General features: G+C 42.9%; 53 protein-coding genes, 1 tRNA gene and 1 riboswitch (1 of these 55 only partly in view). Of the genes, 40 read left to right on the top strand and 14 right to left on the bottom strand.

Annotated elements, in window-relative coordinates; translation table 11 throughout:
* Positions 1-96: 96 nt before the first annotated feature.
* Positions 97-366, bottom strand: coding sequence for a hypothetical protein (locus tag ABDD94_RS01750; protein ID WP_345949533.1), 270 nt, complete (start codon positions 364-366; stop codon positions 97-99).
* Between the two features lie 166 nt (positions 367-532).
* Between ABDD94_RS01750 and ABDD94_RS01745 the strand changes: the two genes are divergently transcribed.
* Positions 533-607, top strand: a tRNA-Val gene (locus ABDD94_RS01745).
* Positions 608-916: 309 nt separating this feature from the next.
* Here ABDD94_RS01745 and ABDD94_RS01740 read toward each other — a convergent pair.
* Positions 917-1,663, bottom strand: a complete 747-nt coding sequence (locus ABDD94_RS01740; protein WP_345954440.1) for an SDR family NAD(P)-dependent oxidoreductase — start codon at positions 1,661-1,663, stop codon at positions 917-919.
* Between the two features lie 116 nt (positions 1,664-1,779).
* On the opposite strand from ABDD94_RS01740, the gene ABDD94_RS01735 reads away from it, so the two are divergent.
* Entirely contained in the window at positions 1,780-2,211 is a 432-nt protein-coding gene (locus tag ABDD94_RS01735; RefSeq protein ID WP_345954439.1) for a helix-turn-helix domain-containing protein, read from the top strand.
* Between the two features lie 65 nt (positions 2,212-2,276).
* On the opposite strand, the gene ABDD94_RS01730 is transcribed toward ABDD94_RS01735, so the two are convergent.
* Complete coding sequence (locus tag ABDD94_RS01730; RefSeq protein ID WP_345954438.1) at positions 2,277-2,708, bottom strand: helix-turn-helix domain-containing protein; 432 nt, start codon at positions 2,706-2,708, stop codon at positions 2,277-2,279.
* A 130-nt stretch (positions 2,709-2,838) separates the two neighbouring features.
* On the opposite strand from ABDD94_RS01730, the gene ABDD94_RS01725 reads away from it, so the two are divergent.
* From ABDD94_RS01725 to ABDD94_RS01700, 6 genes are all read left to right on the top strand, one after another.
* Complete coding sequence (locus ABDD94_RS01725; protein WP_345954437.1) at positions 2,839-3,984, top strand: alkene reductase; 1,146 nt, start codon at positions 2,839-2,841, stop codon at positions 3,982-3,984.
* Positions 3,985-4,361: 377 nt separating this feature from the next.
* Positions 4,362-5,504 carry an SH3 domain-containing protein gene (locus ABDD94_RS01720; protein WP_345954436.1) on the top strand — a complete coding sequence of 381 codons (1,143 nt, stop codon included), beginning with the start codon at positions 4,362-4,364 and terminating at the stop codon, positions 5,502-5,504.
* A gap of 8 nt (positions 5,505-5,512) precedes the next feature.
* Positions 5,513-6,034 (top strand): hypothetical protein, encoded by a 522-nt coding sequence (locus ABDD94_RS01715; protein ID WP_345954435.1) that lies wholly within the window; start codon positions 5,513-5,515, stop codon positions 6,032-6,034.
* A 330-nt stretch (positions 6,035-6,364) separates the two neighbouring features.
* Positions 6,365-6,790 carry a DUF3592 domain-containing protein gene (locus tag ABDD94_RS01710; protein WP_345954434.1) on the top strand — a complete coding sequence of 142 codons (426 nt, stop codon included), beginning with the start codon at positions 6,365-6,367 and terminating at the stop codon, positions 6,788-6,790.
* A gap of 274 nt (positions 6,791-7,064) precedes the next feature.
* On the top strand, positions 7,065-7,928 hold the full coding sequence (locus ABDD94_RS01705; RefSeq protein WP_352432884.1) for a CsgG/HfaB family protein: 864 nt from the start codon (positions 7,065-7,067) through the stop codon (positions 7,926-7,928).
* A 156-nt stretch (positions 7,929-8,084) separates the two neighbouring features.
* Positions 8,085-8,906: an alpha/beta hydrolase gene (locus ABDD94_RS01700; RefSeq protein WP_345954432.1), complete on the top strand. Its 822-nt coding sequence runs from the start codon at positions 8,085-8,087 to the stop codon at positions 8,904-8,906.
* Here ABDD94_RS01700 and ABDD94_RS01695 read toward each other — a convergent pair.
* Entirely contained in the window at positions 8,903-9,700 is a 798-nt protein-coding gene (locus tag ABDD94_RS01695) for a helix-turn-helix transcriptional regulator (protein WP_345949543.1), read from the bottom strand. The genes ABDD94_RS01700 and ABDD94_RS01695 overlap by 4 nt on opposite strands.
* 471 nt (positions 9,701-10,171) lie before the next feature.
* Here ABDD94_RS01695 and ABDD94_RS01690 point away from each other — a divergent pair, with 471 nt between their 5' ends.
* The 5 genes from ABDD94_RS01690 to hemN all read left to right on the top strand — a co-directional run bounded on the left by ABDD94_RS01690 (position 10,172) and on the right by hemN (position 16,500).
* Positions 10,172-11,554, top strand: coding sequence for a kelch repeat-containing protein (locus ABDD94_RS01690; protein ID WP_345954431.1), 1,383 nt, complete (start codon positions 10,172-10,174; stop codon positions 11,552-11,554).
* Between the two features lie 215 nt (positions 11,555-11,769).
* The gene (locus tag ABDD94_RS01685) at positions 11,770-12,954 is read left to right on the top strand and encodes a PAS domain-containing sensor histidine kinase (protein WP_345949545.1); all 1,185 of its coding nucleotides are present in this window, start codon (positions 11,770-11,772) and stop codon (positions 12,952-12,954) included.
* Between the two features lies 1 nt (position 12,955).
* Positions 12,956-14,005 (top strand): response regulator, encoded by a 1,050-nt coding sequence (locus tag ABDD94_RS01680; protein WP_345954430.1) that lies wholly within the window; start codon positions 12,956-12,958, stop codon positions 14,003-14,005.
* 87 nt (positions 14,006-14,092) lie between these two features.
* The gene (locus tag ABDD94_RS01675) at positions 14,093-15,121 is read left to right on the top strand and encodes a 2-hydroxyacid dehydrogenase (RefSeq protein ID WP_345954429.1); all 1,029 of its coding nucleotides are present in this window, start codon (positions 14,093-14,095) and stop codon (positions 15,119-15,121) included.
* Positions 15,122-15,132: 11 nt separating this feature from the next.
* The gene (hemN, locus tag ABDD94_RS01670; protein ID WP_345954428.1) at positions 15,133-16,500 is read left to right on the top strand and encodes an oxygen-independent coproporphyrinogen III oxidase; all 1,368 of its coding nucleotides are present in this window, start codon (positions 15,133-15,135) and stop codon (positions 16,498-16,500) included.
* A gap of 96 nt (positions 16,501-16,596) precedes the next feature.
* On the opposite strand, the gene ABDD94_RS01665 is transcribed toward hemN, so the two are convergent.
* The gene (locus ABDD94_RS01665; protein ID WP_345954427.1) at positions 16,597-18,393 is read right to left on the bottom strand and encodes a hypothetical protein; all 1,797 of its coding nucleotides are present in this window, start codon (positions 18,391-18,393) and stop codon (positions 16,597-16,599) included.
* Positions 18,394-18,469: 76 nt separating this feature from the next.
* Positions 18,470-18,823, bottom strand: a complete 354-nt coding sequence (locus ABDD94_RS01660; RefSeq protein ID WP_345954426.1) for a hypothetical protein — start codon at positions 18,821-18,823, stop codon at positions 18,470-18,472.
* 196 nt (positions 18,824-19,019) lie between these two features.
* On the opposite strand from ABDD94_RS01660, the gene ABDD94_RS01655 reads away from it, so the two are divergent.
* The 9 genes from ABDD94_RS01655 to ABDD94_RS01615 all read left to right on the top strand — a co-directional run bounded on the left by ABDD94_RS01655 (position 19,020) and on the right by ABDD94_RS01615 (position 26,155).
* On the top strand, positions 19,020-19,352 hold the full coding sequence (locus ABDD94_RS01655; protein WP_345954425.1) for a cupin domain-containing protein: 333 nt from the start codon (positions 19,020-19,022) through the stop codon (positions 19,350-19,352).
* A 110-nt stretch (positions 19,353-19,462) separates the two neighbouring features.
* The gene (locus tag ABDD94_RS01650; protein ID WP_345954424.1) at positions 19,463-20,176 is read left to right on the top strand and encodes an HAD-IA family hydrolase; all 714 of its coding nucleotides are present in this window, start codon (positions 19,463-19,465) and stop codon (positions 20,174-20,176) included.
* Positions 20,148-20,996, top strand: a complete 849-nt coding sequence (locus ABDD94_RS01645; protein ID WP_345954423.1) for a phosphoribosyltransferase family protein — start codon at positions 20,148-20,150, stop codon at positions 20,994-20,996. The genes ABDD94_RS01650 and ABDD94_RS01645 overlap by 29 nt, the downstream gene beginning before the upstream one ends.
* Complete coding sequence (locus ABDD94_RS01640; protein WP_345954422.1) at positions 20,986-21,540, top strand: TerD family protein; 555 nt, start codon at positions 20,986-20,988, stop codon at positions 21,538-21,540. Before ABDD94_RS01645 ends, ABDD94_RS01640 begins: the two co-directional genes overlap by 11 nt.
* Before the next feature lie 4 nt (positions 21,541-21,544).
* Positions 21,545-22,159, top strand: coding sequence for a TerD family protein (locus tag ABDD94_RS01635; protein WP_345954421.1), 615 nt, complete (start codon positions 21,545-21,547; stop codon positions 22,157-22,159).
* Between the two features lie 107 nt (positions 22,160-22,266).
* Positions 22,267-23,376 (top strand): toxic anion resistance protein, encoded by a 1,110-nt coding sequence (locus tag ABDD94_RS01630; protein WP_345954420.1) that lies wholly within the window; start codon positions 22,267-22,269, stop codon positions 23,374-23,376.
* Positions 23,377-23,385: 9 nt separating this feature from the next.
* Positions 23,386-24,348: a hypothetical protein gene (locus tag ABDD94_RS01625; protein WP_345954419.1), complete on the top strand. Its 963-nt coding sequence runs from the start codon at positions 23,386-23,388 to the stop codon at positions 24,346-24,348.
* A gap of 86 nt (positions 24,349-24,434) precedes the next feature.
* Positions 24,435-25,247 carry a DUF475 domain-containing protein gene (locus tag ABDD94_RS01620; protein ID WP_345954418.1) on the top strand — a complete coding sequence of 271 codons (813 nt, stop codon included), beginning with the start codon at positions 24,435-24,437 and terminating at the stop codon, positions 25,245-25,247.
* Between the two features lie 443 nt (positions 25,248-25,690).
* Positions 25,691-26,155, top strand: a complete 465-nt coding sequence (locus ABDD94_RS01615; protein WP_345954417.1) for a BLUF domain-containing protein — start codon at positions 25,691-25,693, stop codon at positions 26,153-26,155.
* Between the two features lie 61 nt (positions 26,156-26,216).
* Here the strand turns inward: ABDD94_RS01615 and ABDD94_RS01610 are convergent, their stop codons facing one another.
* On the bottom strand, positions 26,217-27,218 hold the full coding sequence (locus tag ABDD94_RS01610; protein ID WP_345954416.1) for an SDR family oxidoreductase: 1,002 nt from the start codon (positions 27,216-27,218) through the stop codon (positions 26,217-26,219).
* 192 nt (positions 27,219-27,410) lie between these two features.
* On the opposite strand from ABDD94_RS01610, the gene ABDD94_RS01605 reads away from it, so the two are divergent.
* The gene (locus ABDD94_RS01605; protein ID WP_345954415.1) at positions 27,411-27,647 is read left to right on the top strand and encodes a hypothetical protein; all 237 of its coding nucleotides are present in this window, start codon (positions 27,411-27,413) and stop codon (positions 27,645-27,647) included.
* Between the two features lie 107 nt (positions 27,648-27,754).
* Here the strand turns inward: ABDD94_RS01605 and ABDD94_RS01600 are convergent, their stop codons facing one another.
* The 3 genes from ABDD94_RS01600 to ABDD94_RS01590 all read right to left on the bottom strand — a co-directional run bounded on the left by ABDD94_RS01600 (position 27,755) and on the right by ABDD94_RS01590 (position 31,379).
* A complete protein-coding gene (locus ABDD94_RS01600) occupies positions 27,755-29,320 on the bottom strand; it encodes a hybrid sensor histidine kinase/response regulator (RefSeq protein ID WP_345954414.1) in 1,566 nt (521 codons plus the stop codon).
* Between the two features lie 26 nt (positions 29,321-29,346).
* Entirely contained in the window at positions 29,347-30,567 is a 1,221-nt protein-coding gene (locus ABDD94_RS01595) for a HAMP domain-containing sensor histidine kinase (protein ID WP_345954413.1), read from the bottom strand.
* Positions 30,568-30,923: 356 nt separating this feature from the next.
* A complete protein-coding gene (locus ABDD94_RS01590; protein WP_345954412.1) occupies positions 30,924-31,379 on the bottom strand; it encodes a cytochrome c in 456 nt (151 codons plus the stop codon).
* 241 nt (positions 31,380-31,620) lie between these two features.
* Between ABDD94_RS01590 and ABDD94_RS01585 the strand changes: the two genes are divergently transcribed.
* From ABDD94_RS01585 to ABDD94_RS01560, 6 genes are all read left to right on the top strand, one after another.
* The gene (locus ABDD94_RS01585) at positions 31,621-32,253 is read left to right on the top strand and encodes a sigma-70 family RNA polymerase sigma factor (RefSeq protein WP_345949565.1); all 633 of its coding nucleotides are present in this window, start codon (positions 31,621-31,623) and stop codon (positions 32,251-32,253) included.
* The gene (locus ABDD94_RS01580) at positions 32,250-33,533 is read left to right on the top strand and encodes a hypothetical protein (RefSeq protein WP_345954411.1); all 1,284 of its coding nucleotides are present in this window, start codon (positions 32,250-32,252) and stop codon (positions 33,531-33,533) included. Before ABDD94_RS01585 ends, ABDD94_RS01580 begins: the two co-directional genes overlap by 4 nt.
* 3 nt (positions 33,534-33,536) lie before the next feature.
* Entirely contained in the window at positions 33,537-34,079 is a 543-nt protein-coding gene (locus ABDD94_RS01575) for a YceI family protein (protein ID WP_345954410.1), read from the top strand.
* 26 nt (positions 34,080-34,105) lie between these two features.
* Complete coding sequence (locus ABDD94_RS01570) at positions 34,106-35,032, top strand: DUF5777 family beta-barrel protein (protein ID WP_345954409.1); 927 nt, start codon at positions 34,106-34,108, stop codon at positions 35,030-35,032.
* A gap of 24 nt (positions 35,033-35,056) precedes the next feature.
* Positions 35,057-35,512 carry a Rieske 2Fe-2S domain-containing protein gene (locus ABDD94_RS01565; RefSeq protein WP_345949570.1) on the top strand — a complete coding sequence of 152 codons (456 nt, stop codon included), beginning with the start codon at positions 35,057-35,059 and terminating at the stop codon, positions 35,510-35,512.
* A 155-nt stretch (positions 35,513-35,667) separates the two neighbouring features.
* Entirely contained in the window at positions 35,668-36,564 is an 897-nt protein-coding gene (locus ABDD94_RS01560; protein WP_345954408.1) for an MBL fold metallo-hydrolase, read from the top strand.
* Positions 36,565-36,685: 121 nt separating this feature from the next.
* Here ABDD94_RS01560 and ABDD94_RS01555 read toward each other — a convergent pair whose 3' ends face one another.
* The 3 genes from ABDD94_RS01555 to ABDD94_RS01545 all read right to left on the bottom strand — a co-directional run bounded on the left by ABDD94_RS01555 (position 36,686) and on the right by ABDD94_RS01545 (position 39,154).
* Complete coding sequence (locus ABDD94_RS01555) at positions 36,686-37,243, bottom strand: ATP-binding protein (RefSeq protein ID WP_345954407.1); 558 nt, start codon at positions 37,241-37,243, stop codon at positions 36,686-36,688.
* Between the two features lie 103 nt (positions 37,244-37,346).
* The gene (locus ABDD94_RS01550) at positions 37,347-38,111 is read right to left on the bottom strand and encodes a LytTR family DNA-binding domain-containing protein (RefSeq protein WP_345954406.1); all 765 of its coding nucleotides are present in this window, start codon (positions 38,109-38,111) and stop codon (positions 37,347-37,349) included.
* A gap of 14 nt (positions 38,112-38,125) precedes the next feature.
* Positions 38,126-39,154 (bottom strand): histidine kinase, encoded by a 1,029-nt coding sequence (locus tag ABDD94_RS01545; protein WP_345954405.1) that lies wholly within the window; start codon positions 39,152-39,154, stop codon positions 38,126-38,128.
* Between the two features lie 201 nt (positions 39,155-39,355).
* On the opposite strand from ABDD94_RS01545, the gene ABDD94_RS01540 reads away from it, so the two are divergent.
* From ABDD94_RS01540 to ABDD94_RS01520, 5 genes are all read left to right on the top strand, one after another.
* Positions 39,356-41,758, top strand: coding sequence for an outer membrane beta-barrel family protein (locus tag ABDD94_RS01540; protein ID WP_345954404.1), 2,403 nt, complete (start codon positions 39,356-39,358; stop codon positions 41,756-41,758).
* A gap of 363 nt (positions 41,759-42,121) precedes the next feature.
* Positions 42,122-45,514 (top strand): isoleucine--tRNA ligase, encoded by a 3,393-nt coding sequence (ileS, locus tag ABDD94_RS01535; protein ID WP_345954403.1) that lies wholly within the window; start codon positions 42,122-42,124, stop codon positions 45,512-45,514.
* On the top strand, positions 45,514-45,900 hold the full coding sequence (locus ABDD94_RS01530) for a TraR/DksA C4-type zinc finger protein (RefSeq protein ID WP_345949578.1): 387 nt from the start codon (positions 45,514-45,516) through the stop codon (positions 45,898-45,900). The genes ileS and ABDD94_RS01530 overlap by 1 nt, the downstream gene beginning before the upstream one ends.
* A 3-nt stretch (positions 45,901-45,903) precedes the next feature.
* Entirely contained in the window at positions 45,904-46,509 is a 606-nt protein-coding gene (locus tag ABDD94_RS01525; protein WP_345949579.1) for a lipoprotein signal peptidase, read from the top strand.
* A gap of 115 nt (positions 46,510-46,624) precedes the next feature.
* The gene (locus ABDD94_RS01520) at positions 46,625-48,082 is read left to right on the top strand and encodes a hypothetical protein (RefSeq protein WP_345954402.1); all 1,458 of its coding nucleotides are present in this window, start codon (positions 46,625-46,627) and stop codon (positions 48,080-48,082) included.
* Between the two features lie 141 nt (positions 48,083-48,223).
* On the opposite strand, the gene ABDD94_RS01515 is transcribed toward ABDD94_RS01520, so the two are convergent.
* Entirely contained in the window at positions 48,224-49,819 is a 1,596-nt protein-coding gene (locus tag ABDD94_RS01515) for a S41 family peptidase (protein ID WP_345954401.1), read from the bottom strand.
* 96 nt (positions 49,820-49,915) lie between these two features.
* On the opposite strand from ABDD94_RS01515, the gene murQ reads away from it, so the two are divergent.
* The 6 genes from murQ to ABDD94_RS01485 form a co-directional block, all read left to right on the top strand.
* Positions 49,916-50,728 carry an N-acetylmuramic acid 6-phosphate etherase gene (gene murQ, locus ABDD94_RS01510; protein ID WP_345954400.1) on the top strand — a complete coding sequence of 271 codons (813 nt, stop codon included), beginning with the start codon at positions 49,916-49,918 and terminating at the stop codon, positions 50,726-50,728.
* Positions 50,729-50,825: 97 nt separating this feature from the next.
* A complete protein-coding gene (locus tag ABDD94_RS01505) occupies positions 50,826-51,392 on the top strand; it encodes a hypothetical protein (protein WP_345954399.1) in 567 nt (188 codons plus the stop codon).
* Positions 51,393-51,464: 72 nt separating this feature from the next.
* Positions 51,465-52,190, top strand: coding sequence for a Bax inhibitor-1/YccA family protein (locus ABDD94_RS01500; RefSeq protein WP_345954398.1), 726 nt, complete (start codon positions 51,465-51,467; stop codon positions 52,188-52,190).
* Between the two features lie 113 nt (positions 52,191-52,303).
* Positions 52,304-52,418, top strand: a riboswitch (SAM riboswitch).
* 150 nt (positions 52,419-52,568) lie between these two features.
* On the top strand, positions 52,569-56,243 hold the full coding sequence (metH, locus tag ABDD94_RS01495; protein WP_345954397.1) for a methionine synthase: 3,675 nt from the start codon (positions 52,569-52,571) through the stop codon (positions 56,241-56,243).
* Positions 56,244-56,304: 61 nt separating this feature from the next.
* Positions 56,305-57,261, top strand: a complete 957-nt coding sequence (metF, locus tag ABDD94_RS01490; RefSeq protein ID WP_345954396.1) for a methylenetetrahydrofolate reductase [NAD(P)H] — start codon at positions 56,305-56,307, stop codon at positions 57,259-57,261.
* Between the two features lie 58 nt (positions 57,262-57,319).
* Positions 57,320-57,671, top strand: partial view of a hypothetical protein gene (locus ABDD94_RS01485; RefSeq protein WP_345954395.1) — the beginning only. It continues 881 nt past the right edge of the window; the window shows 352 of its 1,233 coding nt (coding positions 1-352); it begins with the start codon at positions 57,320-57,322; the stop codon falls past the right edge of the window.

Genomic DNA, 57,671 nt, shown 5'->3' with positions numbered 1-57,671 from the left:
CCCTGCTTTTGCATGATATGTGAATGTGTTAGATTACGAAATGCCAAACCAGGTTCTATAACCTTGACGAACCGGGTTGCTCTTTCTTAACAAATTTTATATACCCGAGCCTTTACCTGAGTCGATATTACCGTCATCTAACACCATGCGGCGTATATAATCCAGGTTAGATTCAGGAAGCTCAGATCCGGACAATTGCCTTATGGTTCCGTCGGGCAGCAACTCTAGGTCTGCATTGATGTTATTATCAATATGCACGTGCAGGATATCGCCTTCACGTTCTACATGGCAAGTAAGTTCGCGTTCAGAGTAATTGAGCGTAAACTCGTATTTACCGTCGGTGGTATTTTTGAAGCTATCAGTCATAGTAGTGAGTGTTTATTGGTATAACACGCTATATGTGCAGGATGTTTTAAAGCCATGCAGTAAGCCCGTAAAAATTAATTCGCGGATAATCAGGCACTTTTATTTTTTTTGAAAAAATATTTTGAAGAAAAGAAAAAACACTCTATGTTTGCAGTCCCAAAACGATGGGAGCTTAGCTCAGCTGGTTCAGAGCATCTGCCTTACAAGCAGAGGGTCACTGGTTCGAACCCAGTAGCTCCCACTTTAAAAACCCTTCAGATTAACGTCTGAGGGGTTTTTTTTTTGATGTGGGTTTGGAAATCTTGCCAATGGCTCCAATCTGACGTACATTGTTAGCACACTGATAATACACCAGGTGGCCATATCAACAAGATTATGATTTCCTTCAAAGTGCTTCGTAACTACAAGAGAACTAAAGCCTAGAACACTTTTTCGATAGCCGTAAAAGTTCCTTATTACAGAAAAACACAACATTGAGTACAGGATTACGCATAAATAGCACTTATGGGTAGGCGGCAGCTCCTGATTGGTGTTGTGCTTAGTTTTTAATTCAATAAAGTCCCTGATTAAACTTAGCTATAGCTGCTTCAGGGTCGGCAAAGTAGTCGTCACGTTGCTTGCCGGCTTCCCCCACATAAATCTCATAACGGTTCTCTGTAATTCCTTTATAAATATCTTCGGCAACCACTACTGGCGGTAAGCCATGTTGCTCACCACCCATATCCCTGGTGGCATCTGTATTGATAAGCGACGGCATTACCTCAAAGATTTTGATATTGGTATCTGTGGAAAGTGTTAAACGCAAGGCTACAGAATGCGAATGCAAAGCTGTTTTAGCATCGGAGTAGGTAGGTAAAACCACCAGCGGATGGAACGCCACATTAGACGTAATATTTACAATAGCTGCTTCAGGCTGCTTTTTTAGCAGCGGCAGCAAAGCTTCGATCAATCTAACAGGGGCAAAATAGTTAGTCTCAAATTCTTGTCTTGATTTCTCAACCGCGTTTGCACCTTCACCAAGTTTGTAAACGAAGCCTACCCCGGCATTGTTGATTAATACACTAAGATCGCTATAATCAGCTTCCAATTTGGCTACAAGATTCTTAACTGCATCTGCATCGGTCACATCACAGGCTATGTATTTAACGCCTAATTCTTCCGCAGCTTTTTCCAACTTGTCAGCATTGCGTCCGGAGATAATTACCCGGTTGCCTTTTTCACTTAAAAATTTTGCTGTGGCATAGCCAATTCCCGAACCACCACCGGTTACCAGAACTGTTTTGCTTGTAATGTTCATGATGTTTATTGTTTTGATATTGAAATTAAATGTTACTTTTACTTGCATTTTGCAAGCAAAACAAAGATAGATCATTATACTTGCAAATTGCAAGTATAATTTAACATTTAGATGTCATGAAAGAAATTCAGCATCGATCAAACTGCCCGATAGCTTATTCACTAGATTACCTGGGCGATAAATGGGCATTGTTGATCTTAAGAGATTTGATATTTACTAACAAAGCTAGTTATGGTGATTTTCTGGCTTCTGAAGAAAAAATCGCTACCAATATCCTAGCGGATAGGTTAAAGCTGCTGGAGACAACCGGGTTTATAAATTCCACAGTTTCAACTGAAAAGAAGAACAAGTTTGTCTATAGCCTTACAGAAAAAGGCATTGACCTGATTCCTGTTATTGTGGAGTTAATGATTTGGGGTTCGAAATACAATCCTCCTGGTGCCGAGGATGTGATTAAAAAATTAGAAAAGGATAAAGAAGGTACTATACGCCAATACCGGGAGAAATTATTACAGCGTCTGAAAGATAAGGCTGCTATTAATGAATAGTGTATAGAAAGCTTACCATGCACTATTACCTCCGGCAGGCAAGCATTAATTACTGATGGTTGCTGTTAATTTTTCGAGGCACTAGAGGCCGGTGAAGGTTCAACCCGATAAATTTGACACACTGATTTTGACACCTGCGTTATTTTAGGATCTTGGATGATTACAGTTTCTAAAAACTGCCTATTGGCATCTCCCCAGTGGTTCAAGGCATCTATTATAGGCATTAATGACCAGCCAATCTGTGTTAAAGAATACTCCACCTTAGGCGGTAACTGCGGATAGATTTTTTTTTCTACCATGCCATGTTCCTCGAGTTCCTTCAGCTGTACGTTCAGCACCCGTCGGGTGGCACCGGGTAATAGCCGGAGGATTTCACTTGGTCGCTTTATATCCATAGAGATGGCGTTGAGCAGTGCCGGCTTCCATTTGCCGTTCAATACTTCCTTGGTCAGGTGCAGGCCACAATCAATCGTCAGGGGCATCTTTCTTTCGTACATAACTGGTTCTCTTGACTCAAAAGTAGGCATTGTATCTTAATTAGGTACAGGGGATAAATTTATCCCTATGGCATTAGTTTCTCCCATATTGTACCGCAACACGATATGCACGAGGTTTGCCAAAAAAAAGATGAAAAATACAGTGCAACCTCTGTTGGAGGAATACCTCTTAGGAGACCTGAAATTAAAAAACAGGATGGTAATGGCATCTATGACCCGCGGACGGGCTACCAATGCCGGCTTAGTTCCGACACCTTTAATGGCCGAGTATTATGCCCAGCGCGCATCAGCAGGATTAATCTTAAGTGAAGGTACGTGGGTCAGTCCAAAATCTATAGGCTTTATTAACGTACCCGGCATTTATACGCAAGAACAGGTGGAGGGATGGAAACTGGTAACCAAAGCCGTACACGATAAAGGCGGTCTTATCTTCTCCCAGCTTGGCCATATTGGCTCCGCCTCCCATCCCGATCATCTGAACGGCGAACTGCCTGCAGGGCCTTCTGCTATAAATCCTCAAACCAAATCTTTTACCCCAAAAGGCTTCAAAGATACGCTAACCCCACGTGAGCTAACCGTTACAGAAATTAAACAGACCATACAAGATTATAAGCAAGCCGCTAAAAATGCAAGGTCGGCCGGATTTGACGGCGTTGAGGTACATGCGCAATCGGGGATGCTGATCCCACAGTTCCTGAGCCTGGCAACCAATCACAGGACCGACAAATACGGCGGTAGTTTGGAAAACCGTGCACGTATAATATTCGAGATACTGGATGCTATAATAGAAGTTTGGGATAGTAGTCGCGTAGCTATCAAGTTTACACCTGTAGCCATCAGCAACGTAGGTCTTGTTACCCCAGACGAAGAAACCATTCCTCTGTTTCAGTACATTCTTAAAAAACTAAACGACTACAACCTTGCCTACCTGCATATAGCAGGACCGGCGGACGATTTAACCCGAACATCCTTAGAGGTATTATTGGACAATTACTTCAGCCATTTTCGTAGAAATTACAGTGGCCGGCTAATGGCTAATGTTGGCTTTACGCAGGAAACAGGAAACGAAATTTTGAAAGAAGGCAACGCTGACCTTGTATCATTCGGTACGCCATTTATAGCCAATCCGGATCTTTTTGAACGCTTTACATATAACCTCCCCCTGTCTGAAAGTGACCGTGACACTTATTATACCGGAGGCGAAAACGGCTATACGGATTATCCGCGCGCAGTATACGTTAACGCACAATCAGCCGATGTTAGTTCAGAAAAATAACAGGTTTTTTTAATGCTTTTCTGTGCTGATACAGGAAAGCATTTGCTTGTAAAATTGGTACCGGAATAGTCTTTCTGAAGTGTCTGCCAGTTTTTGTCTGCCAAACACCTCAGGCTACTGCATCAAGATGGACATGCTACCTAAAGGAAGTAAGCGCTTGCCTTTGGGACCTTAAACTCAAATAGTTCTTTTCGTATAGTTTGACACAAAGCCATTACTACGTTGCCCCATCCTATAGTTATAGGCTAACTGTAAAGCATGTTACCGCTTCTGAATTTTTGCTGCAGAAGCGGTGATGAACATTTAGCTGAAAATACTGTTCCCATGGGTAAATACGTGAATGCTTCTTCTATGAAGTAATTACCGATCAAGCCGTTATGATTAAAGCCGATATTTATAAACCAACCTTTATGTTGCTAATGGTGATACATTTGGTTTGGCTTACGTCTTGCGGTTCCAATAACCGAAAACAACCTCAGAAAGCAACGGAAGTGGCCGGTTGCGCGCAAAGCCTGCAGGTGTTAATCAAACATTCGGGTTGGAAATCTCCGTTTAAAAGCAATTTTACTGCAGAAATTGAAAGTACGGATGACAAAAAATTGCGGGTTCAGTTATTGAGTCCGCCTAACGGTGGTTCCCGTACAGCGCATACAATAGGCTGGATAGTGATAGACGAGCAAAAGAAGACCTTAAGCGACATTACCAATGATCCGGAGAATCCGGAACCCATCACTTACCAACTTAAAGACTGGAACAGGTTTATAACCTGCTTTCACGAAGATGCAGAAAACCCTTCAACTACCGGACCGGTTTTACAACTAAGCGACCTGTTTACCGAAGGCAGCACAACAGCCTTTTCGCCTAAGGATTTAAACAAAGATGAACCAAACATCAAACAATTCAAGGCTAAGTTAATCCGCTTTGAGCAGCAACATAAAGGCGATCAGTTAAACACAGAAGATGTTTCCATCCTGATTAATCATGAAGTATTTGATAATAGTAACACCTATGTAAACAGTAGTTGGCTGGCTTATTTTCTTAACAAGTACCATATTAGCCCTCTAAAATTAAACGACGCTTTTGAGCAAGCCATTACCCAAGAGGATCTCATTGCTGTTAAGATACTGCTTCAACACGGTTTTATTGTTTCTGACCAGCAGTTGAAGGCAGCCCGGCTAGCTAAAGAAAATTCGGTGCGCCTGACCCACTATAATCTGCAAAACAAAGGGCTCGATGAGTCGGGAGATCCAACATTTTACGATGAAAAAAAATCGAAGATAGACGCTATACAACAATTGATCAACTTACAGTACCAAGCCAACATTATACAGGATAATGATGGCTTTACCAACTTGAGGGAGTATAAAAGTAAAACGTCGAACATTATCAGGCGAATTCAAAACGCCGAACATATTAAGGTGCTTGATAATACTGGAGAATGGTGGCAGGTGGAAACCGTGAGCGGACAGAAAGGTTATGTGTTTTGGACAAGAATTAAATCGGGCAAGGTAACCAGGTAAATATTCAAATGATACTTAAAACTTTTGCGGGAACGATCTTCGCTTTACTTGGTTTTGCTACGCTGAGCTGCAACAGGCATGCAGCCTTAAAAATAGAACCCATAAGCATAGAGTTTAACGAGCGCTTTTTAACAGGCGAAAGGTTAGACACCAACTATTTCAGCACCAGGGATGTGATGCAGTATTACCAGGTTTCTAATTATGGCAACCAATCTTCCAAAAATCTGCTGGCAAAGTTAAGCACGTATACCAGCTCACGCTATCACTTCAAAAACATGGACACGGTGAATAATCTCACCCTCCTATTTTACAAGAAGCGGATGTTTGTAGATTATAGCGATCACCTGTACGAATCGGCCCGGGACAATGACAACCGGACGCTCGAAGGCTATTCAAACGACTTAATAGCCCGGATAACTTATGAGCGGTTAAAGAAAAACCGGCAGAAGATAGTGGTCACTAAATATTTATATCCTATAGATGACAATAAGCCTTTAGGGCAAACAGATACCCTAACCGTCCATAAGTAGCTTAATTAAACACATACGTCTTTCATCAGCAAATAACAGCCTTATCTATGCAATCAACACGAATAAAAATCCTGCTTTCGTTTCTTAGTCTTATCATTTCCTGTAAGCCTAATGGGCAGGCGGGTGACAATAATAAAAACAGCAAAACAGTTTAAAAAAAGATGGAAGATGAATATCAACTTATAGAATGCAACTTCAAAAAAGTTTACTAAGCGTTCAGTAAGTTCTTAGCTGTTACTGTTTGTCAAAACCATTCTGATACTGCACGTAGCGCAGCAACTTAGCTGCGTTATTAACCATCTGACTTAAATTTAAACGATACTTTAAAATATGAATAAGTGGGATAGAATATTTTCTTTACTTGCGTTGGTTGCCGGGTTAGGCATAATTGTACTCATTATTACAGACAACAATAAAAACAATTATCTGAAAAAAACCGGCGCGAAGACAACTGCAACAGTGGTTCGTACTTTGGTAGTCTTTAATAAAACTAAAAGCAGAACGCATGATTCGTTCAAAGACAAAAGTATTTATGGAATCTATCAGTTTAAAGCCACCAACGGACAAACTTACGAGGTACAGGCTACAACGTCAGGTGCACATATTGGGGAAAAGACTATCATTTATTACGATCCGGCAAACCCCCAATTAACTTATTATTTAGACAGTGATGCTTATGGCTTTTTTTTAGGCCTAGGCATTGGTTCGATCATGATCATCCTGGGTGTAGTCTTTTATAAGAAAGCATCAAGATGATTACTTTATAAATCAAGCCGTTATTGTAATAAAATCTATATACCAATATAGTTAGAACTAACTATTGATAAGCGTTTGAGCTGCGGTTATTTTTGATCTTAAATCAACTATCTATCTTTTAACCGCTTGATCTTTAACTTTTATGCTCAAATCTTTACTTTCGATTATAGTACTGTTAACTTCTACTGCTTACTTTTCATTTTCTCAAACCAAGTCAAAAAGAACTGGACCGGCCACAATAAAAACGATGGCAAAACCATCGGTTGCAGCACCAATGGATACCAGAGAAAGCATTCAGCCATTAGCGGGTGATCCATCAAAAGATAATGTAGCCATTTATCCGTTTACGTCTGCTACCGGCTATGACTATGATTATGCTCAAAGCGTAGGAAATGCGGTGGAATCGGGGTTTGTACGATCCACAAGATTTAACGTTGCGGAACGTAACCGGTTTGGAGCTATAAGCGCTGAGGAACGTTTTAAAGAAGTAAATACCGACAATGTGGTAAAAATAGCAGCAAAGCTTGGTGCTAAATATATTATAACCGGTCACATCACAGGAGCATCCTCTAACCCGGTTTACAACTCTTATGATCATAAGCTTCAGAGCTATCAAACTACAATCAGTTTGTCGTTCAAAATCATTGAAGTACAAACGTCCCTGATCAAGGTAGCTGAATCAATCAATATCATAGGTTCAGGAGGAACAACAGCCCTTTCAAAAGGCAACGCGTACGCCAGTATTGATGGGATAACCAGAAGGCTAATTGCAGCTTACTTTCCCCAACGTTTCAAGTTTATGGCAGTAGGTGAAAAAGAAATGAAGAAAAAGCAGGAAGTGCTTAAATCATTTAAAATATGGGGTGGCTCTGACCATGGAATTAAACCAGGTGATGCAGTTGAAATTTACATTCTAAATTATGTACGCAATCCGGCCACAGGCAAACAGGTTGAAGAACGAACCAACCTTGGTATTGCCACAATAACCGCCATTAATAGCGGCACCACAGCGACCTGCGAAGTTTATAGACCAGGAAAATATGGGGCTCAAATGCTTGAAGTTATCAATAAATCACCCGATATGGTTGTTATTGAATACACAGGCGGCGCCAAACCGAAGAGCTTTTGGGATCTGTAACCTAAGTATTCCTTCAATACATATATAAATGTGCGTGTTCTTTCAAGAAATAGCCGTTTCTTGTTTTTACTAAAAATAACAAACGCTATAAATGCAAAACCAATTATTTACAGTGGCCATGCTATAGCAATTAATAAACCGTTGTAAATTAGCTCTATGCAGCTTAATAGCATTATAATCGAAAATTATACAATTACCTACCATGAACGAAATAGCGAAGCGAATGAGACGGTGTTTTTTATACATGGAAACAGTAACTCTTCCCTTCTCTGGGATAAACAGTTAAACGACGAGCAGTTACAGTCCTACCGGCTCATTGCAATAGACCTGCCAGGGCATGGTGAATCTAGCCATGCAGAAAATCCGGTTGAAGATTATACAATCATAAAGCTAGGCGGCTTAATGTACAATACAATTAACCAACTAAGTGATGGCAAACCGTTTATCGTTTGCGGTTTTTCACTCGGAAGTAACGTTGTTGCCGAAATGTTAACTTTTGATTTGCGCCCGGAGGGAATTATATTAGTAAGTCCCTCAATTGTAGGGCAGGCGTTGGCACCGGCAACAATCAAAAACAAAGCAATCATCGGTGAGGTGCTTTTCGGTTCTAACATAACTCAAAAGAAGTTAGATGAATACCTGCAACTCGCAATACCTGATCAATACCACCACGAACGAGGGTTATTACAGAGCGACTATTTAAGGACAGATCATAATGTTCGTGTATTCTTAATGGAAAATGCACTGAAGGGCATTTTTTCGGACGAAGTAGCGCTTGTGAATCTAAGTGAGTTGTCCTGTTTAATGATAATCGGGCTGGACGATGAAATAACTTCGCCAGATAGTTATGATGCTGTCGACTTATTTACAGCCAAAGTAAACTTTATCAAATTAGACAGTACAGGACATTTCATCCCTTTAGAAAGTCCGGAAAGATTATCAAACCTTGTAAAAATGTATGCTGATGAAACCTTTTAAAGGTAACCATTGCTAATTGCATATTTTATGAGGTCAACCAATCCGTTTGAGTTGGTTTTTTCCAAAATGTTTCTGCGATGAATGTTAATTGTGTTAACGCTGATAAACAATCTGTCAGCAATTTGCTTGCTGGTAATTCCTTCACAAATCCATTTCAAAACCTCTATCTCCCTAACCGTTAGCAGGCCATCCTGTTCATAGGGAAAATATACTTTATTCAAAAGTAACTCTCCCCGGTCTCTTCTGTTATAAATAATCGGTTCAATAGTATGCACAACTTTGGTAGAGTTTGTGTAAGCACTTATATCATACAGGAAGCCTATTGTAGCCAAAGGCATCCCGTTTTGCGCCGATTTGATAAAAGTAGACTGCTGCCGGATTTGCTTGTAGTCGCCCTTTCTGTTTCTAATTCGGTAATTAGAAGTAAAAAGAAAATCTGAGTGCTGGCTAATGGGCTTGGTTTTCAAAAAAGCTAAATTTTCGGGCAAAACGCGTTGACTATAAATATTTAAGTCGTCCTTCTGAAAAACGCTCCATGCAAAATCCAATCCCCCATCAAAAAACCTTGACAGCGGATGATCTATAAAAATATTGAGGTTACTACTAGCGTATGTATACTTCTGCTGGGTATAATCTAATATATAGATTGCAGGCATCAATTTAGCGTAGTAGCCTAAATGACCGCTCATTATTGATTTCAAATGTTTACTACCTTCTACCAGTTCACTTAATTCACCAATCTCAAATTGTTGAATGGCTTTAAGGAACGTTGGAAAAGACTGTGGTAAATTCATCTTTTTATCAAATCTATGGCCTTACTAATATAGTTATAACTAACTATTGAACGAATTTTTTCTACGTTTTAAATTTGAAAATGAACGTCTTACCAAAATATTGCCAAACTCAGTCATGCCTCTTTTATCTTTTCAAACAAGTAATAAACCTATCAGGCCCTTCAAGCCCTGTTGATATTTGATTAATTATTCAGATCAATATCTGTTTTTCAGAAATTGAACGCCGCACTTTTAAAGACATCTGTCAATAGTAAAGGTTTGAAGGAATTACTGAGCAGGAATGCCATCTTCACAGGAGCCGGTCAACTTTTAGACGATTTATATGATTTGGCAGCCTAATATTTAAGCACTGTGGCTTGATTAAGCTCTTTTGAATGCTGCTCATATGCTCCGGTAAACTGACAAGGCGAAGCATTTCAGCGCCACTTACTATCTAAGAAACAAACATATCTATTATTTATACTACAACACATGAAACGTTTTTTTACAATTTTCACATTGGGCATAGTGAGCCTTTTACTTTCCTGCGGCAAAAGTGATAGCGGTAGTACAGAAAGCCCGGCACCAACGCCACCCATTGCTCCAACAATTACAATAAGCAGTTTTACGCCACAAAGCGGCAGGGCCGGAATTACGGTTACCATTATGGGAACAGCGTTTGGCACAGATCTTAATGCGGTTAGTATAAAATTTGGCAATGCTGTAGCCGTTAAACCGAAAACCATTACGCCAACGCAGTTATCTGTAGATGTTCCGGCCGATGCAACTACTGGTAAAATAACGGTCAGTGTAACTGGCAGTACAACTGCAATCAGCGCAAACGACTTTACGTTTGACACGACGATTGATTACTCTACTTACAATAAAATAGAATATACGGGCACCGCATCTTTGTCAGAAGCGCGGGAGAATTTTGCGGCAGCAGGCATCGGTAGTAAAATTGTGTTTGCCGGTGGGTTTTCATATACCACTGCTAAAGATGGTAAGTATTCTAAAACGGTCGATATATATAATACCTCAACAAACGCATGGACTACCGCACAATTAAGCGAGGCCAGAGAAGGTTTAGCAGCGGCAGCAGCGGGTAACAAAATACTTTTTGCAGGTGGCTCAAGCGAAACAACTACTTATAGCAAAACTGTTGATATTTATGATGTGGTTACTAACACATGGTCAACTGCACAATTAAGCGAGGGGCGCCATAAACTAACCGCAACTGCCATTGGTAATTTAGTAGTGTTTTCAGGCGGAGCTAACAGCTCAAGCAGTAATTCGAGCACAGTTGATATATATGATGTAACAACAAATACTTGGACAACTGCTAAATTAAGTGATGGCAGAAGACGTTTAGCCTCGGCCTCATCAGGTACCAAATTATTGGTAGCAGGCGGAAGCTTTGACAACTTAGATGGCAAAACAGTAGATGTTTATGATGGCGTAACCAAAGCTTGGACAACAACCCAAATGAGTGAAGAAAAATCACACTGCATTGGAACGAGTGCGGGCAGCAAAATTGTTTTTGCTGGCAATTCTAAAACTGCAGATATTTATGACGTCACAACCAATAAATGGACAACGGCTCAAATGAGCACTACCAAATATGATGGTGCAGCAGCAAGCGGCGGTACAAAGATATTATTTGCGGGAGGAGCAGTACCCTCGTCAAAAGCAGTAGACATTTTTGACGTAGTTAGTAACACCTGGACCACTTTGCAACTCAGTGAAGAAAAATATGGACTTGCAGGTGCCAGCGCAGCTAATAAGATAATATTTGCCGGTGGTACAAGGCCAGCAAATGGCGCTTCTACGTCTCAAACTACCAAAACAGTCGACATTTTCACATTATCTAAATAATAACATAATAGACAATCGAGCCTTGTTTTATTAGGATATTCGAAATGCAAGCCCTTTTCAAATAGAAAAGGGCTTTGCTATTATAAGTCTTCACGAATCCCTCGATGCCATTATTTTGCCATGTTTGTGACCTGCGTCACCTTTTACATTGAGTTTTATCAAGTTTACGTTTCAAAAAAGGAAAGATATTTGATATTAATTACTTTTACCAGCATATGGACAATGCCGCTTTACTAACTGCCATTATTCAAAACGCCATTGATGGTATCATAACCATTGATGAACGCGGCGTTGTGGAGAGTATCAATCCCTCGGCCTGTAAGCTTTTTGGATACCTGGAAGAGGAAGTTATTGGCAAAAATATAGCCTTCCTTATGCCACCACCCGACAGGGAACAGCATGACGAATATATAAACCGGTATCAGCGTACCGGTAAAGCGCATATTATAGGTATCGGTCGCGAAGTAAAGGGTCTTAGAAAGGATGGCTCAGTGTTTCCGTTCAGGCTGGGCGTAAGTGAGGTACAATATTCCGGCCGTAAAATATATACCGGTTTTATACATGACCTAACCCGCGAAAAAGAGGCCGAAGAACGCCTGCGCGAACATGCGACCAGGTTAGAAGAGGAAGTGGAAGACAGAACTCAGTCTTTAAAAGAAACCGTACAGGCACTGCAGTCAGCTAAAGAAGAGGTCAGCCAATCGCTGGAAAAGGAGAAGGAATTGAGCCAGTTAAAAAGCAGGTTTGTTTCTATGGCTTCGCATGAATTCAGGACTCCTTTAAGTTCCATACAACTATCTGCTGTCTTAATTGAGAAATATGCACAACAGTTTGAAAGTGCTAATATCACTAAGCATGTTGGTAAAATAAAAAACTCAGTGGGCAACTTAACCGGTATCTTAAATGATTTTCTTTCGCTTGAGCGGCTTGAGGCAGGCAAGGTTGAGCCGGTATTCACTCCTTTTGACATTGTTAAGTTTTCTGAGGAGATTACCGAAGAAATGCAACTGATTGCCAAGCAAAATCAGATGATTATTTATCAGCATACCGGCATAAATAGTATGATAGCTTTAGATCAGTCGTTGCTGAAGAATTGTATTATTAATCTCATCAGCAACGCCATTAAATATTCAGGAGAAAATACCTTTATCGAGTTTAATACCGAGATAGCGGCAAACCAGTTAAACATTACCGTAAAAGATAACGGAATTGGTATACCCGACAGTGATCAAAAGCATTTGTTCGAAGCCTTTTTCAGAGCTCATAATACAGGCAATATTCCGGGTACCGGTTTAGGGCTTAATATTGTAACCCGCTACGTGGGTTTAATGAACGGCCATATCCAGTTTAAAAGTAAGGTAAACCAAGGCACCTCATTCACACTATCATTCACCATTTAATATGAAAACCATCCTCATCATCGAAGATAATAACGACATACGCGAAAGCACCGCCGAGATACTGGAACTTTCGGGATATAAGGTATTACAAGCCGAAAACGGCAAAGCTGGTGTTGATATAGCTCTTCAACACGCACCAGACCTGATCTTATGCGATATTATGATGCCCGAACTGGATGGCTATGGGGTATTGTACATGCTGAGCAAAAACCCGGCAACCTACGCCATTCCTTTTATTTTTTTAACGGCAAAAGCTGAACGGGTTGATTTTAGAAAGGGCATGGAAATGGGCGCTGATGACTACCTGACTAAGCCTTTTGACGATATTGAACTGTTGAGTGCCATTGAAAGCCGTTTAAACAAACAGCAAAAGCAGGAAGAGCACTACAGCAAAACCTTACAGGAATTTGAAAAGCTGGCTGCCGTTAATGGCAAAGGGGCGCAGGAACTAAAAGCACTCGTAAGCAGTAGAAAAGTAAGGCAGGTAAAAAAGAAGCAGGTGCTCTTTTACGACGGCGATGAGCCACAGGGGATATATATTGTATTGACAGGCAGTTTAAAAACGATAAAGCTGGCCGAGGATGGCCGTGAACTAACTACCGGCTTATATAAGAGTAATGATTTTTTAGGGCTGCATGCGCTATTGCTTGATGAGCCCTTCACAGAAACAGCCGAAGCTACCGAAGACTCAACCGTGTGTTTGCTGGCTAAAGACCTCATTTTAGATTTGCTGAACCGTTACCCGGATGTAAGTCAGCAGTTTATTAAAATATTGGCTAACAACATCCGCGAGAAAGAAGACAAACTGCTTGAGCTGGCCTACAATTCGGTGAGGAAGCGCCTGGCCCAAACCCTTGTTAGGCTGAGTAACCAATCACCTGATCCGGCACAGTATAAAGCATCGCGGGAGGAGCTGGCTTCTTTGGCGGGTATTGCTACAGAAACGGTTAGCCGTACTTTAACCGATTTTAAAGCGGAGGGGCTGATAGAAAAGAAAGGCAGCCATATCCAAATACTTGATCTCAGCCGTTTGGCTAAAATGAAAAACTGACGCAGATCACATTTTGGTTTGATTAGCCTCATAGTATAGCAGCCACTGTACAGGTAGTTTTGTAATGAAATAAACGCCTATTGACAGATGAAAGTGGTTGCCTACAGTATTAAATCTTTCGAGAAAGAATTTTTGGCCAAGGCCAATCAAAAAAAGCATGATATCACCCTGATATCAAACCCATTGAGCCTTGAAACCACACTGTATGCCGAAGGCAAAGATGCAGTAATTGTTTTCACCAATGACGATGTATCGGCACCGGTAATAGAACAACTGGCGGCCAAAGGCATCAGGTATATTGCAACCCGCTCAACCGGTACCGATCATTTAGACAAGCAGGCGGCAGCCCGCTTTGGTATTAAACTGGCTAACGTGCCCGATTACTCACCACAGGCAATTGCCGAGCATACGGTGGCCCTGGCTTTAACGCTGAACCGGCAAATCATTAAAGCACAAGAGCATGGCCGGCATTTTGATTTCAGGCAGGAAGGACTAACAGGTTTTAACTTTTATGGCAAAACCGTTGGCCTTATTGGTATGGGGCATATTGGTCAAGCCGTGGCTAATATTTTTGCGGGCTTTGGTTGCAAAGTTATTGGCTATGATATAACGCCACCATCGGGCGCAAAAAATATTATTCCTGTTTCGCTTCAAGAGCTATACAAGCAGTCAGACATTATCTCACTTCACACGCCGTTAACGCCAGACACAAAACACCTCATCAATAGCAATAGCTTAAAGCAAATGAAAGACGGTGTAATGCTGCTCAATACCTCTCGTGGTGGTTTAATTAACACAACCGATGTATTGAAGGCGTTGAACGACGGTAAAGTAGGCTATCTAGGCATTGATGTTTACGAACATGAGAAAGGTCTTTTTTTTGAAGACCATGAACATGATACCGTTAAAGACAGCCTTTTACAAGACCTTATTAGCCACCCTAATGTTCTGGTAACCCCGCACCAAGCCTATTTAACCACCGAAGCCGTGCAACAGATTGCCGACCAAACCATCAAGAACCTGGATATGTGGCAGCAAAGCAAATGTGTAGGCAAGGCATGTGTTTGTGCAAAAAATTGCCGTGCTGTGGAGCCGGCTATAACAATTCCGGCCTAATAAAATTGTTTATGGAAGCTACTGAAAAACTTATAAAAAAATATCATACCGCGGCGCCGCGGTATACCAGTTACCCTACAGTACCATATTGGAATGCAGACGCATTTAACAGTGCGCAATGGAAGCAATCAGTTGCACTCTCTTTTAAGGAAAGTAATAAAACAGATGGTATTAGTTTGTATGTGCACCTGCCCTACTGCGAAAATTTATGTACCTACTGCGGCTGTAATACTCGTATTACTAAAAACCATACTGTTGAGCAGCCTTACATCCAGGCTGTATTAAAAGAGTGGGCCATGTACCAACAGCTTTTCGATAGTAAACCTGTTATACGCGAAATACATTTAGGCGGTGGCACGCCAACTTTTTTTAGTGCCCATAATTTGCAGATGCTTATAAACGGGCTATTAGCAAATGCTACAGTACATCCCCAAGCTGAGTTTAGTTTTGAAGCCCATCCTGCCAATACCACACAGACGCACTTGCAAACCTTGTATAACTTAGGCTTCAGACGCCTGAGTTTGGGTATACAAGACTTTGACCCAAAGGTTCAATTGATTATTAATCGTTTGCAAAACTTTGAGCAGGTAAAAGCTGTAACTCAACAAGCGCGTAAAATTGGCTACACTTCCATAAACTACGACTTGATTTATGGTTTGCCGTTGCAAACCATGGAAAGCATTGCCGATACTATTATGCTGGTATCGGAACTGATGCCCGAAAGGATAGCATTTTACAGTTACGCCCATGTGCCATGGATTAAGCCCGGCCAGCGCAAGTTTACCGAAAAAGATTTGCCCGATGTGCCTACCAAAAAAAAGCTGCACGAATTGGGCAGGCGCATGTTTAATATGCTGGGCTACAAAGAGGTGGGTATGGATCACTTTGCCTTACCCGGCGATAGTTTGTTTAAGGCTTCACAAGATGGGACGCTGCACCGCAATTTTATGGGTTATACACACCAGTATACGCAATTAATGGTGGGGTTGGGTGTATCATCCATAAGTGACACCTGGTATGCTTTTGCGCAAAACGTTAAAAAGGTTGAGGATTACATTGAACTTGTAAACAGCGGAACATTGCCGGTAGTAAAAGGCCATTTGCTAACCGATGAGGATTTGGTAATCCGCAAGCATATCTTAGACATTATGTGCAAAGGCAAAACCTGCTGGAATTTTCATATTGAGCCCTGCATTGCATTAATTGATGGCATGGAACGCATGCAGCAACTGGCTGATGATGGTTTGGTTGAACTTAATTCCTGGTGTTTAACGGTTACGCCATTAGGCAAGCGCTTTTTAAGAAATATATGTATGGCCTTGGATGCCCGTTTGTGGGCCGATAAGCCGGCCACCCAGCTTTTTAGTATGGCCGGATAATTTAAGTTGTGTGATGTTGCTTTAGTTTGAAAAGCCTGTAAAGGCAAAAAGCGGTTCAGTAATTGAACCGCTTTTTTTATTGACTTTAGATAATTATCACACTGTTAACAGGGCCGATGAAAGGGCCTTTAAATGAGTTTCAGATACAATCAGCTCTTTGTACATCTTGGTTAAGTATTCCTGGCTTTGGTTACTTATTTGCGGCATTAGTTGCTTATAGTAATTAATGCCCGCTTGTAACTGGTCTTTAAATTTTATCAGGTATTTCTGTTTTTTATCATTCCAGTTCTTTAAATGGCTGGCCATATCCGCACGCAAATATTCAATGTATAAGTTCAATTCATTTATAAAAATGTTTGATCGTTCGGTATTCTTCAACAAATCAAGCTGGCCGTAAATGTGCTTTATCATCTCTTCCAAACTGTAAACGCCCGAAAAATAAGCCAGGTTAGGTCCGGGGCATACTGCTACGGCTTTGCTTTCGCGTGGTTTCAGCATATCGTTCTTAATGTAGGCTGATGCACAAAGGCCTTCGCAAAGACAGATCTTTTCGGTAATGGCTTCAACCTGTTCCTTATACAAGTCCACAGGCAGGTTCTCTGTTGCCAGCTGCTGTAATTTAAGATGCTGGTACTCACGTGATGCTGTACATATAGGCTGCTCGGTAAACTCCGTATTTGTACATAAATATTTTTTTGTACAGGGGCTGCCGGGTCTGCCTTTCTCTATGCGTTCAAGGCGCTGTTGTTCCATACTAGCGTTCTTGAAATTATTAAACAGCACACCAAGTGGCGAAGCCGCACTTACATAAAAGTCGTCATTATTGGCCTCAGCTAATTGATACAGTGTTTCGTTATCAACATTAGTTGCTTCGGGCACTAATAAGAACGGGCTTCCCCAACCGGTTGCATCCAGTTGATAATGATTTAGCAAAAAACTATCTTCAAGTGCTGTACCTATACCGCCTTGTACACTTATGCGCTGCTGCGGAGCTTCAACATATTTGATACTTTTATCTGATAAGGCCGCCTGGTACATTTGCAGCAATTCATGTAGCATAGGCTGTCTTTTTTGCTTAAACTCATCCAATATAGGACCAAGTAATAACCCGTCGGTAGCAAAAGCGTGGCCTCCACAGTTCAATCCCGATTCAATTCTAAACTCAGACACCCACAATCCCTTTTTAGCCAAAAATTTAGCCTGTATAAGAGCCGACCGGTAATCACTTACTTTTAAAATTATTTTTTTGCGCAAGTGCCCATTTTCGTCCGGATAAAAGTCTGCAAAGCGCTCAAGATAACTGTATAGCCTGGGGTTCATGCCGGCCGAAAGGATAATAGACGAGTTTAAATCACTTTGAGCAAAGCCCCTGAGTGCAGCTAAGGCATCTGTATTTTCATCGCCGGTGTACTGCCCGTCTGCGTCAAAGTTCATCTTATCCACTTTCGACATAATGTTCACATCAATAGCTCCCTTTTGTAAATAGGAGCGCAACAAGTTCTGAAATATCTTTTTACCCACCGGGTCGGGGTAATCCCTCATCAGGTCATAACCTTGTTTCAAATTAGTTGCAGGGGGCTGTAAATCGAAGTACCGGTCTAAATCTGAGCCTTGTTCAAAAGGTAATTGCTTAAGTTGCTCAAACTGTTCATTAACCAACTTATTTAACAGGTTAAGATAAGCAGTAACACGCTGGGCCCGGCTATCGGGCTCACCTTTGTGTATAGGTTCAAAGCGTAGTCCATTCTTTTCTGTATGGTACTTACGCATGCGTTCAAGTAATTCATCATCAACAATAGAAACAGTTGATGTAATACCATAATGTGCTACTTTTAACGGAGTATCAACCGAGAAGGCAAGCCCGAGTACGGGGATATGAAAGGTGTGACTCATGTGGCAGTAATAAAAAGGTGTAACCATAAAAAAAGCGGTTAATAAAACCGCTCTTTATTTAATATATCAGGATTAATTAGAGGATAAATACAAGCGCCATAAGTACATGAAGGACAATACTAACCGCAAAAACAGTTAGTGCGGTTCTGATACCGGCTCCGCCCATGGTGGCAATTAAGTTGGTAAAGAAACAAATCATTGTGATGGCCAGCACACCTGCCGGAGCATCAAAATAATACATTAAAACAGCAGGTAAAGGCAAAAAGAATACGCCGTGTACCATTAGTACAATGAAGAACCATAAAACATGATTGTTTTTTTGGCTGTCGGCAAAGTCGGTAAATTTGGTCCAAAGGTTAAATTGGGTGTTTATAGTTTGCTCGGGGGTGGTGGTCCAGGCTGCAGGTGCTATAGTTTTTAAAGTTGCCATGATGTTGTGTTTTATTTTACACTACAAAAATGCCTGGTTTGCCCTAGCCAGGCCATGACGGTAGTCAGCGCAAAAAGTGATTGTAAGCACTTTTTTAAATTACAGCACGAGATAGCTACCTTCATATAGTAATAGCCAAAAGGAAGCCTCTTATGCAGGTATTTTAGTTAAAAACGTTGTTCAAATTTTACAGAAGATGATACCAACCTTAACCGTAATTAGTATTGCTGCAACAGCGCAAGGAACCGAAGTATATAAAAACGTTCCGCTATCGCTGGTTAATAATCATGTGGTGCGGCTTGGCGTAATGACAGAGCCCTTCTACTGGCATTATCATCTAAACAGCGATGAGACCTTTCTGGTAACTGAGGGTGCTATTTATATTGAACTGGAGAACCAAACCGTAGAGTTAGCAGCCGGGCAATTATTTACGGTACCTGCAAATGTAAAACACTGCACACGCCCTAAAGGTAACAGGTCCGTTAATCTTACGTTTGAACTGGCAGACATGCAAACTGTTAAATGTTAACTACCAGGTTTACGCACCAGTTAACATACTTTCGTTAGCACACTTGTCAATTACAAATATATCATTTACCTTAACTGCCTAATTAAACCTAGCTGTAACTGACTTAAAGCATGCCTGCCTATAAACACTACTCGTTTGATCTTTGGCTAACGCTTATTAGATCTAACCCGCTATTCAAAAAGCATCGTAGTGTGTTTTTTCACAACCATTTTAACTTTAAATATATACCACTTGAGCATGTAGAGCATATTTTCAGGACCGTAGATATAATGTGCAACGGCATTAACGAACGCACCGGAAAAAACATAGACGCCGAAGAAATGTACCTTATGGTTATCAGCCTGATGAATGAAAATCAGGTGAACCTGCATGATATAGATGTACCTGCGCTTTATCAGCAAATGGAAAACCTGGTGTTTGATTATTTACCTCAAGTTTATTGTAACAGCACGGCTGCCGTTTTATCTAATCTTAAAATGCAGGGTTTCACTACCAATATTTTAAGTAATACAGGGTTTATTAAAGGCGTAACCTTGCGTAAGGTGCTTCGGGAGTTAGATATAGATCAGCATTTTGATTTTCAGATTTACTCTGATGAGGCGGGCATGTCTAAACCAAACCCGGCACTGTTTCAACTTATGATAGAACAGGCAATGGCTATAAAACCGTTGGAATTAGCCAACATACTACACATTGGTGACAACCCCAGGGCAGATGTTGCCGGGGCCCAGGCTGTTGGCTTAGCTGCCCGGCTCATTAACTCAAACAATGAAACCATTGTAAACCTAACCCATCATGAAACACCACATTTATTCCCTTCATAAAATACACAGCAGCACTAGCTTTGGCTTTGAGGCTGCCGATTATAGCCGCTTTAAATTTGGAGATGATGCCGTTGCCGCGCAATATGGCAAGGCCCTGGCCGATGGGTTTGTAAATAATGTGCTGGCACCACAAAATATCAGTAATCAGTTGGTGATTATATCAAGCCCGTACTCGTTCATACCAACGGCTACTTTTGCCCTTAAAAATCATTTTGTGTCGCAGCTTAACCGCTGGCTGGCGGCAAACCAGTTGCCTGTGGTGCAGGAAACCAAGGTACACCGTACCATTACTTACAAAGAAGATTATGGTGCGCTGGATGCCGAGCAGCGCATGAATCTCATAAGTAATGACTCGTTCCACATCGATGCCGAATTTTTAAAGGGAAAGGTGCTTGTTTTTTTAGATGATATTAAAATAACGGGTAGCCATGAGCGCATGATCGCTAAAATGATAACCGAATATAGCCTGCAAAATGAGGTGTATATGCTGTATTTTGCAGAACTGGCCAATAGCACTATACATCCCAACATTGAAAATTATCTAAATTATCACGAAGTAAAAACCATTTTCGACCTGGATAAGATCATTAACAGTGGTCATTTTTGTGCAAATACACGCATGGTAAAGTATATTTTAAATTATAACCATGCCGATTTTTGCATATTTATAGATTACCAAACCAGGCCGTTTATTAATCAGCTTTTTGATCTGGCCCTTGGAAATAGCTATCATACTATGGATAATTATTCTCTAAATTTGAGCTACATAAAAAACTACTTATTTAACAACCACAATAAATTAGCACAACATGGCAATTAACTTGCAAAAAGGCCAGCGCGAAGCAATCAATGCACCTAAGTTTGTAATTGGTTTGGGCTGGGATACTAACAGCACTTCAACCGGTACGGCATTTGACCTGGATGCATCTGTATTTGTTTTAGGCGATAACAAAAAGCTTCTGTCTGACGAGAGCCTGGTATTTTACAACAACCTGGCATCACCTGATGGCGCGGTGGAACACACCGGTGATAACCTTACCGGAGACGGCGATGGTGATGATGAGCAGATCAGAGTTGACCTGTCAAAAATAGACCCGCGTGCTACCGAGGTATGTATTGTTGTAACCATACATGATGCCGACAACCGCCGCCAAAACTTTGGTCAGGTACGCAATTCTTTCATCCGCATTTTTGACGCCGTTAGCAATACCGATTTATTGAAATACGAGCTCGAAGAAGATTTTTCGATAGAAACAGCAGTTGAGTTTGGCAGGATTTACAAACGTAACAACGAATGGAAATTTGAAGCCGTAGGTGCAGGCATGAAAGGCGGATTACAAGACTACTTAAACAAATACAACTAAACCAATGGCAATTAATTTAGAAAAAGGGCAGCGCATTAATCTTCAAAAAGTTAATGGAAGCAAACTGCAAAATATATGCGTAGGTATTAACTGGGGTGCTATAGAAAAGAAAGGTCTTTTTGGTATAGGTGGTTCTAAAGAAGCCGTAGACCTGGATGCCAGCTGTGCTTTGTTCAATGGTTCAAAACAACTGGAAGAAGTGGTTTACTTTGGCAATTTGAAATCGAAAAACGGCGCTGTGAAACATAGTGGCGATGATTTAACCGGCGATATGGGTGGCGATGACGGCCTCGATAACGAAGTAATTACGCTCGATCTTTCGCAGCTTAGCCCAAGTACCGAGTATGCCGCCTTTGTTTTAAACAGTTTTCGCGGGCATGATTTTGGCAAAATTCCTTTTGCCTCAATTCGCATTTATGAAGGAACACCTAAACGGGTTAACGAAGTGTTTGCCAAATATGACATTGCCAACGGCGCCAACTTTGCAGGCCACGTATCTATGGTAATGGGTGTTTTTTACAAACGTAACGGCGAATGGAAATTTAATGCCATTGGCGAACCTACCAAAGACAAAAAACTGGAAGAGACCGTAAAAACGGTAATGCAGCAATATCTATAAAAGCGCTAACCCCCTCCCTTAGGGAAGGAACTTTATAAACAATTAGAAGCTTGCCCCTTGGCATTTACAATCCAACCGTTTGCCGGAAGATTGAGAGGGGAATGTATATGGAAATAGATACTACTATGCCAGCAATCCCCGATCCCGGCGCTAATGGCAACAAAATAGATAAGGACGGCAATGTTGATCTTACACGCATTACGCCTGATGATGCAAAAAAATACGAGCCGGTTAATAAAGATTTAAATCCGGCTGATGTGAACTCCATTTTGAATTACGGCGCTGAGGTGCAAAATTCGATGGAAAAATACAGTAACCAGTTCTTAACATCAGTACGGACGTATAACTCGGGTGAGGTTGGTTTGTTAATTAACGACCTGCTTACCGAGCTTAACTACATTGATGTAGATGAACTGAATCAAAGCGCCCTTACACGTTTCATATCGGGCATACCGTTTTTGAAAAAAATGGTATTTGATGCCAAAAAGCTGTTTCAGAAGTACGATACTGTAGTTAATAATATTGATAAGATCACCAATAAGATTAAAGCAGGCAGAGTTAATTCTATAAAAGACAATGCTTCTTTACAAACCATGTTTGACAACAATGTTACCTACATTAAGCAAATGGAGGAACTGATTATTGCTGGGCAGATCAAACACCAGGAGCTAAGCCAGAAACTGGGCGAAATGGACGCTAATCCATCGGCTTATCAGGACTATGAAATTGCCGACATGAGAGATTACGTGAACCGCTTGGATAAGCGCCTCGCCGATATGAAAGTGGTGCGCTTCATCATGCTGCAATCACTTGCGCAAATACGGGTAGTACAAAGCAACAATACCTCCATTGCCGAAAAGGCGCAGTCTATAGTATCAACCACCATTCCGGTCTGGAAAAACCAGCTTACCATAGCTGTGGCTTTAAACAGGCAAAAGGAAAATGTGGAGATGCAAAAAAAGATATCAGACACCACCAATACCATTTTGCAAAAGAACGCCGAGCTATTGAAACAAAACAGTATTGATGTAGCTCGCGAAAATGAGAAAACAGTGGTATCTATTGATACACTAAAGCGCACCACCCAATCGTTAATTGAAACGCTTAACGAGGTAAAACAAATACACGAGCAAGGCGCCCAAAACCGCAAAGTGCTGAACACCGAATTGCAAAACCTGGAAACTGAACTTAAAAAGACAGTGACCAATGCAGGCTAGCGTAAATTCATGGATGAGAACAGGGTAAACATACTGAATGAATCTAACCGGATACTAAGTAAGCTGCAATTACTTGCAGCTTTTTTTAGTGACGATATTATTTATAAAGTTTACTTACGCAGCACTGTTATACATCAGCTATTTGAAAACAATGCCGAGCTGGATATCAATAAGCTCGAGCTGTTTCACCTGCAGTTTACCACTACGGTAATTGAACTACTCAAAAAAATAAAAAAGAGTAACGAAAAAAACGTGGTGCTGCTTTTTGATGAGATACAGGTAAACAAGGAGTTAATAGCTAAACTCGAACAAACGCATTACTCAGAAGATGCTTTCCGTTTGGAAAAGCAGCGGCAGGCCCTTAAAATAAACACATCACTCAGGCGCCTTTATGAGGCCTTGAGTAATGACAAGTCCGAGTATCCTTTCAGTAAAAACATCAACTCTTTCAGCGCGCGGTTTGCGCAAGATTTTTATGCACCTGTAACAGCTGATGTGCTGAGCAAGCTTACCCAGTTTGCACCCAATGAGGTATATACCCATGCACATGCCGTTATTCAGCGCAAGCTAATGGGCCTGCTTTGCAAATATGATTTTAAAACAGAATTTTATTGCGGGTTAAAAACAGGCAACCTGGTTATTGAGGTATTTAAGATCATTGAGCCGGGTATCTATTACATCTTTTACCCATCGCGCAGCCTTTTTCTGCTGTGCGACAGTGCAGAAGTTGCCGCTATTAATACAACCCTGGCTGGTGATGAGCCCAATACTTTGATACGAGAACTGCATAACAAAAACGACCAATTGCAGAGTAGTGTAGCCGTGGCAAAAACCTATCTCCCCGCCGAGATCAAACACCTCATGGCCGATCATTACCGGAAAATATCAGACATTAATTTTCTGCAAAATATAGGCAGTTTTGACGTACAGGCCAACATTTTAAAAACAATGCTGAACACGGATTTAATTTAATAACGGTAGGCATTGCTATAGAATTTATTACAGAATTAAAGTTTTTTCATACTTTAGAAGCATTTATACTTAGAACTTACAGAACAATGAATTTTTTACACATGCTGTTAGGTGAAGACATTAAAGCGGGTTTGCTCATTATTTTAAACCTTATTGTAATAGAGAGTTTGCTTTCTGTTGATAATGCCGCTGTACTGGCCACCATGGTGCTCGATTTGCCCAAAGAGCAGCGTAACAAAGCGCTCCGTTACGGTATTATAGGTGCTTATGTGTTTCGTGGTATCTGTTTGTTCTTGGCTGCGTGGCTGGTTAAAATATGGTGGTTAAAACCATTGGGCGGCTTATATTTGTTATATCTGGCGTTTGATTACTTCAAAGGTAAAGCCGGCGGAAAAGAAGAAGACGAATCAGTTAATAAAAACGAAAGCTGGATATACAAATCAACCGTTGGTTTAATTGGTAACTTTTGGGCAACAGTAGCCCTGGTAGAGGTAATGGACCTGGCCTTTTCAATTGATAACGTATTTGCCGCTGTTGCTTTTACCGACCACGTTTTTCTTATTTACACCGGTGTATTTATTGGCATACTGGCTATGCGTTTTGTAGCGCAGGCATTTGTAAAATTGATGGAGAAGTTTACCTTCTTAGAAACCATCGCTTTCATTGTAATCGGTGTTTTAGGCATAAAGCTTAGTTCGTCCCTGTATACTCATTTTTACCCTGGCAGCCCAATATCAGAAGCCATAGAAGGCGAAAGAACCGACCTATTCGTATCTATATTTACAGTAGCCATTTTTGTACTGCCTGTTTTAAGCTCTCTGCTGTTTAACTTCCCTAAACGTCATACTATTGAGCCTGAAGTTGCTGAGAATGCAGAAAAGGTATTGGATAAGAGTTAATAAGATAAACAAATTAACACGTACATTTAAATCAGACGTTTTATTAGGCTGTGGCAAAGCTTATGCTTCAAAAACGGGCAAATAAGTAATTTTACCCCTTGGCTGGCCTGAATATCTGGCCAAAATGAACTTGCACAAAGAAGACAAGTTATAATCTAAAAAAACCATAAATATATTTGCTTGTATAATAAAATACCGGCTATGCACCCGGTATTTTGTTCTTGATGCTATTTTATACTTACGACAATATTGGGATACCTGCAAAGCGCTATTGAGCAAATCATTCTCGATATCCTGATCACTTAATTTATTTATTAGCTTATATCCCAAGCCTTCAACAACGATAATTGGAACAAAGACTAACTCTTTGCTATCTGTTAAAGCACCAAAGAGTACTGTATTCTTTCTTCATTGTTTAGGCTTTAATCATCTTAATTTTGAATATGCTCCACTGTTTAGTTTATGCCAGTAAAGCCGCCAGGCTTATGGAAAACGATGACTTACTTCATCTGTTACAGGAATCCAGAAACTGGAATGAAACGCACGGTTTAACTGGCTTACTATTGTACGTAGAAGGCCACTTTTTAGCCAATAACGAAGGGCGCTTTATGCAGGTACTTGAAGGTACACCTGATGAAATAAATCTCATTTTTGATAAGATAAAAACAGATGAGCGTCACCATCAGGTAACTGTTCTTAACCAGCAACCTATTGCCAAAAGGCATTTCAAAACCTGGAGCATGGGTTTCAACTCTTTGAAGCTGGAAGAACATCTTAATACGCCCGGATTTTTCAATCCTGATGATTATTTTAAGGATACCCCGGCTACACCAACTTTCAATGTAGCATTAAATTTCATGAAGACATTTTATGATATGAATCGGCAGTATGATTTTCATGGTCTATAAAAAAAAATAGCCGCACTTATTAACTCAGTGAGGCCATTTATTTCATATGGTTTTTTGCCGACTATGGCTGACCGGCACCGCCGGAAGATCCATAAACCTGACCGGTAGCATAGCTGGCATCACTTGCAGCAAGCTGCACATAAATAGAAGCCAGTTCTACAGGCTGACCAGGGCGGCCCATTGGCGTTTGTCCGCCAAAACTTTTCAATTTTTCCTGGGTGGCACCGCCGCTCACCTGTAAGGGTGTCCAGATAGGGCCCGGCGCTACGCCATTAACCCTTATACCCTTTGGCGCCAATTGCTTAGCTAATGATTTTACATAATTAGTAGTAGCTGCCTTGGTTTGTGCATAATCATACAATTCGGCCGATGGATCATACGCCTGCTCAGAGGTAGTACCTATAATGGCAGAACCCGGCTTCAGGTGTGGCAAAGCTGCTTTAATGATCCAAAACGGTGCATAAATATTGGTTTTCATGGTAGCGTCAAAATCGGCACTGGTTACATCCATAATGGTTGGGCGCGTTTGCTGGCGTGCTGCATTGCTTACCAAAATATCCAACCCGCCTAATTGGCGTACAGCCTCGGCTACCATTTTCTGGCAAAAAGCTTCTTCGCGTATATCGCCAGGTAGGGCTACAGCTTTACGCCCGGCAGCTTTAATTAAAGCAACCACTTCTTTAGCGTCGGCCTCTTCGGCTGGCAGGTAGTTAATAGCCACATCTGCTCCCTCGCGGGCGTAGGCTATGGCAGCAGCCCTGCCCATGCCCGAGTCGCCGCCGGTAATCAGCGCTTTACGCCCCGCCAAACGCCCCGATCCTTTATAGCTGGTTTCGCCATGATCGGGTTTGGGATCCATTTGGCTGGCCAGGCCAGGCCAGGGTTGCGACTGACTTTTAAACGGTGGTTTTGGATATTTGGTGGTGGGATCTGACAACCCCTCGGCCAGCGGCTGGGCGGTTAAGCCATTAGCTGCAAAAACCGGAGCTACGGCAGCCGTGGCCAAGCCTGCTCCTATCCCGCCGATTACTTTGCGGCGCGACATTTTATTTTCTTCGTTCATGACGTTTGTGCTAAGTATATTTAATTTAAAGTTAAACCCCGCATTAACGCGCTGGTTTTAAAAAGCTCAATAATTAGCCAATGTGCTTACTACCTACGGGAATAGTAAAGAATATAACAATCATTTAGATTAAATTATTTAAACCCTAAGAAAATACATTTGTTAAGAAGGATACATTTAACATATAGCACCATGGAAAATCAGCAGAAAAAAGAGAACGGTTTTTTGAAACCCATAGAGGCCGACAAGAACTCCGAGCCCAGCAACCCTAACATTGAAAGCCATAAGGAACAAAAAGAAGAGGGCTACCAGATTGCTATAGAAGACACCATGATTGGTTACGACGGTAACGAAGAGCAACTGGACATGGACTTAGGCAATAGCAACGCCAACGCCCAAAACAACAGAGGTGTTGATGATAACGACTAATTAGATCATAACAAAACAGGGCTTGTGCTTACTTGCTTATAAAAGCGGGTAAGTACAAGCCCTGTTTTGTTTTAGCTAACGGCCTTATTACCTTGCCGGCTGCAGGCTTACATTAACGGGATGGTGATGATAAATTGAGCACCATTATTGTTTTCGACTGTAATGTTGCCGTTGTGTGCGGTAATAAATTGCTTTACGATAGCCAGCCCCAAGCCCGTACCGTTACTTTTATCGCGGGTTACAAACGGTTCAAACAGCGTACGGCTAATGGCATCAGGTATACCCACACCATTATCTGCAATGGTGATAACAACCATATCCTGGCTTTTAACGGCACTGATATGCACAGCCGGATTGCCCACGTGATGGTCTTTCAAAGCCTCGAACGCATTATTAAGCAAATTGCCAATACTTCTTTTCAGCTTACTTTCGTCGCCCAGCACGGCCAAACTCTCCTGCAGATCCTGACTAAGCTTTACCTGCGCAGCATAAGGATGCACAGCCGATTGCTGAATCGCTGCTTCTATCATTTGCCTGATCTGTACGGGTTGTTTTTTTATGGAGGTCTCCCTGATGAAATCTAAAAAGTCGTCAAAAATTTCGGAGGCTTGGTCGGCGCTTTGTTCCAGCATATCAATCCACTCATCATGCGCATTTTCTTCGCGCATGAGCTGTGCAATTAATTTTATGTTTTTAACGGGCGAGCGCAGGTCATGCATCACCATACCCATAGCTTTACCCACGGCCGATAGCTTTTCCTTTTGCAGGAGTTTCTCATTAAGCTCGGCATTGCGTATAGCTTGTGCCGCATTTTGTACAAAAAGCTTGAGCAGGTACATGCGCTCGGTCTTTAACCGCTCTTGCTTTTTAAGTACAGCAAATACAGAGTAATCATCCATACGGGCAAGCACCAGCTCATCTATCTGTAAAACTTCTTCTTCATTTATCTTTATGTCTTTTACTCGGTTAACCAGCTCTTCCAGATTTACCCTCTCCTCCATAGCGCCAATGGAGATCACCTTCTCGTACGCGTAATCATCATGCAACTTACCCAACAGGGCCATGTCGGTATCTACTGAGTTGGCCAGTTGGTCGAGTATGTTTTTGAGCAGCGAATTGAGCTGATTTTTATTTAATCCGATAGAGGATATCGACTCAATTAGTTTTTCCAGATTACGAAGCCGGCTATAGTCTGTAACGGCTTTGGTTGCCAGCTGAATAATCTCTTCAGACGCATACGGCTTGCAATGATAACCTACGTTCTGACCTGCTTTTTCCACAATTTCGTCAATGGAACGATCGCTGTAGGCGGTAATAAATATAATTTCGGCTTTACTATCGTGCTCTCTTATTTTAATGGCCGTTTCCAATCCGTCCCAACCGGGCATGCGCATGTCTAAAAAGATGACAGCGTAAGGTGTACCGTTTTGAAGCGCTTTTTTTACTTTATCGAGTCCCTCCATACCGTTTGCGGCTTTATCAACCGTAAAAACAGGAATGTTGCTGGTACGCGGGGCAAGCAGCGGCCGCGGTGCATCAAACAGTATACTGGCCGCCTCGTTCATAAAATCATCATGCTGCGTGTTTTTAAGGGGAGCGAGTATTTCTTCAATATTGTCTCTTACCAACTCCTCATCATCAATCACCAATACAGAAGTGTTAATGTCGTTCATATCAAATTTTGTTATAAATATTTTATTTAGCTTTTAAACAGGATGGCTGTAGTTGCACCTTTACCAGGGCCATCGCTGGTAATGGTTATAGTGCCCGAGTGGCTTTCTATAATAGATCGGCAATTGTATAATCCCAATCCCGTTCCTGTACTTTTGGTAGTGTAGCCACGCTCAAAAAGGTGGGCACCAGTAGCCTCATCAAACCCTTTGCCGCTATCACTTATAACCAGGTTAACGCTGCCCTCTTGAGTGGTTAAACCAAGGTAAATGCGCTTATCTTCGGCATTTAAATCAATGGCTTCAATGCTATTTTTCAGAATGTTCAGTATCACCTGCATCAGCTTGGTACGGTCACCTTTAATAACCACACCTTCGGCCGGCATATCTAGGGTAAGTTTAATTCCTTTTTTATCAATAGCGCCAAATACCATAGCCCGGCAATCGTTAATAATACTGCGCAGGTTTACAGGCTTGCGCTCCTGTGCCTCATGGCCTACTACATACTGCCGTTGTATGTTCAGGATATCCTGTATATGCGCAATAATGTTAAGCTGGTCGGCAATGGAACGCTTAATTTCTGTTTGATGTTCTTCCTGACTTTTGGCTATACCTTCCATCAGGTTCACTAATGCGCCAGCTTTATCGGTACCTATTACCTGGCCAAAAGCCTGTTGCTGTGCCTTCATAAAACCAGCTACATTTTTAAGATTGGCAAGGTTGTTTTGTTCCATCATGCGGTTAATGCGGGTAAGGTATGAGCCAAACCCCACCACGGCGTTGCCAATATCATGCAGTACCTCCGATGCTATTTCGAACTTGCCCTGCGCTACCGCTTTATCAAGTTCGGCCTGTACCATAGCCTTTTCCTCGGAAACCTTTTCGGTAACATCTTCAAAGCTTACAATAAAGCAGTCGGCCATTTTACTAACCGTTATGCTGAAATCTTTTTCCACCAAATCCAGCTCGCCGGGATAAGAAAAATGGCATTGTTCGTTACCCATAATCAACCCGCCGGGTTGACTAAAGGCTTTAATAGCCGGCACAACCTTAGGATTAATGACATCCAGTATAGGGAAAATATTCTCTATAGACACGCTCAAAGCAGCAGTAAGTGGCTTGAGCAATGCAGTACCTGCCAGGTTTAAATTAACAATTTTTCCGCTGGCATCAATTTCGGCCAAGCCTAAAGGTGCATGCTGCATAATAGAGCGCAGCCTCAGTTCTGATGCACTTATTGAGGTATCCATGTAGTTTATAATTAATTAGGGGAATAAAGCATGAGAGCTTTATAAGCCTTATTACGTTAGCAACATAAAAAGGTTAGTGCTTACTTTTATTTTGAACCCGCACAGTATGGGATGTGTGCCAGCACCCAATGAGTAACCGAATATGATGTAGAAAATTGATGCAGATGGCAAGATGCCTGTAGTAGTCCGGATAGCAGTACTTGTCCGCTACAGCAGTGATACAGCTTAAACACAAAAAGATAAATTGCCAGTAGGGTTATGGCTAGCTCCTTGCGGCAGCTTTGAGACGTGATTATGCCGGTGTACCGGTGTAAAAAAGGGGCTGCCGGATCAGACAGCCCTTTTTGTTTTGATTGCTATTTAACCTTTTTGCGGGCTTCAGCCACTTCTGCTTCTTTTATAGCGTTGGCTTTGTTCCCAAAGCTGTTACGCACGTAGGTTAATACATCGGCAATTTGCTTGTTGCTCAAATGGGTAAACTGCGGCATTACGTTGGTGTAGGTTTCGCCTTCTATTTCTACGCCTTGCATGCCTTTTAATAAAACGCTGATCAGCCTTTGATTGTTCCCCAGTACATAAGCTGTTTTTACTAAAGGAGCGTTCATATTTTGTACGCCCCCGCCATCGGCCTGGTGGCAAGACAGGCAGTTTTGCGCATACACCACCTGCCCGCGCTGAATGGATGCTTTTACATCAGTTGCTGACGCGGCACCTGCTTTGGCCTTTACAACGGGCTTCTTTGTTTGCGCCTGCACCGATCCAAACATGGTTAATGCGGTAGCTAAGCTGATCATTAAATTTTTAGTGGTCATTTTTAATATGGTTGTATCCCTTACAAGTTTACGTTAATGTATAACAACACAAAGTAACAACTTCGTTTTAAGGTTTTAAGCTATTAGTTATTGTAGCTTTTGTGGCTCATTACTAATCAATTAAAATTATATTGCTGTTCATTTCAAATTATTTTCAAGGCGAAGCAACCCTTTGCCTTTTTGTTACGTGTTACTTATAAATGATGTGACCAGGACTATTAACGCAGTATAACCCAATTATATGGGAGAAGCAGACTTACACCAGCTGATTACGGCCTGCCAGCAGCAGGATCGCAAAAGTCAGAAAATGCTGTATAAGGCGTTTTATGGCTTTGCTATGGGTATTTGTTTGCGCTACGCGAACAACAGGTACGAGGCTGCCGAGATCATGAACCAAGGATTTTTGAAGATGTTTAACAACTTAAACAAATACGACGAATCGAGGCCATTTAAAGCATGGCTGGGGCGCATCATGATGAACATGTCGATAGATTACTATCGTAGTAATTTAAAAGTAGCCTACACCGAAGATTTAACCGAAGCTGAGCACTTAACAGATAACGAACTGCCTGATAAAAAAATTAATTACCAGGAACTGCTGGACATGATACAGCGTTTACCACAGGCTTACCGAACGGTATTTAACCTGTATGCCATTGAGGGATATACGCATGAAGAGATTGGCGAGATGCTGAACATTAGCGCAGGTACATCTAAATCGAACCTGTTTAAGGCGCGAGAGAAATTAAAAAAGATGATACTAAAAGCGGCTGAAATACCCGATGGTTTAAATGGCACCAATCAAACACAGATTGTAGCCATTAGCGCTGCCAACCTGCACTTGAGCTTTTTGAATAATGGTATAAGGCGATGAAAGAGCAAGAAGAAAAAGACCTGGACCATTTATTTAAGCAAGGGCTTACTAACCCCGACAAGCATATTAATTATGATGACCGGGACTGGCAGGCTATGGCGCAAATGCTGGATGCACAGGGTAAGCGCAATGGTTTAATACGCCGGTTGCCAGCCATCATAAGCGGTTTAGCGGCCATTTTATTAATCACGTTCGGCATGGTATTTTTTTGGCCCAAGCAGCCAAAGCACGAAAAAAACACAGTTAAGATTAAAAACCATAAACAACATCCCGGTACAAGCGACCAGGACAAACAGCACTTAGCTACGCCTCCCGCATTTGCAGATACTGGTATAAATAGGTTGAAGAGTATGGTTATGCGGGTTAAAGGCAGTTCGGCAAAAGCCTTGCTGAACGCATCTGCTGCGGTACCTGGTCGCTATGCTGCTGGTTTAAAAACAACGGTTGATAGCGGAACCATTGCTAAAACCAATCCCGATGCTGCAGGTAATACCCTAAGCCAGGCTAATGCAGATACCAGCCATAATGCAGCCGTATTAACTACCGGTGCAATGGTGGCTAACAATGCCGCTGTTAAGGCTAATAACGACACGGCCGCTACCGCAAACACAACCGTCGCTGTTAAAGAAACCCAAAAGCCAGCAATAAAAACCGCAGGCGCTAATTTACCCCTAACGTTAACCATTATAGCAGCGCCCGATTTTAATGGCGTAGGCAGCGCCTTTAACCGCACTAAAGTGGGCACCAATGCCGGCTTGCTGGTATCGGTTGGCATTAGCCGTAAGTTTACCGTTAGCACGGGGGCCATTTACGCGCAAAAGCCCTACATGGTTAATTTCAGCCAATATCAAAGCACTTATCAGTTTGGCACCCAGCCTACCGATGTTACGGCCGATTGCCGGGTGCTCGATATACCAATTAATGTAAGCTACCAGTTGTACAGTAAAAATAACCGCCAGTTAAGTATTGGCACCGGGCTTTCCTCCTACTTTATGCTGCGCGAAAACTATCAGTTTAACTACCCTACAGCCGGCTATTACAGCAACAAGTATACAGGGCCCGCCAGTTATAATATTAGCAATCAAAATAAACACGTGCTGGGTGTGCTTAACTTAAACGTGGCCTATCAGCAGCGCATTAACAATAGCTTTGGGTTAAACATACAACCATATATGAAAGTACCACTAACCGATATTGGCTATGGCCGTGTCAATCTGCAGTCTACCGGGGTGGCTGTGGGGTTAAGCTGGTACGTCAGTCCGCCGTCTAAAACAAAGTAGCTTATGAAACATATCGTTATGATTTTTATTGCCTGGATGCACATCAGCCAGGCGATACAGGGAGCCTATGTGTGTAAAAATGCCAGAATTAGCCTGTTCTCCAAGGCGCCATTGGAAGATATTGACGCCGTATCGCAAAAGGGCACCTCGGTATTTAACGCCACTACCGGCGATCTGGCTTTCAGCGTACCTATACGCTCGTTCCAGTTTCAAAAATCGCTCATGCAGGAGCATTTTAACGAGAATTACATGGAGAGCGACAAGTATGCCAACGCTTCCTTTAAAGGCAAAATACAACAGCTCCCCGCTTTAGATAAAGATGGCACTTATGCCATTACTGCAACCGGCGTTTTTGAGGTGCATGGCGTTAAGCAAAACCGAACCATCAACGGCAAAATAACGGTAAACAAAGGCGTAGTGAGCATGGCCTCGGAGTTTATGGTACAGTGCAAAGACCACAAGATTGAGATACCCACTATTGTGTTCAAGAACATTGCCGAAACCATACGGGTACAGGTAGCCGCTACCTACTCGCCTTACCAATAGCATTCAACCGCTCAAATTTATACCACATGAAAAAAATCCTGTTTACCGCCCTGCTGCTTACGGTGGGCTATGGCTGCCTTAAAGCTCAAACCTCATCAACCGATTCGCTCATGAATGCCCTGGCCAGCAGCGAAAAGAGCGAACCGGTATTAGCCACCTTTAAAGCCACCCGTCTCATTCTGTCCGAAACCTCTGAAACCATCAAGAAAAACAACCTCAACTTTATGGTGATTCACCGCTTTGGCGATGTAGCCGGAACAGATGGCGGTGGCAAAACCATGTGGGGACTGGATAACTCCTCAGACATATTGATTGGCTTTGAATACGGCCTCACTAACAACCTGGATATAGACTTTTTCAGGAGCAAGTACGAACAGTTACTGGAGCTTGGCCTAAAGTATAACCTGCTTCATCAAAAAACAGATAACAGCATGCCATTTGCCCTAACTGTAGTTGGCCGTACCGCCCTAAAACCTTACAGCGTGGCTACTAATGTGTATGATGATTACACCAACCGCCTCAACTATTTTGTACAAGCAATTATAGCCCGCAAGTTTTCGCCAAAGCTTTCTTTGCAAATAGCGCCATCCTTTTTACGCAACAACCTACCTTTCCCTTACCTGGCAGGCAATGAGCAAAACATTTTTTCGCTATCGGCAGCAGGGCGCTTAAAAGTTACCAAGCGCATGGGCATTGTGGTAGATTATGCGCATCCATTTTCATCCTTCCGCAAAAACAACAATAGCCCAGGGTTTTACGATCCGCTGGGCGTAGGTATAGAAATTGAAACCGGCGGACACGTATTTACCCTCAACTTAAGCAATGCGCAAGCCATATCGCCCATTAATTACCTGGCCGATACTGAATCTAATTGGAGTAAGGGTCAATACCGCATAGGCTTTACTATATCGCGTGTATTCAGCTTTAACGGAAAGCATAAAAGCACTTATTAAATCATTCGACTAAAATCTCTTGCAATGGAAAGAAAAGAATTTTTAGCCAAGTTTGGCATCACTATGGCAGCGGTTTGCGCCGGCTGCAGCTTATACTCCTGCGGCAGCGACCCTAAAGATGAACCAGCTCCGGGCGGCAACCCAGGCACCACACCCCCGCCAACAGGTGGCAGTACCGGCTTGTTTACTGCCAATCTGGATACAGAAATAAAAAATGTGGGCGATTTTAAGGTAGCCAGCGGCGTTATTCTGGTTAGGCTTGCGGCCGGCGCTGCCCCCGCGTCGTTTACCGCCGTACAAGTTGCCTGCACCCACCAAGGTACTTCTATTAACTACAACACAGCACAAGGGCGGTTTATATGCCCTAATCATGGTAGCCAATTCAGCACATCGGGCACGGTGTTACTTGGCCCAGCTGCACAAGCACTAAAAGCTTATACCGTAAGCATAAGCGGCAGCACCTTAACGGTAACCGCTTAGCCTTGTAATCTAAAAACTGTTTTCTACACCCATATGCTGAGCACCTGTTTGTGAAAACGACAGGTGCTTTTTCATATTTTTCTATTGTATGCCTTCCGCACTGCTTTTCTTAATAGTTTTTAATAACTTGGGCTCAACAAACCAATGTTCATCCTATGCAACGCCGTCGTTTTATTGCCAGTAGTTTATTATCAGCAGGGGCTTTGGCCTTAAGCAGTCAAAGTAGTTTTGCCTCGTGGCTTTTACAGCCCGCTTATAAATTTAAGCCCTTGCGCAATAACGTAGGTATATTTACTGAGCAGGGCGGCACTATTGCCTGGCTTACCAACAAAGATGGCATTGCTGTAGTGGATGCTGAGTTTCCGCCACAGGCCGAACATTTGATTGCCGAATTAAAGAAGCAGTCGGAAAAGCCTATTGAGTGGTTAATTAACACCCACCACCACGGCGACCATACCAGCGGCAACATTGCCTTTAAGGGCATTGCCAAAAAGGTAGCTGCCCATGCCAACTCGCTTGCCAATCAGCAAAACGTAGCCAAGGCGCAAAAAAGTGAGGAAAAGCAATTATTTCCGGATACCACCTTTACCACTGAATGGAAGGCAAAAGTAGGTGACGAAAACATACATGCTTACTATTTTGGCGCGGGCCACACTAACGGCGATAGCATGATACATTTTGAGCATGCCAACATTGTTCATACCGGCGATTTGGTTTTTAACCGCCGTTATCCTTTTGTTGACCGCACAGCAGGCGCATCTGTTAAGGCTTGGATAACCACATTGCAAAAGGCACAAAAGCAATTCAGCAAGGATACCCTGTTTGTATTTGGGCATGCCTTTGACCCGGAGAAAGTTACCGGCAGTATGGCCGATTTAAAAGCCATGGAAAACTATATGGAGCGCCTGGTTGATTTTGTAAACGCGCAAATTAAAGCCGGCAAAACTGAAGAGGAAGTACTGACCGCAACCAGCATACCTGGTGTAACCGACTGGCAAGGTGATGGCATCAAACGCAGCCTAACCGCCGCTTATGAAGAACTAAGCGCTTAAATTCGCCAAGAGATCAACTATTGCCTGGTCAGGTCTACGCTCATATGCGTGCAGCCTATTAGTCCAGGCTGATCCGCTCAAGCTCTTAAAAGGCGTGTGCGAATAAACGTAGCAGCGGTAGTTACAAGTCTGAAATTGAATCTCCGGCTTCCGAATTCAAAAAACCTTCAATAGCGGCAACTGCCGCGTCATACCGCGGCTGGCCAATGCCTGATATTACAACATAATTGGCATTTAATGCCTGTAGCTCCTGGTGCCAAACGGCCATAAAATGCTCCCGCTTAGTGGGAAAGTTGCGGAGCGGGTCATCCTGCCAGGGAAGGTCAATGTTTAAAAGGATGTAAAGATCATAGGTGTGCTTAGGCAGTTGGTCCAGCACCTCTTGCGGGGCACGGCCAAACATCTCATCGCTCCAAATTTTAATAGTAATAAACGTTGTATCGCAAATGAGCAGTTTGTTTGCCTTAGGCAGCAGTTCCTGCTCCAGGGCCAGCTGACCGTAATACATATTAATCTCATCCTGAAAAGTACAATCGCCGGTTAGTTGTTCACAATAGCCACGCGCAAACTCGGGCACCCAAACCGTTTGGTAGTGCTGTGCTAAATAAGCCGACATGGCCGATTTGCCTGTACTTTCGGGCCCCACAATCGCTATTTTGATGATATCTTGCTTATCCATTTTTACTTCACAGGTGATATAGCAAATATAGCAAAGTCTTAATGATGACGATAAACGACGTTTTTTGGTCGGGTTAGCGCTTTAAATTCTCCCTTCCGAGCGGCTATTCTTCCTTTATTATTTTATAAAACCCCTCACGGTAAGTTTCGCCAATGGGAATAGCCTGGTCTTGTATGTAAATGGTATGCCCGTCAACCATACGGATCTGATTAATATTGATAATGTACGATTTATGCACCCTGTAAAATGGCGGCTGGGGCAGCTGTGCATCCAGATCGCGCAGGGTTTGGTAAGTAACCATTCGCTGGCCCAGCGTAAACACCGATACATAGTTTTTCAGTCCCTCAATGTATAGAATCTCATCATAAGCTACCTTTAAAAACTTATTCTTGCTCTCCCCTTTAATAAACATATAGTTTGGGGGCAAAGCTGTTGGAGCAGACAGCGGGTTTTCGGGCAGCGAGGTTGAGGGTACCGGGAATTTTGCACCTCCCGCATCTGTACTTACTGGCGGCTGCAATTGATTAAATGCCTTTTGCGCCGCTTTCAAAAACCGGTCAAAGGCTACAGGTTTCAGCAGGTAGTCTATCACATCATGCTCGTAGCCTTCCAGCGCGTATTCCGGATAGGCGGTGGTTAAGATGACCTTGCATTTACTGCCGCATAACTTTAAAAACTGCATGCCGGTTAAATCGGGCATTTGTATATCCAGAAAAACCAGGTCAATATTTCCCTGCTGCACACGGCTCAAGGCATCGATGGCGCTGGTAGTGGTACCCGCCAATTGTAAAAAAGGCACTTTATTAATATAATCGGCAATTAATTTTACCGCATAAGCTTCGTCATCAACCGCCAGGCAACGTATCATAGGGCTAAAATAATTTATAAATCGATGTTGAGCGTAGTTTTATACGTAATCCCGTTATCGGCAATGAGCAGTTCATGATTGCCGGGGTAAATCAATTCCAGCCGGCGGCGTATATTAACCAGTCCTACTCCGCTGGAAGCATCTTTTTGATTGCGATTAATTTTGTTACTTACTATAAAGTTCAACCGGCTGCCAATCACTTTTAACTGTATTTTAACAGGCCGCTGTTCATCATCAACCACCCCGTGTTTAAAGGCATTTTCCACAAACGGAATTAACACCAGCGAAGCCAGCCGCTTACCGACAATGTCGCCTTCGGTTTTGAACTCCACATAAAAGTTATCCTCGAAACGCAGTCGGTAAATGTCAATGTAATTGTTCAGGTAGTCTACCTCCTTTTCCAGATCAATGCGTCCATCCTTACTTTCATTTAGCATGTAGCGCATCAGGTTAGACAATTTGATGATAGCATCGGCCAGCTGATCTGATACCGGGTAGGCCAGCGAGTAAATGTAATTGAGCGTGTTGTACAAAAAATGCGGATTGATCTGTGATTTGAGAAAAGCCAACTCAGCCTGGGCTTTTTCTTCGCGCAGTTGCTTGTTTTCATTTTGCTGTTGGTATGCATTTACTACTCCCCAAACCGCCGAGCCAAAGGCTATAGAAGGCAACCCGCGGTAAACGTTATCCCAAAAATAAAATATGAGTGTGGTATCGTCGGTATAATTGTGAAACCCGAAAATTAACGGGTATAGCATTTCCTCGAGCAGGTAGCGCGCCACGATGAAAACGAACGGCGATGCAATAGCGGCAATAACATATAGTAAACGGTATTTACGGCGTACCAACCCAGGCAGAACCAGCGCATAGGCATAGTAAAAGGTTGCAATTGTTGCCAGCGTATAACTGATTTGCAACAAAAAGCTCACTTCTATATGAAGCGTTTTGCCGCCTGGCTGTAAAAAGAAGCCACCAATAAATAAGTAGATAAAATAGGCCGCCCAAGCCAAAACATGGTATAAGACAACCCTGCGTTTATTCATGACCTAAAAGTACGGCAATTAACTGCCGCCGCTAAAATTTTTATATCAACCGCCCTTTTTGTAATGCAAACGCCTGCCCAAGTCCAAAACGCGAATGAATTAGTGTTTAGATAAAGTTTAAAGCTGTTGGGATAGTATACTTTATACACGCAACGCCCTGCTGCACTTTTGGATCATCAAGCACAACGTATTAATTGATCCATGAAAAAGATATTCATCCTAAGCCTTATCACAATTTGTAGTTTAACCCGCCTGGCCGTTGCCCAAACCGCATCTGTTAACGGGCAAATCAAATCCAGCAGCGAAACCCTGCCGGGGGCAACTGTACAACTGCTACACCTACCCGATTCAGCAGCCGTATCAGCGCAGATAGCCGACGCTAATGGCAACTTCCGTTTTACTAACCCTAAAAACGGAAGCTATGTGGTTAAAGCCGTTATGATGGGCTTTCAGAATACAACCAGCAATAGCTTCAGCTTTACCGGCCAAAGCATTACACTGCCAGCTTTGGTGTTAAAAAACAGCACAAAAGCACTCAAAGCAGTAACCATAAACGGACAAGTACCACAACTGGAGCAAAAAAGCGACCGCCTGGTGGTAAACGTAGAAAAAATGATCACCACAGGTGATAATGCGCTGGAGGTACTAAAAAAGGCGCCGGGTATTAAACTGGATAAAGACGACAACATATTATATCGCAACAACGGTGGCGTAAACATTATGATTGACGGCCGCATGACCTACATGAGCAGCAGCGAGGTAAGCAACTACTTAAAGTCATTACCAGCTAATGCGGTAAGTAAGATTGAACTGATTGCCAACCCGCCTGCCAACTTCGATGCCGCAGGTACCGCAGGAGTAATCAACATTATTATGAAACGTAACCGCCTGCAGGGTTTTAATGGTACAGCCACAGCTACTACGGTATACGGCACCTATGGCAAAGTTTTTGGCGGCGCCAACTTAAATTACAACACCGGAAAGCTAAGTTTTTATACCCGTGCAAATGGCGGCCATGCTGCCTCCTATAACAAACTCAATTTAGGCAGGCAAATAGTTACCGATTTATATAGCCAGGAAAATTACTGGCACCCCATTGGTGATAATGTCAGCTATACCTCCGGGGCCGATTATTTTGCTACAGCCAAACAAACTTTTGGTTTTATGTTCAGGGGTTACAACTCCCCACAAAATGCCAAAGTAACCAGCAACTCGGTTACCACAAACCAGTTAGGGCAGCAAATTGGTAGCGTGTATATGTTAAAACCGCAATACACCAACACCCGCACCTATAGCTTTAATGTGAATTACAGCTATGCTATTGACACGTTAGGTCAAAAGCTATCTTTCGATGCAGATTATGTTCGCAGCAGTAACATTAATAACGAAACTTTCAGCAACATATATTTTGATGCTGCCGGCACCCGCCTCGGCGATACGGTAAAGCAGAGAAATGACAATCCGGCCAAATACAATATCCGCTCTTTAAAAGTTGATTATGTTTGGCCTTTTGCCAAAACCTGGCGAGCCGAAACCGGCTGGAAAAGCAGCTGGGTAAGCACTAATAACAATGCCCGTTTTGAGAACCTCACTGCCGGCAATTGGATAACTGACCTGCGTCGCAGCAACCATTTTTTGTATGACGAAAACATCAATGCCGGTTACCTTACCTTTAATAAAACAGTTGGCAAAAAGTGGGAATTTAAAGCCGGAGTGCGTGCCGAGCAAACGGTATCAACCGGTAACTCTATTACGCAGCAAGAAGTAGTAGGCCGCAATTACTGGAAACTATTTCCCAGCTTGTTTGCAGCTTATAAAATCAATATCGATCATCAGCTTAATGCTTCTTACAGCGGCCGCATCAGTCGGCCGGGTTATAGCAACCTAAACCCATTCACTTTTTTCAGCGATCCGTACACTGCTATCAAAGGCAATCCGTACTTACAGCCCTCCTTCTCTAAATCGTGGCTCATGAGTTATACCTATAAAAGCTTCCAGGTGTTAAGCCTGAGCTATGTGCGGGTGAATAATGCTGTAAGCACCATCATTAGCCAAAACGACCAAACTAAGGAAAGCATTGCCACCTACCAAAACCTGGGCAATACCAGCAGCCTGAACGCCACCAGCGCAGGCAGCTTCAACATCAAAAAATGGTGGAACGTAACCGCTAACCTCGACGCCTCTTACGATAAAGTGAATACCATGACGCAAGGCACACCTTACCGTTCTGAACGCCTTTCGTGGTCGGCCGGTACCGACCAAACCTTTACCCTGCTTAAAAATTTCCGCATTCAGTTATCAGGTTATTATTATTCACCTTCCATATCGGGCTTGGCCCGCACTTTATCGGGCTCACAGATTGATGCTGCTATAAACAAAACGTTTATGGATAAAAAGGCTACGCTTAGCTTTAAAGTTCGCGATATATTCTTCGGTAACCGTTACCGTAGCATACTACAATACAATAATGTTAATACCACGTGGCAAAACGAGTGGGAGAGCCGCCGCTTTTCCCTTGGCTTTACCTACCAATTTGGCAACCTGAAAATTAAAACTGCGCGTAACCGTAACACCGGAGCTACCAGCGAAGAAAACCGGATGTAAAAGCACAAGTGATTTATATGCTCACTAACAGGAAATTCAGGCAACTGCTTTTGCACGCGCCCTCGGTGCACTTACGGTAATGTAAGTTACACTAATAAAAGCCAGTACGATAGCCGCAAGATCCGTTTAAATGTTACTTAAAACTTCGGCAATTCCAGGAAAGAGGTGCGCAAACGCACTTCAGGCTCTCCTGATGAACAAGGCAGAACGCAATAAAAAACAATAATGGTTATTACACCGCCCCCGTTTGCTAGGTTGAGCGATTGTTTAACTTAACTTTAACCATACTTTTCACATAACGGCTAAATTATTACTTTTAAAATCCGTAATTTTGCACCCTCTTTAATATTGTGGAAAACACTGATGTACAAGGAATATAAGCAATTAAATTTATCACAGATAGGCAAGGACGTACTGGAGTTTTGGAAACAGAACAGCATTTTTGAAAAAAGCATCAGCACCCGTCCGGCCAGCAATCCCTATACTTTTTATGAAGGCCCGCCATCGGCTAATGGTATGCCCGGCATACACCATGCTATGGCACGTTCCATTAAAGATATTTTTTGTCGTTACAAAACCTTAAAGGGTTACCAGGTAAAACGCAAAGGCGGCTGGGATACCCACGGCCTGCCTATTGAGCTGGCGGTCGAAAAATCGCTCGGCATTACCAAAGACGATATCGGCAAAAAGATATCCATTGAAGATTATAACGAAGCCTGCCGCAAGGAGGTAATGCGTTATACCGACATATGGAATGACCTCACCCTTAAAATGGGCTACTGGGTTGATCTGGAAAACCCTTACGTAACTTACGAGAACAAATATATTGAAACCCTGTGGTGGATATTAAAGCAGCTTTATAACAAGGGCTGGTTATACAAGGGCTATACCGTACAGCCTTATTCGCCCAAATCGGGCACGGGCTTAAGCTCGCACGAGCTGAACCAGCCGGGCACCTACAAAATGGTGAAAGATACCACCATTACGGCTCAGTTCTTTTTAAAGAACGACCAGCAGCACCCGCTTATGCAAACCTTGTTTAGTGAGCCGGGTGAGGAAACCGCCATTTTAGCCTGGACCACCACGCCGTGGACACTGCCATCTAACTGTGCGCTGGCCATAGGCGAGGATATTGAATACGTAAAAATCAGTACCCTTAACCCCTACACCTTTAAACCGGTTAGCGTAGTACTGGCCAAAGCACTGGTAAATAAATATTTTAAGGCCGAGGGCGAAAACGCATCTTTTGACGAATATAAAGAAGGCGATAAGGTTATTCCGTGGGCGGTTAAAGCCGCCTTTAAAGGGGCCGATTTAGTTGGTCTGCGCTATCACCAACTCATGCCTTACGTCACAAATGCTGAGCTGGAGCAAAAAGCTTTCCGCGTTATTCCGGCTGATTTTGTAACCACTGGCGATGGCACGGGTATCGTACACACCGCATCTGTTTTTGGTGCTGATGACTTTAGGGCTTGTAAAGAGAATGACGTACCATCTGTAATGGTACTTGATGAAACCGGCAAAGAAGTACCGCTGGTGAACAAGCAAGGCCGTTTTGTGGATGAAGTAACCGATTTTGCCGGCCGCTATGTTAAAGAAGAATACTATACGCAGGCAGAGCGCGATGAGCAAGGCTTTAGGCCAACAGATGTGCTCATCTCCATCAAACTAAAAGAAGACAATAAAGCCTTTAACGTACAAAAATATGAGCACAGCTACCCGCACTCGTGGCGTACCGATGAGCCTATTTTATACTATCCGCTGGATAGCTGGTTTATTAAAACCACTGCCGTTAAAGATAAACTGATAGAACTGAACAAAACCATCAACTGGAAACCAGAAGCTACCGGTACGGGCCGCTTTGGTAACTGGCTCGAAAATTTAGTAGACTGGAATCTTTCTCGCTCACGCTACTGGGGAACGCCGCTACCTATTTGGCGCGAAGAAAACGGCAACGAAGAGAAATGTATTGGCTCCATTGAAGAACTTAACAAGGAAATTGCCCGATCAATAACTGCTGGCTTTATGCCCGAAGGCTTTAAGCTGGATGATATGCACCGCCCTTATGTGGATGATGTGATACTGACTTCCTCAAACGGCAAAAAGATGTTCCGCGAGCCGGATCTGATCGACGTTTGGTTCGACTCGGGCGCTATGCCGTATGCACAATGGCACTTTCCGTTCGAAAACAAGGAAGCATTTGCCGACGCCTACCCGGCCGATTTTATTGCCGAAGGTGTTGACCAAACACGCGGCTGGTTCTTTACCCTGCACGCCATAGCGGTTATGCTAAGCGAGGCCAGTGATGAAGTGAAAGCGGTTAACGGACTGGTACAAAACCAGGGCATTGCCTTCAAAAACGTGGTATCTAACGGATTGGTGCTGGATAAGAACGGCAACAAAATGTCTAAACGTTTAGGCAACGCAGTTGATCCGTTCGAAACGATTGAGCAGTATGGTGCCGATGCTGCCCGCTGGTATATGATCAGCAATGCATCGCCGTGGGACAACCTCAAATTTAATATTGAAGGTTTGGATGAAGTGCGCCGTAAATTTTTTGGTACGCTTTATAATACTTATTCTTTCTTTGCACTTTACGCTAATATCGACAAGTTTGACTATAGTCAGCCCGAAATTGAACTGAGTCAACGGCCAGAGATTGACCGCTGGATACTTTCGTTACTTAATACCTTAACGCAGGAAGTTGACGGTTACTTTGCCGATTTTGAACCAACCAAAGCAGCCCGCGCCATTCAGGATTATGTTGATGCGCACTTGAGCAACTGGTACGTACGCCTGAGCCGCCGCCGTTTCTGGAAATCAGACAACTCTGCCGATAAAATATCGGCCTACCAAACTCTTTACACTTGTTTGGTTACAATATCTAAACTGATGTCGCCTATTGCGCCGTTCTTTGCCGAGCGTTTGTATAACGATTTAAATACAGCTACTGGTAAAGAGCAATTTGAATCGGTTCACCTGGCCGACTTCCCGGTTTACCATGCCGATTTGGTGGACAAAGAACTAGAAGAACGTATGCAACTGGCACAGGATATTTCGTCACTAACACTATCGCTACGGAAAAAAGTAGGCATCAACGTGCGCCAGCCTTTGAGCAAAATATTACTACCCATACTAGACAAGAACTTTGAGCACCAGGTTGACGAGGTAAAGGAACTAATACTATCTGAAACCAACATCAAAGCCATTGAATACATTACCGATACTGCAGGCTTTATTAAACGTAAAATAAAACCCAACTTTAAAGCGTTAGGCCAAAAGGTGGGTAAGGATATGAAAGCCGTAGCCGCAGCCATAACTGCTTTTAGTCAGGAAGATATTGCAAAATTAGAGGCAGATGGCCAGATACAAATACCTGATACCCATTACCTGATACTACCTGCTGATGTTGAAATTATAGCAGAAGATGTACCGGGATGGCAGGTTGCAAATTTGGGAAAACTAACCGTAGCTTTAGATGTTACCCTAACCGACGAACTAAAACAGGAAGGTATTTCGCGCGAGCTCATCAACCGTATACAAAACCTGCGTAAGTCTAACAATTTTGAAGTTACCGATAAGATAAATGTACGCCTCAGTAACCATCTGCTAATCAGCAATGCGGTTAAAAACAATTTATCCTATATTTGCGCCGAAATTTTAGCCGTTGATATTCAATTAGTTGACAGCCTAACCGAAGGCGAAGCAGTAACTATAGAAGATATAGAAATAAGAATTTTAATTAATAAAGTATAATGAGCACACCACAACCAGAAAAAACAAGATACTCAGACGCCGAACTACAAGAGTTTAAAGAACTGATACTGGATAAAATTCGCATTGCCCGCGAGGAGCTTAATGCTTTGGCTTCATCACTAAGCAACCCCAACCTGAATGGTACTGATGATACCGCAGGTACTTATAAAACACTGGAAGATGGCTCTGCCACCTTAGAAAAAGAACAGATTAACCAGCTGGCTGCCCGCCAAAAAAAGTTTATTGAGCAATTAGAGGCTGCTTTAGTACGTATTGAAACCAAAAGCTACGGCATTTGCCGCGAGACTGGTAAACTAATACAAAAAGAGCGCCTGCGTGCCGTGCCTCATACCACGCTGAGCATGGAAGCAAAACTGAAGCAGTAATACATGAAGGCATCGTACACTAAACCTTTCCTTTTAGCGCTGTTGGTAATAGTGGCCGACCAGTTAATTAAAGTATGGGTACGCAATAATATGAGTATGGGCCAGGAAATACATTTTCTGGGCGATAGAGGCATGTTACTGTATACCGAGAACAATGGTATGGCCTTTGGCTGGGAGCTTGGCGGAGTAGCCGGCAAACTGGCTCTGACCATCTTTCGTATTTTTGCGGTAGGCGGTATTGGTTATGCCCTCGTTTACCTTATCAGGCATAAATACCACCGTGGCCTTATCCTTAACGTTGCCCTTATATTTGCCGGTGCGCTGGGTAATATTATCGATTCGACCTTTTATGGCCTGATATACGACTATGCCCCCATATTTCAGGGCCGTGTAGTGGATATGTTTTATTTCCCTATTATACAGGGCACTTTCCCGGCCTGGATGCCGGTATGGGGCGGTGAGGAATTTAAATTCTTCAGACCTATATTTAACTTGGCCGATTCGGCCATATCGGTAGGCGTTATTCTGATTCTGATTTACCAGAACCGCTACTTTAAAAAGGAGGAAGAAGAAGTAAGCAGCCCGCATAGTGAGGTGGTAGAAGAGTAACACTCCATATATACAGGTAATACAAAATAATAAAGGCCGCTAAGTTAGCGGCCTTTATTATTTTGTATTATTCATACCTTTTTGATAGGTTAGTAGCTCAATACTCCCTTATCACATGTCAAAACTATTGTCACTTTTGCTGCTTATTCCGTTTTTTGCAGCAGCCCAAACGCAGCCTGCTGTATTGCAAGATTTTAAAAAAGGTATCAAAGCGATTTCCACCTCATTTAAGGTGAACGATGAAACCAGCATTATGCAAATTAATGTTGACAATAAAAGCTTCGAACTGCTTGCAATTGATAAACAAATGAACACCTTATGGAAAACCGAGTTACCCGGCTATCCACAGGACGCTGTTAAGTTTCAGGATAAGGTTTTTGCCCTGGCTACATTCAAAAACCCCAAGGCAAATGATGCCCACAATATTTACAAAGGCTATTTAATAGACCCGGCCACAGGTAAGATACTTCTGGAAAAAGAAATTTACGAAGGTTCGGAAACCTATTTTGACGAATGTTATTTTTCGTACGACAAAGTACACTCCTTGTACAGAATTACTGCAAGACAAACCAAGCAGGAACGCCGGTCATTTGTCCAATCCAGCAAGCAGAATAACCTGACCACGCAAATTACAGTAATTGATATTAACGATCGGCTGGAGCCGGTAAAGCGCTTTAACACCAAGGTTGAAGAAGGCCTTTTCCTTTCAGCCATGTCAAACAGTAAAGGCGACTTGTTTTTAGCATGGGGCAAAGGTAAAAGCACCATCAGTATACAGAAATACGATTTCGGTCAAACTATTGGATCCAAACCGATTGAAACAGATTTGGACTTGCGCAATAACATAGACATGGCCGACCTTAAATCGCATTTAAGCTTTAATGTATCATCAAGTAACAGCGATGCCGTTTTTGTTAGTGCCCTGCACGAAAATTCGAATAAAGACGTACAGTTATCCGTAATTAAAATGAATTTTCTGAATGGCACCAAGCAAACAGTAAATGAATTATTTAACAATGATCATATTAAAGCACTTGAAAAAGGATATGAGCCATTTGATAAGAAAATGGATGACCCTAATTTAGGGAGCGCAAAAAATTTAGAGATAAGATACATGGCCGAAAGCAGTGGCAAGCTTGTAATTGGTATGTCGGGCCGCTATACATCACCATCGAGCATAGGAAACGGCGTATGGGTTAATGAAAATTCCACGTTGATTAATTGCTATAATGATGATCTAAAAATCATTTTCCAGCAAATGCTCCCTTCTAGCTATGCTATCCCAAGCAGGTCATTACCCATTGGCTACCATATCGAGTCGAATAAACTGTACATGATCGCTAACAATAAATCAGGGTTTGTTAAATTGAATGCTTTATTCGGCGTACTTAACCTTACAAGCGGCAAATGGGAAAGAATGGAGTACCTGTCTAAAAAGAAAATTGACAATTCTGACTATGCAGAAGGCTATTCTGCCCTGTGGTTTAATAATACCTGCCTCATACCTTATATTTCTCCCAAGGGGCTAATGAATAATAAGTACAACATCTCACTTCAGCAAAATGCTTTATAATAACAAGAGCCGCCCTATTAGCGGCTCTTGTTATTTCATAGATAATACTTATGCAACTGGTTTAAGTTTATACATCCATATGCCCACCATGGTGGTACATTATAACTCATAAAGTAAAGCAATCAGTTAAGCCACTAACTCTTAGTTCAAAGCTGCTACAGCCTTCATTACGCCGGCATCGGTTTGGTTCATGATGCGGTAATACCACTCATTGCCCCATTTAAACCGGGCGGCCTGGGCTTTGAGCAGGAGTTTTAAATAATTGCGGGCCGTGGCTACTTGGTGAGGGTCTATATTCTTAACCGCAGCATCTGCGTAAGTAATAAAATTATTTAATTCAATATCGTTAACTGTGTAGTACTTGGCAAAGTCGGCAGGTGTTGTGTAGTTTTTAAGCACGCCCTGCATACAGTCAACCACATAGCCAGAGAAAAGCTGGTTGCGTGCCAAATCTTGTATAAGCGGCACGTTTACGGCAGCATCCTCGGGCACAAAAACATCGGGCATGATACCGCCACCGGCGTAAACCTTTTTGCCTGCGCTTGTATGGTAGGCAACCGAATTATTAAAAGAGCTGTCTTCCAGGTTATTTTGGGCCACATACAGTTCGCCCTTTTGCAAACGTTCCGCAAGTTCATTACGGTAGTTATCGGTACCTTTTTTATATGATTTTTGTATGCTGCGGCCAGATGGTGTAAAATACCTGGCCACCGTTAAGTTAAGCGCAGAGCCATCGTTAAAGGGAAACTGCTCCTGTACCAGGCCTTTACCAAACGAGCGCCGGCCAACAATTACGGCTCTGTCCAAATCCTGCAAGGCGCCGGCTAAAATTTCGCTTGCCGAGGCAGAGTGCTCATCAATTAAAACAGCAAGCTTGCCTTCCTCAAACAAGCCCGAGTCGGTGGCAAAATAGTCGGTACGGGGTTCATGCTGGCCTTGTGTATAAACAATCAGCTTTTTAGCTGGCAAAAATTCATCGGCCAGCGCGGTTGCCTGGTTAAGGTAGCCGCCACCATTGCCGCGCACATCCAGCACCAGTTTTTGCATGCCTGCCTTTTTTAATTTCTTTAATGCAATTTTAAAGTCGGCGTCGGTAGTGGAGCCAAACTTGCTTATTTTTATGTAGCCGGTGGCGGGCGCGGTTAAATATGCAGCATCCAAACTGCTCATGGTTACATGGCTTCGCCTAACATGGTAGTTTTTTACAGTATTATCAGACAGGCTCAGCACACCTAATTCAATACCGGTGTCATTTTTACCGGCAAATGCCTCGTTCACTTTATCGCTGGTTAAATGCGTGCCCGAAAAAGGCTTGCCGTTAATCGTCACAACCCGCGAACCATTGGGCAGCCCGGCCTTAGCCGCCGGGCCGTTCGGGAAAACCTGGGTAACAAACAACGTATCGCGAAGTAATTGCGATTCAATGCCAATACCGTCAAATCCGCCTTCCAGCCTTTCTGCCAGGGATTGTGCTTGTTTTTTTTGTAAATAAACCGAGTGTGGGTCGAGCTTTTGCAGCAGATTATTGATTGTAACACCCTCTACACTGTCTACATCAATAGAGTCAACGTACTTTTTTCGCACCAGCTGCATGATCTTATCCAGCTTGTTTTTGTCTGAGGTAACAATGGCGGCGTCATCAGGCTCATCCTGGCGATTGTTCAACAGCAAACCAATGGCCATACCGGCGAGTAATAAGATCACCGATCTGAAAATAATACCTGCTGTTTGCTTCATAGATCCCTGGTAACAAAAATACGTATTTGAAAGCGTTTTGTGTTCTTGAAGTTGACGGATTTTTACCGAATTTTGTTACAGATTTGTAAGAATAAAATGATCAACACAACCGAGCAGGAATCACATTATAACCGGCTGGAGCAACTACCTGTTGCCGAGCTTTTACAACACATAAACCAGGAAGACAAAACTGTTCCGGATGCGGTTGAAAAAGCGTTGCCACAGATAGAAAAACTGGTAGAGGCGGTTGCCGGGCGCATGAAAGCCGGGGGGCGTTTGTTTTACATTGGTGCAGGCACCAGTGGCAGGCTGGGTGTAGTAGATGCCTCGGAGTGCCCACCCACATTTGGCGTACCCTTTGATTGGGTTGTAGGTATTATTGCCGGTGGTGATGGCGCTATACGCAAGGCCGTAGAATTTGCCGAGGATGATGAGGACCAGGCCTGGCTTGACTTGCTGGAATACAACATTACCGATAAAGACGTGGTTGTGGGCATTGCAGCATCGGGCCGTACGCCGTATGTAATTGGCGGCTTGCGTAAAGCTAATGAACAGGGCCTGGCAACCGGCTGCATCGTTTGTAATGCGCAAAGCCCTGTAGCTGCCCAGGCTCAATACCCAATTGAAGTGGTTACTGGCCCTGAGTTTTTAACCGGCTCAACCCGCATGAAAGCCGGAACCGCCCAAAAGCTGGTTTTAAATATGCTGAGCACTACCGTAATGATACAATTGGGCCGGGTAAAGGGTAATAAAATGGTGGATATGCAGTTAACTAATCATAAACTGGTTGATCGCGGAATTCGAATGATAATGCAGGAAACCGGTTTAGAAGAAGATGCTGCCACCGAACTTTTAAATGAACACGGGAGTGTACGTAAGGCGGTGGAGGCACACCTTGCAGGAAAGTGATTTGCAAATATGCAGATGTGCATTTGAGCAAAAGGGAAGATTATAAAAACCGGCAGATTTGAATTTGCATATTGAAATCTGCGTATTGGAATAAAAAATGCACGAAATAGAGCCATACTACAAATGGAGGGATGATTATGTAGCCGCAGAGGATGAGTATTCGCCTTTTTATGCTACAGTGTACAACGAGTTTGAATTTGATAAGCAGATATATAACTATTTGCTGCACCCACAATGGGATTCATTTGGCTCTAATACATTATATTTAAAAGTACTGTATGCCGATTATGATCGCGGCTACGTTATTATAGAGTTTATTGGCGAGTGGAATGATGCCATCAATAACGACATTATGTTGCTCAAACGCGAAATCATGGAGTTAATGATGGATAATGGCATCAATAAGTTTATACTTATTGGCGAGAATATCCTGAATTTTCATTCATCTGACGACTGCTATTACGAGGAATGGTTTCAAGAAGTGGAAGACGGCTGGATTGCCGGTATCAACTTCAGAGAACATGTAATACGGGAATTTAAGCAAAGCAACATCGACTATTTTATCAACTTTGGTGGCGGGCTGGACGAACTGGGCTGGCGCACATTAAAACCTTTGCAGGTTTTTAAACGGGTTGAAGAACAATTAATGCGCAGGCTTACCTAAACTTTAAGCCCTTTGGGCTGTCTAATAAGTACAATAAAAATTATCATACCTTTAACCTGATTAATTAAGAAAATGGAAAATACGAATTATCAATACGAGGATGTCATTCAGCTGGATGACCAAGCCTCATCGCGCCGGTTTATTGCCAATGTGTTTATGTGGATGTTTGTGGCATTAGGTATTTCGGCAGTTTGCGCCTACCTGTTTGCAACTGATGCAAATCTGCTAAGCAAATTTGTTGATTTAAACACTGGCCGTCGTACCGGCTTAGGTACTATTATTATGTTTGCCCCTTTAATATTTGTAATGATTATGTCATTCGGGCTAAACAAAATATCAGCACCGGTGCTTACCCTGCTGTTTGTGGTTTTTGCTGCCCTTATGGGTACCAGCCTTAGCTTTGTGCTGTTGGTTTATACATCTTCGTCGGTATTAGGTGTATTCATTACGGCCTCTGCTGTTTTTGGCATTATGGCGGTAGCCGGTTATACTACCAATCAAGATCTAACCAAATTTGGCTCATTAATGATTATGGGCTTAATAGGTATGATCATCGCTTCTGTTGTAAACATGTTCCTGGCCAGTCCGGGTTTAAGCAAAGCCATTAGCTATATTGGTGTAGCGGTGTTTGTGGGCTTAACTGCTTATGATGTGCAAAAGCTAAAACGCATAGGTGCCGGCTTGGAGTTGGGTATGGCTGATGCTAAAAAGATGGCCATTATGGGTGCTTTAACCCTGTATATGGATTTCATCAACCTGTTCTTATCCTTATTAAGAATATTCGGCAGCCGCAGATAACGTTAAATAATTATATAACAAGAGCTGCCCAAAAGGCAGCTCTTGTTGTTTGGAAGCTATTTTGCTTAAAAACTGGCATTTGCAATTCACAACGCTATTTTGCAACTTTGCAATGCTTATAGAGAAAGATGGAGGGACTGGACCCTGCGAAGTCTTAGCAACCTGTACTTACAAGGTGCTACATTCTACTTAAAACCATTCACTAAAAGGTTTTAAGACGGATAAGCGAAAGTCAAAATCCAATACACCGACTTTTCGATATAAGCATGTAATAAGATTTGAGCTATCAGATATGAAACTGACAGGATTTTGCATGCGTTTGCAAGTAAATCCTACGCTTTATCTCACATCTCTTGCCTCACATCTCATATCCAAAATATGGACATAAAAAACGAGTTAAAGAAACGCATATTAGTAATTGACGGCGCCATGGGAACCATGATACAGCGCTATCAGTTAACGGAGGAGGATTTTCGCGGGGAGCGTTTTAAAAATCATCCATCCGATTTAAAGGGCAATAACGACCTGCTGAACCTTACACGCCCTGACGTAATTAAAGCTATACATGGCGAGTACCTGGATGCAGGTGCCGATATTATTGAAACCAACACATTTAGTACCCAGCGTATATCACTGGCCGACTATCATATGGAAGAGCTGGCTTACGAGCTAAGCTATGAAGGTGCCCGTTTAGCCCGCGAGGCGGCTGATGATTATACTATTAAAACGCCCGGCAAGCCGCGCTTTGTAGCCGGCGCTGTCGGCCCTACCAACCGCACCGCTTCCCTTTCGCCCGACGTGAACGACCCGGGCTATCGTGCCGTTACTTTTGACGATCTTGCAGAAGCGTACTATGATCAGATTAGAGGCTTGGTTGACGGTGGCTCAGACCTGCTCTTAATCGAAACCATATTTGACACGCTGAATGCCAAGGCAGCCCTGTTTGCCGCCCAGCGCTATGCACAGGAATCGGGCAAGAACCTGCCCATCATGATTTCGGGTACCATAACCGATGCCTCGGGCCGCACCCTATCGGGCCAAACGGTGGAGGCTTTCTGGAACTCCATACGCCATGCCAACCTGCTATCGGTGGGATTAAACTGCGCTTTAGGGGCTAGAGAGATGCGACCATATCTGGAAGAACTCTCTAACAAAGCCGATGTATATATTTCAGCTTATCCAAATGCAGGTTTGCCTAATGAGTTTGGCGCTTATGACGAACAACCGCATGAAACCGCCCACCAGGTCGATGACTTTATGCAAGCTAGCCTGGTTAATATTGTAGGCGGCTGTTGCGGCACCACGCCCGATCACATTAAATGCATTGCCGAACGGGCAGCTAAATACTCGCCACGGCAACTACCAACGCTTGAGCCTTATATGCGCCTCAGTGGTTTAGAAGCCGTTACCCTAACGCCTCTAACCAACTTTGTGAACGTAGGCGAGCGGACCAACATTACCGGTTCGCCCAAGTTTTCAAAGCTTATACTGGCCGAAAACTATGAGGAAGCCCTCACAGTTGCCCGCCAGCAAGTAGAAGGTGGTGCCCAGGTGATTGACATTAATATGGATGAGGGCATGATTGATTCGGAAGCCGTAATGGTTAAATTTCTGAATTTGGTGGCCTCCGAACCTGATATTGCCAAGCTGCCCATCATGGTCGACTCCTCTAAATGGTCGGTTATTGAAGCCGGTTTAAAATGCTTGCAGGGTAAGGGTATTGTAAACTCAATTTCGCTAAAAGAAGGTGAAGACAAGTTTAGAGAATACGCGCGCAAGATACTGAACTACGGTGCTGCTACGGTTGTAATGGCGTTTGATGAGCAAGGGCAGGCCGATAATTATGAACGCCGTATAGAAATTTGTAAACGATCTTACGATATACTGGTGAACGAAATTGGCTTTCCACCGGAGGATATCATTTTCGACCCTAACATCCTTACCGTTGCCACCGGTTTGGAAGAGCATAATAATTATGCTGTTGACTTTATTAACGCCACCCGTTGGATAAAAGAAAATTTACCACACGCCAAAGTAAGCGGTGGTGTGAGTAATATATCTTTCTCTTTCCGCGGTAATAACGTTGTACGCGAGGCTATGCACTCGGCCTTTTTATACCATGCTATACAGGCTGGCATGGATATGGGCATTGTAAATGCCGGTATGCTCGAGGTGTACGAGGAAATTCCTAAACCTCTTTTAGAGCGTGTAGAGGATGTACTACTCAACCGCCGCGAGGATGCTACTGAACGCCTGGTAGAATATGCCGAAACGGTAAAAAGCAAAGGCAAAGAAATTGTACGTGATGAAAGCTGGCGTAATGAACCGGTACAAAAGCGACTCTCGCACGCACTGGTAAAAGGTATTGTGGAATATATTGATGTCGATGTGGAAGAAGCACGCCATCAATACGAACGCACGCTGGAAGTTATTGAAGGCCCCCTGATGGACGGGATGAACATTGTAGGCGACCTGTTTGGCGCCGGTAAAATGTTTTTGCCACAGGTGGTAAAATCGGCCCGGGTAATGAAAAAGGCCGTAGCTTACCTGCTGCCCTTTATTGAAGCCGAAAAGCTGAAAAACGCCGATGGCAACCAGCGCAGCAATGCTGGCAAGGTACTTATGGCCACCGTTAAAGGCGATGTGCACGACATTGGTAAAAACATTGTAGGCGTAGTACTGGCTTGTAATAACTTCGAGATCATTGACCTGGGCGTAATGGTGCCCGCCAATAAAATTATAGAGGAAGCTAAAAAACATAACGTAGATATTATTGGCCTTAGTGGTCTGATTACGCCATCGCTTGATGAAATGGTACACTTTGCCAAAGAAATGGAACGCGAAGGGTTTACTATCCCATTAATTATTGGGGGGGCAACCACCTCTCGTATTCATGCCGCAGTTAAAGTAGCGCCGCATTATTCGGGCCCTGCCATACATGTGCTGGATGCATCGCGCAGTGTAACCGTGTGCAGCACTTTGATGAGTAAGGAGAACCGCGACGAGTACATACAAACCATTAAAGACGAGTACGCCAAAGCCCGCGAAGCACACCTGAACAAACGGAACGACAAACGCTTCCTCACTTTAGAAGAAGCACGGGCCAATAAGTTTCAGCTGGATCTGGATGGCTCAGTAGCTCCGGCACCGTCTTTTACAGGCACCAAGGTATTTCAAGCATATCCGCTAAAAGAACTGGTTCCTTATATAGATTGGACGCCGTTCTTCCATACCTGGGAACTGCGCGGTAGCTATCCGAAAATATTTAACGATAAGAACGTGGGCATCGAAGCTAAAAAGCTTTTTGACGATGCGCAGGAGATGCTGCAGAAAGTCATTAATGGAAACTTGCTGCAAGCCAACGGCGTAATCGGTTTCTGGCCGGCCAACAGCGTAGGCGATGACATTGAGCTGTACAGTGATGAAAGCCGTACACAATTGCTAACCCGCATACACACCCTGCGCCAGCAAGGCGAAAAGGTTAAAGGCGAACCATACTATGCCCTGGCCGATTTTATAGCACCTAAAGAAAGCGGCGTGCCCGACTACTTTGGCGGCTTTGCCGTAACCACAGGTATTGGCTGCGATGAACTGGTAGCTAAATACGAGGCCGACCATGATGATTATAACAGCATTATGGCCAAAGCCATCGCCGACCGCCTGGCCGAAGCCTTTGCTGAAAAAATGCACGAACTTGTACGCCGCGAGTATTGGGGCTATGCCAAAGACGAGCAACTGGATACTGAGCAGCTTATAAAAGAACAATACCAGGGTATACGTCCGGCACCAGGTTACCCTGCCTGCCCGGAGCATACTGAAAAAGTAACCCTCTTTGATTTGCTGAAAGCTGAAGATAATGCCCATATGCACCTTACCGAAAGTATGGCAATGTTACCCACCGCCTCGGTAAGCGGCTTTTACTTTTCTCACCCCGAGTCGAAATATTTTGGTTTAGGTAAGATAGGCAAAGACCAGGTTGAAGACTATGCCAAGCGCAAGAGCATGTCGGTAGAAACGATAGAAAGGTGGCTGGGACCGAATTTGAATTATTAAGAAATTCTATCTGCAGAAAAATATTTACAAAAACTGGTAGCACAAACAGTGCATTTATAACATGAAAATAACGGAGCACATCCAAAACGCCAACGGCAAAACACTTTTTTCTTTCGAGCTTCTACCGCCTATTAAAGGGCAAAGTATGGATGGTATATATAAAGCAATAGATCCGCTAATGGAGTTTAAGCCTCCGTTTATTGATGTTACCTCATCACGCGAAGATTTGTTTTATAAGGAAACGCCCGATGGTAATATACAAAAAGCTACCTACCGCAAACGCCCGGGTACTGTAGCCGTGTGTGCGGCCATTAAGCACAAATATGGGGTTGATACTGTTCCACACCTTATTTGCGGTGGTTTTACCAAAGAAGAAACTGAATATGCATTGATCGACCTGCAATTTTTAGGCATCGATAATGTACTGGTACTACGCGGCGACGCCCGCAAAACCGATCCAGGGTTTATACCTACTCCTGGTGGCCACTGTTATGCTACCGATTTATTGGAACAAGTAACCAATATGAACAACGGTATATACTTGCACGAGTACCAGGACACCTCTTACAAAACAGATTTTTGCATAGGAGTAGCAGCATACCCTGAAAAGCACTTTGAATCGCCCAACCTAAAAACAGACTTCAAGTACTTGAAAAAGAAGATTGAGGGAGGCGCTGATTTCATAGTGACGCAAATGTTTTTTGATGTGAACAAATACAAGGAGTTTGTTAAGCTATGTCGTGAAAATGGCATCAATGTGCCTATTATACCCGGTTTAAAACCCATAACTACAGCCAAGCAATTAATTAACCTGCCCAAAATATTCCATATCGATATTCCTGAAGATTTGAGCGATGCCGTACATGCCTGCAAGAATGACAAAGATGTGAAAGAAGTAGGCATAGAGTGGATGATTAACCAATGTAAGGAACTGGTTGAATTTGGTGTACCGGTATTGCATTTTTACACCATGGGCAACCCTGAACCCACCAAGCGCATTGCCAGAGAGATTTTTTAAGGTTTACATGAAGGCGTAAGTATTTAATTATATTTATGCCTTCAATCTGAAACTTTTCATGAAGCAAATTAGCTTAACGCTTTTTATTCTTATTTTTCTGTTTGCGGGTATAGGTCACGCGCAATCCAACTACAAACCAGGAATTGTCATTCAATCAAAAGGCGATACGCTGAAAGGCCTTATAAATTATCGTGAGTGGAGTAGCAGTCCTGAGTATTGTGAGTTTAAAACCGATTTATCACAAAAGGCCCAGAGATTTTACCCTAACAGTATTCAAAGTTTTGAAATTGCCGGTTTAGAAAAATACCTAGCCTATAGTGGCCGAATAAGCATGGACAAAAACGTTTTTCCTGATGTTTCGCCAAGCCTTGACACCACAACTACACCAGACACCATATTTCTAAAGTTTG

The sequence above is a fragment of the Mucilaginibacter sp. PAMB04168 genome (assembly GCF_039634365.2).
In the GTDB taxonomy this organism is placed as follows: Bacteria; Bacteroidota; Bacteroidia; order Sphingobacteriales; family Sphingobacteriaceae; genus Mucilaginibacter.
This window is presented reverse-complemented; position numbering and strand designations above follow the sequence as displayed.

Excerpts from the sequence above, each read along its gene's own strand:
- ABDD94_RS01750 (WP_345949533.1), bottom strand. The coding sequence starts at position 366 with ATGACTGATAGCTTCAAAAATACCACCGACGGTAAATACGAGTTTACG.
- ABDD94_RS01740 (WP_345954440.1), bottom strand. The coding sequence starts at position 1,663 with ATGAACATTACAAGCAAAACAGTTCTGGTAACCGGTGGTGGTTCGGGA.
- ABDD94_RS01735 (WP_345954439.1), top strand. The coding sequence starts at position 1,780 with ATGAAAGAAATTCAGCATCGATCAAACTGCCCGATAGCTTATTCACTA.
- ABDD94_RS01730 (WP_345954438.1), bottom strand. The coding sequence starts at position 2,708 with ATGTACGAAAGAAAGATGCCCCTGACGATTGATTGTGGCCTGCACCTG.
- ABDD94_RS01725 (WP_345954437.1), top strand. The coding sequence starts at position 2,839 with ATGAAAAATACAGTGCAACCTCTGTTGGAGGAATACCTCTTAGGAGAC.
- ABDD94_RS01720 (WP_345954436.1), top strand. The coding sequence starts at position 4,362 with ATGATTAAAGCCGATATTTATAAACCAACCTTTATGTTGCTAATGGTG.
- ABDD94_RS01715 (WP_345954435.1), top strand. The coding sequence starts at position 5,513 with ATGATACTTAAAACTTTTGCGGGAACGATCTTCGCTTTACTTGGTTTT.
- ABDD94_RS01710 (WP_345954434.1), top strand. The coding sequence starts at position 6,365 with ATGAATAAGTGGGATAGAATATTTTCTTTACTTGCGTTGGTTGCCGGG.
- ABDD94_RS01705 (WP_352432884.1), top strand. The coding sequence starts at position 7,065 with ATGGATACCAGAGAAAGCATTCAGCCATTAGCGGGTGATCCATCAAAA.
- ABDD94_RS01700 (WP_345954432.1), top strand. The coding sequence starts at position 8,085 with ATGCAGCTTAATAGCATTATAATCGAAAATTATACAATTACCTACCAT.
- ABDD94_RS01695 (WP_345949543.1), bottom strand. The coding sequence starts at position 9,700 with ATGAATTTACCACAGTCTTTTCCAACGTTCCTTAAAGCCATTCAACAA.
- ABDD94_RS01690 (WP_345954431.1), top strand. The coding sequence starts at position 10,172 with ATGAAACGTTTTTTTACAATTTTCACATTGGGCATAGTGAGCCTTTTA.
- ABDD94_RS01685 (WP_345949545.1), top strand. The coding sequence starts at position 11,770 with ATGGACAATGCCGCTTTACTAACTGCCATTATTCAAAACGCCATTGAT.
- ABDD94_RS01680 (WP_345954430.1), top strand. The coding sequence starts at position 12,956 with ATGAAAACCATCCTCATCATCGAAGATAATAACGACATACGCGAAAGC.
- ABDD94_RS01675 (WP_345954429.1), top strand. The coding sequence starts at position 14,093 with ATGAAAGTGGTTGCCTACAGTATTAAATCTTTCGAGAAAGAATTTTTG.
- hemN (WP_345954428.1), top strand. The coding sequence starts at position 15,133 with ATGGAAGCTACTGAAAAACTTATAAAAAAATATCATACCGCGGCGCCG.
- ABDD94_RS01665 (WP_345954427.1), bottom strand. The coding sequence starts at position 18,393 with ATGAGTCACACCTTTCATATCCCCGTACTCGGGCTTGCCTTCTCGGTT.
- ABDD94_RS01660 (WP_345954426.1), bottom strand. The coding sequence starts at position 18,823 with ATGGCAACTTTAAAAACTATAGCACCTGCAGCCTGGACCACCACCCCC.
- ABDD94_RS01655 (WP_345954425.1), top strand. The coding sequence starts at position 19,020 with ATGATACCAACCTTAACCGTAATTAGTATTGCTGCAACAGCGCAAGGA.
- ABDD94_RS01650 (WP_345954424.1), top strand. The coding sequence starts at position 19,463 with ATGCCTGCCTATAAACACTACTCGTTTGATCTTTGGCTAACGCTTATT.
- ABDD94_RS01645 (WP_345954423.1), top strand. The coding sequence starts at position 20,148 with ATGAAACACCACATTTATTCCCTTCATAAAATACACAGCAGCACTAGC.
- ABDD94_RS01640 (WP_345954422.1), top strand. The coding sequence starts at position 20,986 with ATGGCAATTAACTTGCAAAAAGGCCAGCGCGAAGCAATCAATGCACCT.
- ABDD94_RS01635 (WP_345954421.1), top strand. The coding sequence starts at position 21,545 with ATGGCAATTAATTTAGAAAAAGGGCAGCGCATTAATCTTCAAAAAGTT.
- ABDD94_RS01630 (WP_345954420.1), top strand. The coding sequence starts at position 22,267 with ATGGAAATAGATACTACTATGCCAGCAATCCCCGATCCCGGCGCTAAT.
- ABDD94_RS01625 (WP_345954419.1), top strand. The coding sequence starts at position 23,386 with ATGGATGAGAACAGGGTAAACATACTGAATGAATCTAACCGGATACTA.
- ABDD94_RS01620 (WP_345954418.1), top strand. The coding sequence starts at position 24,435 with ATGAATTTTTTACACATGCTGTTAGGTGAAGACATTAAAGCGGGTTTG.
- ABDD94_RS01615 (WP_345954417.1), top strand. The coding sequence starts at position 25,691 with ATGCTCCACTGTTTAGTTTATGCCAGTAAAGCCGCCAGGCTTATGGAA.
- ABDD94_RS01610 (WP_345954416.1), bottom strand. The coding sequence starts at position 27,218 with ATGAACGAAGAAAATAAAATGTCGCGCCGCAAAGTAATCGGCGGGATA.
- ABDD94_RS01605 (WP_345954415.1), top strand. The coding sequence starts at position 27,411 with ATGGAAAATCAGCAGAAAAAAGAGAACGGTTTTTTGAAACCCATAGAG.
- ABDD94_RS01600 (WP_345954414.1), bottom strand. The coding sequence starts at position 29,320 with ATGAACGACATTAACACTTCTGTATTGGTGATTGATGATGAGGAGTTG.
- ABDD94_RS01595 (WP_345954413.1), bottom strand. The coding sequence starts at position 30,567 with ATGGATACCTCAATAAGTGCATCAGAACTGAGGCTGCGCTCTATTATG.
- ABDD94_RS01590 (WP_345954412.1), bottom strand. The coding sequence starts at position 31,379 with ATGACCACTAAAAATTTAATGATCAGCTTAGCTACCGCATTAACCATG.
- ABDD94_RS01585 (WP_345949565.1), top strand. The coding sequence starts at position 31,621 with ATGGGAGAAGCAGACTTACACCAGCTGATTACGGCCTGCCAGCAGCAG.
- ABDD94_RS01580 (WP_345954411.1), top strand. The coding sequence starts at position 32,250 with ATGAAAGAGCAAGAAGAAAAAGACCTGGACCATTTATTTAAGCAAGGG.
- ABDD94_RS01575 (WP_345954410.1), top strand. The coding sequence starts at position 33,537 with ATGAAACATATCGTTATGATTTTTATTGCCTGGATGCACATCAGCCAG.
- ABDD94_RS01570 (WP_345954409.1), top strand. The coding sequence starts at position 34,106 with ATGAAAAAAATCCTGTTTACCGCCCTGCTGCTTACGGTGGGCTATGGC.
- ABDD94_RS01565 (WP_345949570.1), top strand. The coding sequence starts at position 35,057 with ATGGAAAGAAAAGAATTTTTAGCCAAGTTTGGCATCACTATGGCAGCG.
- ABDD94_RS01560 (WP_345954408.1), top strand. The coding sequence starts at position 35,668 with ATGCAACGCCGTCGTTTTATTGCCAGTAGTTTATTATCAGCAGGGGCT.
- ABDD94_RS01555 (WP_345954407.1), bottom strand. The coding sequence starts at position 37,243 with ATGGATAAGCAAGATATCATCAAAATAGCGATTGTGGGGCCCGAAAGT.
- ABDD94_RS01550 (WP_345954406.1), bottom strand. The coding sequence starts at position 38,111 with ATGATACGTTGCCTGGCGGTTGATGACGAAGCTTATGCGGTAAAATTA.
- ABDD94_RS01545 (WP_345954405.1), bottom strand. The coding sequence starts at position 39,154 with ATGAATAAACGCAGGGTTGTCTTATACCATGTTTTGGCTTGGGCGGCC.
- ABDD94_RS01540 (WP_345954404.1), top strand. The coding sequence starts at position 39,356 with ATGAAAAAGATATTCATCCTAAGCCTTATCACAATTTGTAGTTTAACC.
- ileS (WP_345954403.1), top strand. The coding sequence starts at position 42,122 with ATGTACAAGGAATATAAGCAATTAAATTTATCACAGATAGGCAAGGAC.
- ABDD94_RS01530 (WP_345949578.1), top strand. The coding sequence starts at position 45,514 with ATGAGCACACCACAACCAGAAAAAACAAGATACTCAGACGCCGAACTA.
- ABDD94_RS01525 (WP_345949579.1), top strand. The coding sequence starts at position 45,904 with ATGAAGGCATCGTACACTAAACCTTTCCTTTTAGCGCTGTTGGTAATA.
- ABDD94_RS01520 (WP_345954402.1), top strand. The coding sequence starts at position 46,625 with ATGTCAAAACTATTGTCACTTTTGCTGCTTATTCCGTTTTTTGCAGCA.
- ABDD94_RS01515 (WP_345954401.1), bottom strand. The coding sequence starts at position 49,819 with ATGAAGCAAACAGCAGGTATTATTTTCAGATCGGTGATCTTATTACTC.
- murQ (WP_345954400.1), top strand. The coding sequence starts at position 49,916 with ATGATCAACACAACCGAGCAGGAATCACATTATAACCGGCTGGAGCAA.
- ABDD94_RS01505 (WP_345954399.1), top strand. The coding sequence starts at position 50,826 with ATGCACGAAATAGAGCCATACTACAAATGGAGGGATGATTATGTAGCC.
- ABDD94_RS01500 (WP_345954398.1), top strand. The coding sequence starts at position 51,465 with ATGGAAAATACGAATTATCAATACGAGGATGTCATTCAGCTGGATGAC.
- metH (WP_345954397.1), top strand. The coding sequence starts at position 52,569 with ATGGACATAAAAAACGAGTTAAAGAAACGCATATTAGTAATTGACGGC.
- metF (WP_345954396.1), top strand. The coding sequence starts at position 56,305 with ATGAAAATAACGGAGCACATCCAAAACGCCAACGGCAAAACACTTTTT.